Origin of the sequence: Lysinibacillus sp. UGB7 (assembly GCF_049058285.1) — a bacterium.
In the GTDB taxonomy this organism is placed as follows: domain Bacteria; phylum Bacillota; class Bacilli; order Bacillales_A; family Planococcaceae; genus Lysinibacillus; species Lysinibacillus sphaericus_B.
Map to the genome: position 1 here is coordinate 115343 of NZ_JBMGUV010000008.1, position 57671 is coordinate 173013.

Annotated in this window: 53 protein-coding genes, 2 pseudogenes and 3 riboswitches (1 of these 58 cut by a window edge); of the genes and pseudogenes, 41 read left to right on the plus strand and 14 right to left on the minus strand. The window is 39.1% G+C overall.

Features of this window, described 5'->3' with window-relative positions; all coding sequences use genetic code 11:
- Nucleotides 1-460 precede the first annotated feature (460 nt).
- A complete protein-coding gene (locus ACOMCU_RS09600) occupies nt 461-1696 on the plus strand; it encodes a DNA polymerase IV (RefSeq protein ID WP_421050039.1) in 1236 nt (411 codons plus the stop codon).
- Between the two features lie 467 nt (nt 1697-2163).
- Here the strand turns inward: ACOMCU_RS09600 and ACOMCU_RS09605 are convergent, their stop codons facing one another.
- A complete protein-coding gene (locus tag ACOMCU_RS09605; RefSeq protein WP_421050040.1) occupies nt 2164-2634 on the minus strand; it encodes an NUDIX hydrolase in 471 nt (156 codons plus the stop codon).
- 497 nt (nt 2635-3131) lie between these two features.
- Nucleotides 3132-3326: riboswitch (cobalamin riboswitch) on the plus strand.
- Between the two features lie 189 nt (nt 3327-3515).
- On the opposite strand from ACOMCU_RS09605, the gene mmgD reads away from it, so the two are divergent.
- From mmgD to prpB, 3 genes are all read left to right on the plus strand, one after another.
- On the plus strand, nt 3516-4637 hold the full coding sequence (gene mmgD, locus ACOMCU_RS09610; protein WP_010859692.1) for a citrate synthase: 1122 nt from the start codon (nt 3516-3518) through the stop codon (nt 4635-4637).
- Between the two features lie 97 nt (nt 4638-4734).
- Nucleotides 4735-6174 carry a 2-methylcitrate dehydratase gene (gene prpD / locus ACOMCU_RS09615; RefSeq protein WP_421050041.1) on the plus strand — a complete coding sequence of 480 codons (1440 nt, stop codon included), beginning with the start codon at nt 4735-4737 and terminating at the stop codon, nt 6172-6174.
- An 18-nt stretch (nt 6175-6192) separates the two neighbouring features.
- The gene (prpB, locus tag ACOMCU_RS09620) at nt 6193-7101 is read left to right on the plus strand and encodes a methylisocitrate lyase (RefSeq protein WP_421050042.1); all 909 of its coding nucleotides are present in this window, start codon (nt 6193-6195) and stop codon (nt 7099-7101) included.
- Nucleotides 7102-7328: 227 nt separating this feature from the next.
- Here the strand turns inward: prpB and ACOMCU_RS09625 are convergent.
- The 4 genes and pseudogenes from ACOMCU_RS09625 to ACOMCU_RS09640 form a co-directional block, all read right to left on the minus strand.
- Nucleotides 7329-7629: pseudogene (locus ACOMCU_RS09625) on the minus strand (transposase); the annotation flags it as partial.
- Between the two features lie 438 nt (nt 7630-8067).
- Complete coding sequence (locus tag ACOMCU_RS09630; protein WP_421050043.1) at nt 8068-8919, minus strand: SDR family oxidoreductase; 852 nt, start codon at nt 8917-8919, stop codon at nt 8068-8070.
- A complete protein-coding gene (locus tag ACOMCU_RS09635; protein WP_421050085.1) occupies nt 8916-9944 on the minus strand; it encodes a polysaccharide biosynthesis protein in 1029 nt (342 codons plus the stop codon). The genes ACOMCU_RS09630 and ACOMCU_RS09635 overlap by 4 nt, the downstream gene beginning before the upstream one ends.
- Before the next feature lie 22 nt (nt 9945-9966).
- Nucleotides 9967-10566, minus strand: coding sequence for a glycosyltransferase family 2 protein (locus tag ACOMCU_RS09640; protein ID WP_421050044.1), 600 nt, complete (start codon nt 10564-10566; stop codon nt 9967-9969).
- A 342-nt stretch (nt 10567-10908) separates the two neighbouring features.
- On the opposite strand from ACOMCU_RS09640, the gene ACOMCU_RS09645 reads away from it, so the two are divergent.
- On the plus strand, nt 10909-12006 hold the full coding sequence (locus tag ACOMCU_RS09645; protein WP_421050045.1) for a glycosyltransferase family 4 protein: 1098 nt from the start codon (nt 10909-10911) through the stop codon (nt 12004-12006).
- Nucleotides 12007-12123: 117 nt separating this feature from the next.
- Nucleotides 12124-12564 carry a GNAT family N-acetyltransferase gene (locus tag ACOMCU_RS09650; protein WP_421050046.1) on the plus strand — a complete coding sequence of 147 codons (441 nt, stop codon included), beginning with the start codon at nt 12124-12126 and terminating at the stop codon, nt 12562-12564.
- Between the two features lie 852 nt (nt 12565-13416).
- On the opposite strand, the gene ACOMCU_RS09655 is transcribed toward ACOMCU_RS09650, so the two are convergent.
- From ACOMCU_RS09655 to ACOMCU_RS09675, 5 genes are all read right to left on the minus strand, one after another.
- Nucleotides 13417-16932 carry a S8 family peptidase gene (locus ACOMCU_RS09655; protein ID WP_421050047.1) on the minus strand — a complete coding sequence of 1172 codons (3516 nt, stop codon included), beginning with the start codon at nt 16930-16932 and terminating at the stop codon, nt 13417-13419.
- A 298-nt stretch (nt 16933-17230) separates the two neighbouring features.
- Nucleotides 17231-18070, minus strand: a complete 840-nt coding sequence (locus ACOMCU_RS09660; protein WP_010859682.1) for an energy-coupling factor ABC transporter ATP-binding protein — start codon at nt 18068-18070, stop codon at nt 17231-17233.
- Nucleotides 18067-18843 carry a cobalt ECF transporter T component CbiQ gene (gene cbiQ / locus ACOMCU_RS09665; protein ID WP_421050048.1) on the minus strand — a complete coding sequence of 259 codons (777 nt, stop codon included), beginning with the start codon at nt 18841-18843 and terminating at the stop codon, nt 18067-18069. The genes ACOMCU_RS09660 and cbiQ overlap by 4 nt, the downstream gene beginning before the upstream one ends.
- Nucleotides 18844-18846: 3 nt before the next feature.
- Nucleotides 18847-19119: an energy-coupling factor ABC transporter substrate-binding protein gene (locus ACOMCU_RS09670; protein ID WP_010859680.1), complete on the minus strand. Its 273-nt coding sequence runs from the start codon at nt 19117-19119 to the stop codon at nt 18847-18849.
- A 1-nt stretch (nt 19120) separates the two neighbouring features.
- Nucleotides 19121-19867 (minus strand): energy-coupling factor ABC transporter permease, encoded by a 747-nt coding sequence (locus ACOMCU_RS09675; protein WP_036130297.1) that lies wholly within the window; start codon nt 19865-19867, stop codon nt 19121-19123.
- Nucleotides 19868-20008: 141 nt separating this feature from the next.
- A riboswitch (cobalamin riboswitch) is annotated at nt 20009-20194 on the minus strand.
- 244 nt (nt 20195-20438) lie between these two features.
- Nucleotides 20439-20621: riboswitch (cobalamin riboswitch) on the plus strand.
- Between the two features lie 135 nt (nt 20622-20756).
- Here ACOMCU_RS09675 and ACOMCU_RS09680 point away from each other — a divergent pair.
- From ACOMCU_RS09680 to rnz, 18 genes are all read left to right on the plus strand, one after another.
- Complete coding sequence (locus ACOMCU_RS09680; RefSeq protein WP_010859678.1) at nt 20757-21128, plus strand: (2Fe-2S) ferredoxin domain-containing protein; 372 nt, start codon at nt 20757-20759, stop codon at nt 21126-21128.
- A gap of 4 nt (nt 21129-21132) precedes the next feature.
- Entirely contained in the window at nt 21133-22803 is a 1671-nt protein-coding gene (gene cobJ / locus ACOMCU_RS09685; RefSeq protein WP_010859677.1) for a precorrin-3B C(17)-methyltransferase, read from the plus strand.
- Nucleotides 22804-22817: 14 nt separating this feature from the next.
- Complete coding sequence (locus ACOMCU_RS09690) at nt 22818-23726, plus strand: sirohydrochlorin chelatase (RefSeq protein WP_421050049.1); 909 nt, start codon at nt 22818-22820, stop codon at nt 23724-23726.
- Nucleotides 23723-24484, plus strand: a complete 762-nt coding sequence (gene cobK, locus ACOMCU_RS09695; RefSeq protein WP_010859675.1) for a precorrin-6A reductase — start codon at nt 23723-23725, stop codon at nt 24482-24484. Before ACOMCU_RS09690 ends, cobK begins: the two co-directional genes overlap by 4 nt.
- A gap of 12 nt (nt 24485-24496) precedes the next feature.
- Nucleotides 24497-25156, plus strand: a complete 660-nt coding sequence (locus tag ACOMCU_RS09700; RefSeq protein WP_010859674.1) for a precorrin-8X methylmutase — start codon at nt 24497-24499, stop codon at nt 25154-25156.
- The gene (locus ACOMCU_RS09705; RefSeq protein WP_010859673.1) at nt 25156-26289 is read left to right on the plus strand and encodes a cobalt-precorrin-5B (C(1))-methyltransferase; all 1134 of its coding nucleotides are present in this window, start codon (nt 25156-25158) and stop codon (nt 26287-26289) included. Before ACOMCU_RS09700 ends, ACOMCU_RS09705 begins: the two co-directional genes overlap by 1 nt.
- Nucleotides 26246-27466, plus strand: coding sequence for a bifunctional cobalt-precorrin-7 (C(5))-methyltransferase/cobalt-precorrin-6B (C(15))-methyltransferase (locus ACOMCU_RS09710; RefSeq protein ID WP_010859672.1), 1221 nt, complete (start codon nt 26246-26248; stop codon nt 27464-27466). The genes ACOMCU_RS09705 and ACOMCU_RS09710 overlap by 44 nt, the downstream gene beginning before the upstream one ends.
- Nucleotides 27459-28166, plus strand: a complete 708-nt coding sequence (cobI, locus tag ACOMCU_RS09715; RefSeq protein ID WP_010859671.1) for a precorrin-2 C(20)-methyltransferase — start codon at nt 27459-27461, stop codon at nt 28164-28166. Before ACOMCU_RS09710 ends, cobI begins: the two co-directional genes overlap by 8 nt.
- Nucleotides 28166-28951, plus strand: coding sequence for a precorrin-4 C(11)-methyltransferase (gene cobM, locus ACOMCU_RS09720; protein WP_010859670.1), 786 nt, complete (start codon nt 28166-28168; stop codon nt 28949-28951). The genes cobI and cobM overlap by 1 nt, the downstream gene beginning before the upstream one ends.
- Nucleotides 28944-30065, plus strand: a complete 1122-nt coding sequence (locus ACOMCU_RS09725) for a cobalt-precorrin 5A hydrolase (RefSeq protein ID WP_421050050.1) — start codon at nt 28944-28946, stop codon at nt 30063-30065. The genes cobM and ACOMCU_RS09725 overlap by 8 nt, the downstream gene beginning before the upstream one ends.
- An 11-nt stretch (nt 30066-30076) precedes the next feature.
- On the plus strand, nt 30077-31444 hold the full coding sequence (locus ACOMCU_RS09730; protein ID WP_421050051.1) for a cobyrinate a,c-diamide synthase: 1368 nt from the start codon (nt 30077-30079) through the stop codon (nt 31442-31444).
- On the plus strand, nt 31437-32075 hold the full coding sequence (locus ACOMCU_RS09735) for a precorrin-2 dehydrogenase/sirohydrochlorin ferrochelatase family protein (RefSeq protein WP_421050052.1): 639 nt from the start codon (nt 31437-31439) through the stop codon (nt 32073-32075). The genes ACOMCU_RS09730 and ACOMCU_RS09735 overlap by 8 nt, the downstream gene beginning before the upstream one ends.
- On the plus strand, nt 32072-32839 hold the full coding sequence (gene cobA / locus ACOMCU_RS09740) for a uroporphyrinogen-III C-methyltransferase (protein WP_421050053.1): 768 nt from the start codon (nt 32072-32074) through the stop codon (nt 32837-32839). Before ACOMCU_RS09735 ends, cobA begins: the two co-directional genes overlap by 4 nt.
- Nucleotides 32840-33066: 227 nt before the next feature.
- The gene (locus tag ACOMCU_RS09745; RefSeq protein ID WP_010859665.1) at nt 33067-33627 is read left to right on the plus strand and encodes a nitroreductase family protein; all 561 of its coding nucleotides are present in this window, start codon (nt 33067-33069) and stop codon (nt 33625-33627) included.
- A gap of 13 nt (nt 33628-33640) precedes the next feature.
- Nucleotides 33641-34177, plus strand: a complete 537-nt coding sequence (locus ACOMCU_RS09750) for a cob(I)yrinic acid a,c-diamide adenosyltransferase (protein ID WP_421050054.1) — start codon at nt 33641-33643, stop codon at nt 34175-34177.
- A 130-nt stretch (nt 34178-34307) separates the two neighbouring features.
- Nucleotides 34308-35807 carry a cobyric acid synthase gene (locus ACOMCU_RS09755; RefSeq protein ID WP_421050055.1) on the plus strand — a complete coding sequence of 500 codons (1500 nt, stop codon included), beginning with the start codon at nt 34308-34310 and terminating at the stop codon, nt 35805-35807.
- Nucleotides 35804-36640, plus strand: a complete 837-nt coding sequence (locus tag ACOMCU_RS09760; protein ID WP_421050056.1) for a class I SAM-dependent methyltransferase — start codon at nt 35804-35806, stop codon at nt 36638-36640. Before ACOMCU_RS09755 ends, ACOMCU_RS09760 begins: the two co-directional genes overlap by 4 nt.
- 249 nt (nt 36641-36889) lie before the next feature.
- On the plus strand, nt 36890-37822 hold the full coding sequence (gene rnz / locus ACOMCU_RS09765) for a ribonuclease Z (protein WP_421050057.1): 933 nt from the start codon (nt 36890-36892) through the stop codon (nt 37820-37822).
- Nucleotides 37823-38108: 286 nt separating this feature from the next.
- On the opposite strand, the gene ACOMCU_RS09770 is transcribed toward rnz, so the two are convergent.
- On the minus strand, nt 38109-39023 hold the full coding sequence (locus ACOMCU_RS09770; RefSeq protein WP_010859659.1) for an EamA family transporter: 915 nt from the start codon (nt 39021-39023) through the stop codon (nt 38109-38111).
- 274 nt (nt 39024-39297) lie between these two features.
- Here ACOMCU_RS09770 and ACOMCU_RS09775 point away from each other — a divergent pair, with 274 nt between their 5' ends.
- The 8 genes from ACOMCU_RS09775 to ACOMCU_RS09810 all read left to right on the plus strand — a co-directional run bounded on the left by ACOMCU_RS09775 (nt 39298) and on the right by ACOMCU_RS09810 (nt 45792).
- Entirely contained in the window at nt 39298-39528 is a 231-nt protein-coding gene (locus tag ACOMCU_RS09775; RefSeq protein ID WP_010859658.1) for a hypothetical protein, read from the plus strand.
- A gap of 140 nt (nt 39529-39668) precedes the next feature.
- The gene (locus ACOMCU_RS09780; RefSeq protein ID WP_421050058.1) at nt 39669-40253 is read left to right on the plus strand and encodes a TetR/AcrR family transcriptional regulator; all 585 of its coding nucleotides are present in this window, start codon (nt 39669-39671) and stop codon (nt 40251-40253) included.
- A gap of 53 nt (nt 40254-40306) precedes the next feature.
- The gene (locus tag ACOMCU_RS09785; RefSeq protein WP_421050059.1) at nt 40307-41686 is read left to right on the plus strand and encodes an MDR family MFS transporter; all 1380 of its coding nucleotides are present in this window, start codon (nt 40307-40309) and stop codon (nt 41684-41686) included.
- 302 nt (nt 41687-41988) lie between these two features.
- Nucleotides 41989-42609 carry a sporulation-specific diadenylate cyclase CdaS gene (gene cdaS, locus ACOMCU_RS09790; protein ID WP_421050060.1) on the plus strand — a complete coding sequence of 207 codons (621 nt, stop codon included), beginning with the start codon at nt 41989-41991 and terminating at the stop codon, nt 42607-42609.
- A gap of 95 nt (nt 42610-42704) precedes the next feature.
- Nucleotides 42705-43148: a MarR family winged helix-turn-helix transcriptional regulator gene (locus ACOMCU_RS09795; RefSeq protein WP_421050061.1), complete on the plus strand. Its 444-nt coding sequence runs from the start codon at nt 42705-42707 to the stop codon at nt 43146-43148.
- Between the two features lie 53 nt (nt 43149-43201).
- Entirely contained in the window at nt 43202-44143 is a 942-nt protein-coding gene (locus tag ACOMCU_RS09800) for a ring-cleaving dioxygenase (RefSeq protein ID WP_421050062.1), read from the plus strand.
- A gap of 14 nt (nt 44144-44157) precedes the next feature.
- Nucleotides 44158-45213 (plus strand): LLM class flavin-dependent oxidoreductase, encoded by a 1056-nt coding sequence (locus ACOMCU_RS09805; protein WP_421050063.1) that lies wholly within the window; start codon nt 44158-44160, stop codon nt 45211-45213.
- Between the two features lie 12 nt (nt 45214-45225).
- Nucleotides 45226-45792 carry an NADPH-dependent FMN reductase gene (locus tag ACOMCU_RS09810; protein ID WP_421050064.1) on the plus strand — a complete coding sequence of 189 codons (567 nt, stop codon included), beginning with the start codon at nt 45226-45228 and terminating at the stop codon, nt 45790-45792.
- Between the two features lie 76 nt (nt 45793-45868).
- Here the strand turns inward: ACOMCU_RS09810 and ACOMCU_RS09815 are convergent.
- Nucleotides 45869-46884: pseudogene (locus tag ACOMCU_RS09815) on the minus strand (DUF2332 domain-containing protein).
- Between the two features lie 294 nt (nt 46885-47178).
- Between ACOMCU_RS09815 and ACOMCU_RS09820 the strand changes: the two are divergent.
- Nucleotides 47179-47454 (plus strand): DUF1450 domain-containing protein, encoded by a 276-nt coding sequence (locus tag ACOMCU_RS09820; protein WP_421050065.1) that lies wholly within the window; start codon nt 47179-47181, stop codon nt 47452-47454.
- Nucleotides 47455-47676: 222 nt separating this feature from the next.
- Here ACOMCU_RS09820 and namA read toward each other — a convergent pair whose 3' ends face one another.
- Nucleotides 47677-48687 carry an NADPH dehydrogenase NamA gene (namA, locus tag ACOMCU_RS09825; RefSeq protein WP_421050066.1) on the minus strand — a complete coding sequence of 337 codons (1011 nt, stop codon included), beginning with the start codon at nt 48685-48687 and terminating at the stop codon, nt 47677-47679.
- A gap of 46 nt (nt 48688-48733) precedes the next feature.
- Entirely contained in the window at nt 48734-49540 is an 807-nt protein-coding gene (proC, locus tag ACOMCU_RS09830; RefSeq protein ID WP_010859646.1) for a pyrroline-5-carboxylate reductase, read from the minus strand.
- 387 nt (nt 49541-49927) lie between these two features.
- On the opposite strand from proC, the gene ACOMCU_RS09835 reads away from it, so the two are divergent.
- The 8 genes from ACOMCU_RS09835 to ACOMCU_RS09870 form a co-directional block, all read left to right on the plus strand.
- The gene (locus tag ACOMCU_RS09835) at nt 49928-50875 is read left to right on the plus strand and encodes an MBL fold metallo-hydrolase (protein WP_421050067.1); all 948 of its coding nucleotides are present in this window, start codon (nt 49928-49930) and stop codon (nt 50873-50875) included.
- Nucleotides 50876-50883: 8 nt separating this feature from the next.
- The gene (locus ACOMCU_RS09840) at nt 50884-51639 is read left to right on the plus strand and encodes an SDR family NAD(P)-dependent oxidoreductase (RefSeq protein ID WP_421050068.1); all 756 of its coding nucleotides are present in this window, start codon (nt 50884-50886) and stop codon (nt 51637-51639) included.
- A gap of 331 nt (nt 51640-51970) precedes the next feature.
- A complete protein-coding gene (locus tag ACOMCU_RS09845) occupies nt 51971-53164 on the plus strand; it encodes an argininosuccinate synthase (protein ID WP_010859643.1) in 1194 nt (397 codons plus the stop codon).
- Nucleotides 53165-53326: 162 nt separating this feature from the next.
- Complete coding sequence (argH, locus tag ACOMCU_RS09850) at nt 53327-54724, plus strand: argininosuccinate lyase (protein ID WP_421050069.1); 1398 nt, start codon at nt 53327-53329, stop codon at nt 54722-54724.
- A gap of 285 nt (nt 54725-55009) precedes the next feature.
- Nucleotides 55010-55330: a carboxymuconolactone decarboxylase family protein gene (locus ACOMCU_RS09855; protein ID WP_421050070.1), complete on the plus strand. Its 321-nt coding sequence runs from the start codon at nt 55010-55012 to the stop codon at nt 55328-55330.
- Nucleotides 55331-55869: 539 nt separating this feature from the next.
- Nucleotides 55870-56238 carry a GntR family transcriptional regulator gene (locus ACOMCU_RS09860; protein ID WP_010859640.1) on the plus strand — a complete coding sequence of 123 codons (369 nt, stop codon included), beginning with the start codon at nt 55870-55872 and terminating at the stop codon, nt 56236-56238.
- 7 nt (nt 56239-56245) lie between these two features.
- Nucleotides 56246-57325: a DUF1648 domain-containing protein gene (locus ACOMCU_RS09865; RefSeq protein ID WP_421050071.1), complete on the plus strand. Its 1080-nt coding sequence runs from the start codon at nt 56246-56248 to the stop codon at nt 57323-57325.
- 13 nt (nt 57326-57338) lie between these two features.
- Nucleotides 57339-57671, plus strand: partial view of an alpha/beta hydrolase gene (locus ACOMCU_RS09870; protein WP_421050072.1) — the 5' portion only. 948 nt of this gene lie beyond the right edge of the window; the window shows 333 of its 1281 coding nt (coding positions 1-333); the start codon lies at nt 57339-57341; its stop codon lies off the right edge, out of view.

Here is a 57671-nt window from a genome sequence, read left to right on the forward strand (position 1 = left end):
TACTTTGAAAAGCCTCGGATTATTGTGTGTTCAAAAATCCAAGACTTTTATTGTCTAAAAATAGTAGTTTTGCAGTCTTGGGAACTTAAATTCTCACTAAATGTAGTCATAATAAATTTAAAGAAGTTTGGATATTGATTGGGATTAGCACTCCTAGCCAATATCCTTCTTTTAATTACTCAAGGAGTATTTATGGGTGGAGTCATTTTAATAGAAAATCTTGAAATTCATTTGGACATCAATCATTAAATACACACTAATTACTCAAGATTAGTATAATGAAACTAAATAAAAGTATATTTACTGACACGAATACTGTTATGCAATATTTGTGTGAGCATTTCTAACAAAATTTTCAACATGGCAAGTGGTGGGGAATTATACGAAATAATTAATACGAGTGATTTCGTCATTCAAACTTCAAAAAAAAACTGTAGCTGAGTTAATGGGGTGATGACAAATGAACAAAGGAAGAATCATTTTACATATTGACCTTAATTGCTACTATGCTTCTGTCGAACAAATTTACGATCCTACACTAAAGGGAAAACCAGTCGCAATCGCAGGGAATCCAAAGGAACGTAGAGGGATCATTATAACATGTAGCTACGAAGCAAGAGCAAGAGGCGTTTATACAACCATGAATGTCGGAGAGGCGCGCCGAAAGTGCCCAGAGTTAATTGTGCTGCCTCCTAATTTTGAACGATATAGAGCTGCGTCGAAGTCTTTTTTTAATTTGTTAAAAGAGTATAGCGAAATCCTGCAACCAGTTTCAATCGATGAAGGATATTTGCAACTCCCTGTAATCGAGGGTCAAAATGTATTGCAACACGTACAAAAAATGCAAGATAGAATCTGGAACGAACTTCAACTGCCATGTTCAATCGGCATTGCTCCGAATAAATTTTTGGCGAAAATGGCAAGTGATATGAAAAAGCCGATGGGTATTACAATACTGCGTAAGCGTGACGTGCCAACAGTTTTGTGGCCGATGAATGTAATTGAAATGCATGGCATTGGTAAAAGTACGGCAGAGAAATTAAAGAAGTTAGGTATTCAAAAAATAGAGGAACTAGCTGTTGCTGATGAATATACATTAAAGCAAAACTTTGGCATTAATGGTCTGCGCATGAAGCAAAAAGCGAATGGCGAAGATGATAGACCTGTCGATCCACAAGCAATATACGATACAAAAAGTGTAGGTAATTCAACAACGTTGTCTCATGATACGACTGACAGAGATGAATTATATAAAATAATTTCAACACTTTCTGAAAAGGTAGCAGAAAGACTAAAGGCAAAGAAACTTGCCGGTGTCACTGTGAGTGTTATGATTCGTACAGCTGATTGGGAGACGTATACTCGAAGCAAATCTATAAATAATGCGATCTTTTCGAAAGATGATATAGTGGAACAAGCCTGGGATCTATTTGCTAAGAATTGGAATGAAGAGCCTGTTCGATTACTTGGTGTCACCGTCTCTAATGTCAGTGACATTAAAGAAACGACACAGCAGCTAACATTCTTTAACTTTGAAGAGTATATAAAAGACGAACCAATCATAAAGCTTGTTGATCAAATAGAACAGAAATTTGGAAAAGGTGCAATTATTCGTGGTTCAGATATTGCAAAGCCAGTCGGGAAATATCATGCGAATACGAGTTTTAGTAAGGACTTTTGGGATGAACAAAATTAAAATGTTTGTCCCTTTAATTTTGTATAAGAGTGAAAAAGGAAGAATTGTTAAAATTATTTATGAGAATCAATTTCACAATTCATTTTCATGTCAATAAAGAAAAATATTGTGAAAGAAAATAAAGTAATTGTTCCTATTACATAGGTATATTCGCTACAGGCGAACGCTTTCTGCGGGCAAGCACCGAGCCGCTTCGAGGCAACAGGTGTTTTTATGTGCGAAAGCGAAGCGTCAGCAACAGGTGTTTTTATGTGCGAAAGCGAAGCGTCAGCAACAAGATGTTGGTCACGAAGGTGTTGTCACAGGACGTGACGCTTTTAGCCTTCGTTCCATAAAAGTTCAGTCCAGGGTCTCGGTTCGCTTGCTTTTCCCGCTGGAGTAGCCGCCGTATTCTCCCCTATACAAAATGTTTTGTATGGGTTTTAGAATTGATGTTTAAGATAATGCCATTTAAGTGGTAATTAGCTTCAAAAAGAGCTATCTAAATCCCACAATTGATCTCCCATTTTTTCTATAAGTGCTTTTGCTCTTTTTTCAATCTTTTCTGGGAGTTCATTTTTACTGAAATATTTTAGATTAAGACTCTCTCCATCATTCATTTCTAACATTCCACTTACATTTATTGCACGAAATAGATGAATTACACTATATGTTTTATCTCCATTTGGATACTGAAAGTAATAATGTGGGCCAGAAAAAACACCTATCAATTCAAACTGATTTGCTACAAGTCCCGTTTCTTCTTTCAGTTCACGAGAAGCAACTTCTTCTAAAGTTTCACTTAGTTCCATTGAGCCGCCAGGTAACCCCCAATTCAATGTATCTGAACGATATTGAAAAAGAATCTTCCTTTTCTCATTTACCACAAGTATCGTTGCCCCAACGCTTATAATTGGTCTACTACCAATAAATTTCCGTAATTCTGAGATGTATCCCAAATTTTCTCCTCCTAATAATTGTTATTATAAATAGTTCTGCTTTATTAAATAAGAAACCTTTAAATTCCCTAGTAAAAGGTCAACAAGATAGAATAAAAGTTAATAGTCTTGATCTTTTGTTAGATGCGCTTGCTAAGTATTTCGAAAAGCTGTACTCACAGTAAAATGAAAAGATTTCAAAGTAATTTAACTAACATTAGGCCCTGTTATATTCCAAGAAATACCTTGACGTAGGATAGAGAAAAAACATATATAAAAGTTGATTAGTTAACGACTAATATATTTATAGCGAATGTATGTACGTACATTCATTGAGTATTAAGTTAATTGAATCATTTTCAATCGAGGGAATAATAATCTTTTTTGTGAGAAATAATGCTAAAAAATGTAGAATAGTCTTTTGAATAAGAAGAATAGTTTTTAGTTATTTGTTTTTTCTGAATTTTGTCTATATTGCTTGTTTTTGAGCCTCTATGTTAAGGTTGAAAGACAAATTGAATATGCTAAATTTTGGTGGTTCAAATGAATATATTTCATTTGATTAAAAGGGAAGTTGGTGAGAGTCCAACACTGTCCCGCAACTGTATTTGGGAGTTAGATAACAATACCACTGTTTTGATTGTCAAAATGGGAAGGTGTTATTGTAACGTTGATCATAAGTCAGGAGACCTGCCACTAAAGAAAGCATCAATTTACCTACGAGGATAGGGGGTGTTAGCTACTGTATGATGGTTGTGAATTCGTTTAAATTCACTGTTTTTTGCTCTGTCATGTTTTTGTAGATTAACAACTTCTAAAAGGGGTAGAAGTTGTTTTTTTGTTGTTCTTTTGTCGATGAATGTGAACGCTTACAAGAATGATAAAACAAAGGGGTTGGATGTATTGAGTTAAACTATTCACCAGGTCTCGATGGCATTATTGCCGCTGAGACGAAATTATCTTTTTTAGATACTGTACAAAGTCAAATTGTCATAAGGGGCTATGATTTGATTGAATTATCACAGAGATATTCGTATTTAGACATTGTGTACTTATTGTTGCATGGAGAAATACCGACTACTGAGCAACGGGGTGAGTTACAGGACATTTTGAAATCAAGTTATCAAGTTCCACAAGAGATTTTTCAAATTTTCAAGTTATTACCTAATGGGACACATGCTATGGATGGGCTTAGAACAGGTATTTCTATATTAGCAGGCTACGATCAGCAAATCCATGATCGGTCTACTGAAATGAATTTGAAGCGAGCATTTAGGCTTTTAGGCGGTATGCCAAATATCGTAGCGAATAGCTATCGTGTGTTGAATGGTCAAGAGGTCGTAGAGACAGATAGTCAGCTTTCTTATAGTGCCAATTTTTATTACATGATTACTGGAAGAAAACCAACTGCGTTAGAAGAAGAAATCTTTGATCAATCGCTCGTTTTATATAGTGAACATGAGATGCCCAATTCAACGTTTACGGCCCGTGTCATTGCCTCTACACAATCTGATTTGTACGGTGCTTTAACTGGAGCTGTAGCATCATTGAAAGGAAATTTGCATGGCGGAGCGAACGAGGCAGTGATGTATATGCTTCTTGAAGCCAAGACAGTGGAAGGCTTTGAAACATTGCTGAAAAATAAACTGCAGAACAAAGAAAAGATTATGGGCTTTGGCCATCGTGTGTATATGAAAAAAATGGACCCAAGAGCGCAAATTATGAAAGAGGCTTTACACAAATTATGTATAGAGCAAGGAGATGATCTATTATATCGCATGTGTGAAGTCGGTGAAAAAATGATGGTGCAGGAAAAAGGATTGTATCCAAATTTAGATTATTACGCAGCTCCCGTATATTACATGCTTGGATTGCCTATTGAAATGTATACGCCAATTTTCTTTAGCTCACGTACTGTCGGCTTATGTGCTCATGTGATTGAACAGCATGAGAATAATAGGTTGTTTAGACCTCGTGTCACTTATATTGGCGAGCGTCATAACCTTGAAGAACTAACAGTGTAATCAACGTTTAACAACTCGCCTTAAAGCTGATGGACATTCTGACCAATGTCCATTGGCATACTAGTATATCAAATACATGCGTTGAAAGGAAGATAAGATGATTAAAACGAATGAAATATCTACGACAGATCAATTATTAACAGATATCGCGGATTATGTATTAAATACTAACATTACAAGTGAAGAAGCATATGAAACTGCACGCTATGTTTTACTAGATACTTTGGGTTGCGGCATTTTGGCCTTACAGTACCCAGAATGTACGAAACTCCTTGGACCTGTTGTTCAAGGTACAGTAGTTCCAAATGGTTCACGTGTCCCAGGAACTTCTTATGTCCTTGATCCAGTGAAAGGGGCTTTCAATATTGGATGCATGATTCGTTGGTTAGATTACAATGATACATGGCTGGCGGCTGAATGGGGACATCCTTCTGATAATTTAGGTGGTATTTTGGCCGTTGCAGATTATTTGAGTCGCGTACGTATTGCAGAAGGTAAAGAGCCTTTTAAAATGAAAGACGTTTTAGAAATGATGATACAAGCCCATGAAATACAAGGCGTTTTAGCTCTAGAAAATAGCCTGAATCGTGTTGGGTTAGATCACGTATTATATGTCAAAATTGCTACAACAGCTGTTGTGACAAAGGTATTAGGGGGATCTCGTCAAGAAATAATTAATGCATTGTCAAATGCTTGGATTGATAATTCAAGCCTAAGAACATATCGACATGCACCTAATACAGGATCAAGAAAATCTTGGGCTGCTGGAGATGCAACAAGTAGGGCAGTACAATTAGCCATGATGGCCGTGAAGGGGGAAATGGGGTATGCAACTGCATTATCTGCACCTGGCTGGGGATTCCAAGATGTGCTCTTTAACAAACAAGAATTAAAGCTTGCAAGACCGCTTGCCTCTTATGTCATGGAAAATGTTCTTTTTAAAGTTTCTTTCCCAGCTGAATTTCATGCGCAAACTGCTGCGGAATGTGCCGTACATTTACATCATGAAGTGACAAATCGCTTAGATGATATTGAAAAAATTCAGCTTACGACACATGAATCAGCCATTCGTATCATCGATAAAGAGGGACCGCTAAATAATCCAGCTGATCGTGATCACTGTATTCAATACATTACAGCAATTGGGCTAATCTTTGGTGATATTACGGCAGACCATTATGAAGATAACGTGGCTGCTGATCCACGCATAGATGAACTGAGAAATAAAATGGTTATTGTTGAAAATTCGCAATATACAGTCGACTATTTAGACCCAGAGAAACGTTCTATTGCCAATGCTGTTCAGGTTTACTACAAAGATGGTACATCGTCAGAATTAGTAGAGTGTGAATATCCTTTAGGACATCGTTTCCGACGTGAGGAAGCATTCCCTCAAATCATCGATAAATTCCGGCAAAATATAAGTACTCACTATTCACAAAAACAATCTAACAAAATAAATAAGGTATGTGCCGATAAAGAACTAGTCGAAAATAGCTATGTACATGAATTTGTTGATTTATTTGTTCATCAATAGATGGGAGGGTTTTTGTAGATGGCGTGGATTGTGAATGAATCTGTTTCGCAAAAACAATTGGCAGAACAATTTCGAGCTTTAATTACTCGTTCAAATATTTTACAAATACCAGGAGCTCATGATGCAATGGCCGGCTTAATGGCTAAAAAAGTAGGCTTTAAGGCATTGTATCTATCTGGAGCAGCGTATACAGCGAGTCGTGGCTTACCTGATTTAGGCATGATTTATTCGAATGAAGTAGCAGATTGTGCTAGAGACATTATCCGAGCTACGAATTTACCAATGCTAGTGGATATCGATACTGGTTTTGGTGGTGTATTAAATGTTGCTCGCACTGCTCGTGAAATGGTAGAGGCAGGAGTGGCAGCCGTACAGTTAGAAGATCAAAATTTACCCAAAAAATGTGGACATTTGAATGGAAAAACACTCATTTCTCAAGATGACATGATACAAAAAATAAAAATGATTAAACAAATAGCGCCTACCATGGTAATTATTGCGCGTACCGATGCAAGATCTGTAGAAGGTTTAGAACAGGCTCTCATACGCGCAAAAGCCTATGTAGAAGCTGGAGCTGATGCTATTTTCCCAGAAGCCCTACAAAATGAAAAAGAATTTAAACAATTTGGACAAGAAGTAGATGCTCCATTATTAGCAAACATGACCGAATTTGGTCAAACACCTTATTATACAGCCAAGGAGTTTAAAAAAATGGGCTATTCCATGGTTATTTACCCCGTTACATCAATGAGAGTAGCAGCAAAAGCATATGAACGAGTATTTGAATTAATAAAAAATACGGGAACCCAAAAAGAAGCTATTGAGGATATGCAATCCAGAAGTGAATTATATGAAACGATTTCCTATAATGACTTTGAAGATTTAGATAAAAATATTGCTAAAACAGTTTTAACAATGAATCAATAATGTCTATAGTAAGTCTAAGTATTACAAATTGCTTTGGTATTCGGAATGTGATTATTCCGAATACCTTTTTTAATTTTATCAGGAATATTCGTACCAAGAATTGATGAATCAAGACCGAGTGGACAAGGAAAAATTGAACGTGTATTTGTTGCCATGAATTTGAAAAAGCTAGACATCACGAAGTCAAAAAAATGGAAAAAATTGTTCGTAGCGTATTACTCTCGCCATTTTGTCTCATATGCACGTGTTTCCTTGTGCAAGATTTTCTTGTCAAATTTACGCTTGTTCTTGTTCGCACTCGCTTTCACATGTGTCGAATCAATAAAGACATGGTCAGCGCTCAATAATCTCATAATTTTTACTGAAGGTTAAGAAATTTGGCCCTTCGGTATGAAAGCCAGTTACTAAAACCAACGATACGCCATGTTAGATTGGATTTCTTTCATTGTCTGACGCTTAGAATAAATACCAAATACATAATGAATAAAACGTCATTTTAACTAGAACAATAGGATCAATACTTGGTCGCTCAACTTGACGTACACTAGTTGATTGGAGCGCAGGCGGCGACTTTAGCAAAGAATAGCATGAGCTTGAGGGCCCCGCAGAAGCGTAGCGACGAGGAGACTGAAGCGATGTCCGCGAAAAGCGTCCGCCGTAGCGGAAATCAACGGGGTATATGGATATCACAGCGTTAAGTAATGAACGACATGCGCCTAGTATTGCCCAGGAAATACTAGCTCAGATTGAAGACCGCTTTGGCAAGGAGTCATTAAACGTGGTATGTTGGCAAAGCAAAGATTTTTCAGATGATCATTAGGAAAAAGTCGAACCCAAAATAGGATTCGACTTTTCTGGATGTTAAGGAAACTGGAGGTTTTTATGCTCTAGCTGTTAGAAGGGTAAAAGACAACATTCTTTGTGGTACAAGGAGCTGTTGGATGTATTGAGCACTAAATGTGTGTCTCATTTAAAATAGTGAGGATATAAGTCTTTATGCGTCAAAATCCAGTCCTTCATGTCAATAATCATTTCTTCGTAGCTAGGAACCTTATATGAAAAATCATTTCGAGTATTGATTAAAGTTTTATCTAGCTTAACTAAAGGAGAGGGGTGAATCGTCATTTGATTACCTTTAAAGTGTTTATTGAATAATTGTAGTAAATCAAACTTAGTTATACTTACAGCATTCACGAGATGGTAGAGGCCGGTTGTTTCTTCCATTGCTGCTCGTTCCATTGCCTTTGCTAAGGATAAAGTGGTGACACCCGTCCAAATAGCACCAGTATAACCGTTAATAGGGCCTTTCTGTTTCATAAACCAATTAAAGAGTCCAATACCATTTTCATTCATATCAGGACCAATGATGGAGTTTCGAAACGTTAAATGCTCAACGCTGTCAATTTCCCCTAATCCCTTTGTGCGATCATAAAAGGTTTCACCGTCAGGCAAACTGTTTTCATTATAAGGTGCTGCTTTTCCTGAAAACACACAATCCGTACTCATATGAAATAGCTTTGTATTGGTATTCTTCAGTAGAGCAACAATGGCATGTGGTAAATAGCTATTTAGAAAAACAGCTTTTGCACGGTTGTCATTACATGCTTCATTTAAAACGCCTAGGCAATTGATGATCACATCATAGTCATCTAGCAAAAGCTGCTGTAAAAAAGCATAATCCGTAATATCACCAGTTATGTTTTTTCCATAGGGAAAGACTGATCTTGAATAAGTTGTGACATCATGCCCCTGCATAGTTAAAAATAAGGAGATTGTATGGCCAGCCATCCCCGTTGCGCCAAGAACTAAAAATTTCAAGGTTTTCCTCCCGTCCAATTATGTAGTTCTTCTTGAATGAGCGAGAGCTTTAATAACTTTTCCTTGATTTCTTGTATGGAAAGTATTTTCGTATTATTCGAATTATATTCATCTGTTAAAGTAATTTTAGGAGAGCCCTCATCAAGGTATTTGCCATAATTTAAATCCCGGTTGTCTGCTGGGATTCTATAAAAATTACCCATGTCAATCGCTTTAGCTGCTTCCTCCTTTGTTAAGAGCACCTCATATTTTTTTTCTCCATGACGTGTGCCAATAATTTGAATTTTATTGGGAGCTTGAAAAATTTCCAGAAGTGCTTGTGCTAAATCTTCAATGTACGCTGACGGTGATTTTTGCACCATGATGTCCCCGTTATCGGCATGTAAGAATGCGTATAATACTAATTCAACTGCTTCATCTAAGCTCATCATAAAACGCGTCATTTTTGGATCAGTAATAGTTAGTGCTTTACCAGTCTTTATTTGTTCGATGAAGAGGGGAATGACGGAGCCGCGTGAAGCCATAACGTTACCATATCGCGTTCCGCAAATTAAAGTTTTAGCGGAATGAACCATCCTTGACTTGGCAATGAATGTTTTCTCCATCATTGCTTTAGAAATACCCATTGCATTAACAGGGTAGGCGGCTTTATCGGTGGAAAGACAAATTATTTTTTTTACGCCTGCCTGCATAGCTGCAGTCAATACATTATCTGTGCCTAGAATATTCGTTTTGACAGCTTCAAGTGGGAAAAATTCACAGGAGGGAACTTGTTTTAGAGCTGCAGCATGGAATACAAAGTCTACATCATACATTGCATTGTAGATGCTTTGAATGTCGCGAACATCACCGATATAAAATTTGATTTTATTATTTTGATATAAAATACGCATATCCTCTTGCTTTTTCTCATCTCTTGAGAAAATTCGAATTTCCTTTATATCAGTATGCAAAAACCTTTGTAATACGGCATTACCAAATGAACCAGTACCGCCCGTTATTAACAATATTTTATCCTTAAACATCGTATTGTATGTTTGCACCTCCTTATTTCAATCCTCTTAAATGTAAATCGTATTCTGAATTTTCTCTTGGAAAGTTGTACCAGTAGGCCACTGTTTCTGTATATTTACATGTAGGGTTTTTATTCATTAATGCGCAATTAAAGTCCCAATCCCCAGCAATATCTTTTCTTTTCGTAAACTTTGCATCACCTATTAAACTTCTGCGAATGATTTTAAATTGTCCAGGCAATGAATAACGATTTTCTTCGTTTTTAATAAATGTATAGCCAGCTTTCGTTAACATGTTGTAGTAATAGATGTCAAATTGACCATCTACTTGTGCCAAAACGTCTTTAATGGCCGGCAAATAGTGATCATCACTATCAATGATAGCTACATAATCGCCCGTTGCTTCTGCGATACATCGATTATAGGACTCACTAGCACCGATATTGATTTGGTTGACTAATATTTTTAATGAAGGACATGTTTGTTGATAGGCTTGTAAAATAGCTAATGTCTTGTCGGTTGATCCATCATCACAAACGATAATTTCATAGGCATATTCTTTAGGAATACTATCGAGCATTGTTAAAATCCATTCTTCACTATTGTAAGCAGGTGTTAAAAAACTAATATTCATGAGCACCCTCAATTCTTTGTTCATTTCATTAGTCTTATGTGAATCTATTATTAAAGATAAAGGGAACGAAGAGATACGTTAATGATCTACACAAAGACTCTCTTTTTTACCATATGCATATATTGCTTTGTTCTGTAGGCTATTGTTCATTTTGGAATAAGAGTTTTGACACGATAGTTTAAATAGTAAACGAAGCCATTTTTAGCTTATAAAACTACAGCTAATAAGAAAATTAAAATGACAACAAGGAGGTTGTTTCTGCCCACAATAAACGATGATTTTTCACCTTATTGGCGGAGACTACATATGCTATATTTAGAGTTTTTTTATAAGGGGGGTACTATGTCAAAAAAAATAGCTTTTATTTGCAGTGTGGAATCGTATAAGCTCTCTGACGCACATATGTTCAAAGACCTTTGCCTTGTTCCTATTTTATTAGGAGAATATTTAGGATATGATGTAACTATTTTAACTACTGAAATGAATGAAATGCTACTCAAACAAACATTTCCTTCAGTTACTTTTCAACATATTCCTTTTCAAGATGATTATGAAGCGAATATGAATTCTTACTTAATCGAACAAGCACAAGATATTGATATCGCATTTGCAATTGGACCATATCCATCTTATTTGTCAATACTGAAGACGTATAAGAAATTCAATCCGAACGGTAAAATCTATATGAAGTTGGATGTCAATCGATTTTGGTTAAATCGATTAAAGACCTATCCTTATTTTGTAGAGTTGCTCCAACTTTGCGATGTTGTTTCCTCTGAATGTGAAGCCATTCAAAAGTCTCTTGATCAATTTGTGAATTTAGATATTAAACATATACCAAATGGCTTTTATGAACTATTCCATACAGAGCCTGTTTCGTTTAACGAGAAAACAAATAGAATACTAACTGTAGGCCGTTTAGATGCGCCTGAAAAACAAATAATATTGGCTGTAAAAGCGTTTTTAGCCGCTGAGCTCTCAGATTGGGAATTCCGTTTAGTTGGCCCCATGTCAGACGAATTTAAGAAAGAGTTACAGGATATTCTTGAAGGAAATCCGTTTGGCTCTCAAGTAATGCTAGTAGGACCCATTTACGATAAATTTCAATTAGAGGAAGAGTATAGGCAAGCCAAAATCTTTTGCCTTACCTCGTTAGTAGAGTGTTATGCACACGTATTTGCTGAAGCAGCTAAGAATGGCTGTTATATCGTTACGACCGATGTTGACGGTGCTGCTGATATTACCCATCACCAACGTTTTGGGACGATTCATCCGACACATGATTGGCAAAGTGTAGGGCGCACATTGCAGCAAGTAACAAAGCAGGAAGCATTACTGGCTGCTACATGCGAGCACCTCCAAGCATTTGCAAGAGCGGAATTAAACTGGAAGCATATTGTGAAAAAAGTTGCCGAATACTTAGATGAAAAGCCATGCTGAAGTGGATATTTGCTTGAAATGGATGGAAATTCTTTTCTTTATACCATTATTTCCTTTATAATGAAAACTAGATTCATAATTTAAGACATTCATGGGTAGACACAAGGGGAGAATGGAATGGAAATACTTCAAGCAACAATGAATGAACTCGAAGAGCTAACAGTGCTTTTTGATGAATATCGCCAGTTCTATGGGATTGAATCCGATGTAAGCAGTGCGAAGGCTTTTTTACAACTAAGACTGGCTTTAAAAGAATCAGTTATTTTTATAGCTGTGGAAAATGGCACAACAATTGGCTTTGCACAATTATATCCGACATTTTCTTCTATTGCTTTACAGCGTGCGTATATTTTAAATGATATCTATGTAACGGAAGATGCTAGGGGCCTAGGGGTGGGGAAGGCATTGATGGAAAAGGTATTTCAATATTGTGAGCAGCAGTATGCTCGCTATGTGACGCTGCAAACCGCAACAGATAATGTAAATGCACGTAAGCTATATGAAAAACTTGAAATGCTACAGGATCAATATAGTAACTATGTTAAATACTTCAGTTAGAAAAAAGTATCTCGTCCATCACGGATGAAGATGCTTTTTTTTGTGCCGAGCATAGATGCAATCTATAGGGGAGTCCCGAACCGCGAGGATTGTGTAGAAGTTAGCCAAGTACAAGGTACTCGTGATGACGTGTAATCAGCAGGAAGCAGGGCAGCAAATCGCTTCGGTAGAAAGGACTTTGTATTGTTGCGCACTTTCATCCACGCATACTGTGCCCTCTATGAAGTCCGTGTTCCTAAAGACCCGCCCTAGCAAGTAAATGAAGCAGAATTCAAAAAAACTTCCGTTTTAATTTTTTCAATAGCGTTGGTGACAGTCATTGCAATCAGTTTTATGTCTCTTTGATGACGTAAATATCGGCTTCTTCAACATGATGCGCCCAAAAAGGACGTTCAATGATTTTCTGATGTCAGCATTTCTAATGGATGTCGTTCATTATTACTATTGTTTATCCTCCTATCCATCACCTCAATCATTTATAGATGACCACTAGTTGAAAGGAGCGCAGGCGGCGACTTCTGCGGGAATAGCATGAGCGAAAAGACCCCGCAGGAGCGTAGCGACGAGGAGACTGAAGCCGTGCCCGTGAAAAGCGTCCGCCCTAGCGGAAATCAACAGGTTCCTATAGAAACTTCTATGTTTAAAAGAAAAAAATGTAGACAAACTCAAAAAATTGAGTTTGTCTACAATCTGAGAAAATCCCCTAGATTTTCTATCATCTAGGGGACATTCCTTTACTTATTAATTGTTTTCTTGAAAAGATAGATCTAAAAAAGTGGCTTTACTACACTACCTTCAACCGAAATTTCTGTCCTTCTACTAAGTCCATTTTTCAGTCAAGGGTTTTAGATGTTATTTTATTTCAAGTGTATATGGCTGTGTGCTAGCTTTGCCGTCTACTTCACTTACTTCAATATAGTATGTTCCTTTGTCGAGTTCGACTGTACCTACTTCAGCATCTTCAGCTCCGTAAAGATCTAAGGTTTCTACTGTTTTTCCTTTTGCATCAATAATACGGATGACGCCATCTAGTGCTTTTTCAGTTTGTAGAGAGAAGAACACATCGCGTTTGCTGTCATTGGTAAATTCAAAATAGTCCTTATCTCCAAATGGAACACCTGCATTAAGATATTGAGTTGCTACCCATTTATCGTCTTTTTTTGTCAGCTGAGATGGTTTTGTTGGTACACCATTAACTAACTCAGAATCTGCATCTTCATCTACTCTATTATGATCAAACATCGTTAAAGTATATGGTTGCAGTGATACTTGTCCAAGATTCGAGCCATTCACAACAATAAAATAACCGCGATCTTTTTTCGCTTTAAATGAAGTATTTACATCTGTTGTGCCAGAAATACCGAGTAGTATTTCAATTAAGTTTTCACCTTGCCCAAATGGAATTTCTGTTTCCATTTCTTTTGGATCGATTTCCATATTACCATTTGTATCTTCAATAATGGAGCCTGAAAATTTTAATTCTTTTTGAAGCTCTTTAGGTAATTGATTTAGCTGTTCATTCGTAAATGGTACGGAAGAAACAAGAAGACTCATGACCTCATCTTTGCCTTGTTGTTTATAGTAGTAGAAATCAGTATCATCTTTATAAATCAGATGGTCTTTAAAAGTACTACCAGGTTGAATCATTTGAGCTTTTATTGGTGTATTATTTTCTGTATTATTATCTGTTGGAATATCTGCCATTTTACTTGTTTTAAGTGTGTATGGTTCAGAAGAACGGCCACCATAATTGGCTACACTTACAACATAGGTTTTATCTTTTTTCAAGGCAATTGTCTTGGCCTCGTTTTCATCAGTTGTTGTGCCTAGAAGTAGACTGATTAATCCCAAATCATTTGTTAATGAAGAAACTGGTAATAATTCATTTGTTTCCTCATCATATTCAAAAATCGTTCCAGCTGGTGCTTGGTTCATGCCTTTATTAATATGGAAACCATAAACGGCATCTTCTTTTGCTTTAAATAAAAAGTAATCTTCATCATTTTCTGTTTGGAAGTATGCTTTTTGATCTTTTCCAATATCAAAACGAATCGCTTTCTCCATAATTACATCCACATCTTCCAGACTTCCCATACCAGTTGGACTCATGAACATACTCATTAAATCATTTATTTGATTATTTTTTTTAGCTTTATTTGGAGTTACAGGTAAAACATCATCATTTTGTACGTTGTCTTCTAGTATTTCGTCATTTAATGGAAGTCCGTCTTCATCTTCAGGAAGGGTAACGACTTCGCCTTTTAATGTGTAAGGAATCATTGATTCACTTATGCTCTCTTGAACTTCAATGCCTCCGCTAAAGAACATGTCAAGTGAAAAATCGCTACCGCTTTCATTAGATACGCTAAGTACATACTCTTCATCGGGAATAGCATCAACAATAAGGCTTACTCCGTCTCCTTTATCCATGCCGTAGGATGTTTGAATTGGATAAGCCTCATCCGATTCTTCTTCATTAAGTTCTTCTGTCGGTATATTAGCGAAGTCTTCTTTTAAATAAAGTTCCATCGATGCTGTAACACCTGGAATACCCGATACATCAAATTTCAGCGTTGTTGGTTCTTTTACTGTAAATGTAAAATAATCTTGGTCACTTTGTTGATCTTTAGATAGTAGGGTATAGTTTTTCCCTGCTGTACTGAATGGGAATTGTTTAATTTTCTCTACATTGTTCTTATCTAATGAATCAATTGGTAATTCCTTTGTTGTTTGAGCTGTTAAGATGTAATTAGACTCGCCCTTTAAACTATAGCTACCATTATGATCTTTTACACCAACAAGGAGGGTTCCTGCTTGATCTGCTTTAAATAGGTATCCTTCTTGTTTTCCTACGCGGACATCATTCACATTGATAGGTTCTACTTCACCTTTATGACCTTTAGGGTAGAAGTACAAATCAACTGCATAATCGAATTTATTTGCACCTTTTAATGTTAGTTGCGCATATTCATTTGAATCTAAATCAACCTTGTACCATTTTTTTTCATCCGGCTGCTTGAATTCACCTTTTTCTGTATTCAATACATTCTTTTTAAGGTCTTTTGCGTTTTTCATTCGCTCATCTTTTGTTTCTGAATACTGTTTAGGTAGATTTTTTAAATCAAACTGTAAGGCTTTTATAGGGTCGACAAGACCATGCCCATACGTAAGATCATAGCCCTTCTCGCCTAAATCCTTTGCGGTCATTTCAAGAATAGCTTCAATTTCATGAGGTTTTAGGTTTGGATATTTTGATTTTAGTAGGGATGCCACACCTGCAACGACAGGAGATGCCATAGATGTTCCGCTAAATTTTACAAAGGAAGATCCTTTTTTCTCATCATGAACAGTACTGTAGACATCTTCACCTGGAGCTACCACGTCAACCGATGGACCGTAGTTTGAATAGCTTGATAGTTTGTTTCTTTCATTCGTAGAACCTACGCTAATAACGCCTTCGAAAGAAGCAGGGAAGGAGTAATTATCTGTCGATTCATTTCCCGCAGCTGCTACGACGGTAATGCCATTATCAATCGCTTTCTGAACGGCTTCTTTCATTAATGGAGATTCTCCATAGCCGCCAAGGCTCATGTTAATAACATCAGCGCCTTGCTCAATGGCATGAAGGATTCCTTGTGCAATGACGAAATCATTGGCACCATCTTTGCCGTTGAATACATCAATTGGAAGAATCTTGGCTTTTGGATTAACCCCATGTCCTCCTACAGCATTATCTTTTGCCGCTCCAATAATACCTGCTACATGTGTTCCATGGTCACCAGGATAAGTGGAATTGGCAGGTGCTGCTGCATTATATGGTGGAAGCACTTGAGATTTTAGCTCAGGATGTTTAAAATCCACACCAGAATCGATAACTGCTACTTTTACCTCATGATCACCTGCTAATTCTAAGGCCTTATCAATTTGAAGCAGGTTTAGATGATACATATCCTTTTTCTTTGGATCTTCTCCTGTGTCAAAGGCATGATACACGTAGCTTGGAGATACACTTTTAACCCCTACTTGCTTGGCATAATATGAAACTGCTTTTTCTAGCGTTACTCCTTTGTTAAGTTGGATAACATCGTAACCTAATGAAGGGATAGAGCGGATTACTTTAGAGCCAATTTTTTTATGAGCGTTCTTAGCAAGTCCTGAATGCTTGACGATAATTGTATCCTTACTAATCCATTCTTTTTCATTGTTGAATTGCTTTAGAATTTGTTCCTGATTGCTAGCGACAGTATTTTTCACAGACTCTGGGTTCTTCGCTATGTTTTGTGGCGCTTCTGCAAAGGCAGAAGCAGCAGGAACCATTAGTGCAGCAGATGCACCTACAGCCATTGATTTCTTAATCCAGTTCTTCACTTGTTTTCTCTCCTTTTAATGTAAGTCACAACTATACTATTACGAACGAACGATAAAAAAGTTTCATAATATAAGGATATAAGTAAATATTTTTCCAAGAATTTATATTTAATAGAGACCGACTTCACATCTTTGATGCATCAGGTGTAACGGTTCTTAATAAGAGAGAACCGTACGTACAGTGGTGGAGTCACCCTCTACTAGATTTGTGAGATAGGAATCAAGGAACGTCGATTCAAGTACAGGTGAAAGGCCCGCAATTAAAGTCCGAAAAATGCTATGTTCCTAAAACATTGTCTTAAAGTTGTTCAATAAGTCTTTGTAAATCTTCCTGCGAACGCGGTATCGTAATATTTTTCTCAAATAGTTTTTTGTGTTGTAAGGCCAACGCCATTTCAAAGACCCATGGCCGTTCAAGGTGGGCCTGTTCAAGTAAATCCTCTTGATAAAACAGGGCTACTGGATCGCCGTTATAAATAATCTTCCCGGCCACCATAACGATAATTTGATCTGCCCATTCATAAGCGAGTGAAATGTCATGGGTTGCTAGTAAAATGGTTCTGTCACCATCTTCTAATTTGGCTAGGTATTGTAAAACTTGTGCAGCATAATAATTATCGAGCCCTGCAGTTGGCTCATCTAATAATAATACGGATGGTTCCATTGCTAAAACACCTGCCATGGCCACACGTTTTTTCTGCCCTACACTCAAAAAATGAATCGGTTTATCAAGCAATGCTGCAATTTCAGTTTGTACAACGGCCCATGCTATTTTTTCTTCAATTTTTTCAGCGGCCCAACCAAGATTAAGTGGCCCAAATGCAATATCCTGCTTCACTGTCCCAGAAAAAAGCTGATTATCGGCATCCTGAAACACAATACCAACCTGTTGCCGTAATGCCTTTAATTCTTTTCTGCTATAGTGAATTTCTTTGCCGCAAAATGCTATACTACCAGCGGTTGGTTTCAAAATGCCATTTAGATGCTGAAATAACGTTGATTTTCCTGCACCATTATGTCCAAGTAATGCAATCTTTTTGCCTTTTGGAATTTGAAGGGTAATATCGGTTAAAGCATAGGTTCCATCTGCGTAAACGTAGGATAATTGTTTTAGTTCAAAATATAAATCTGTCGTCATGTGAAAAAACCTCCATAAATGATGAGGAATATAAAAATAACAGCAATACCTAGCCAGTTTTTCATGCTAGGGGTAAAATTCTCTTGCCAATAGACTGTTTCACCACCGCGTGCCTGCATTGCATTGTTGAGCTCACGACTTCGTTGGAACATCTCTGCGAATAACGCTGCAATTAGCATTGAAATTGAGCGTAACCATTGCATCGGGGAACGGTAACCTAATCGAGCCTGCTGGGCAAGATGAATTTTTTGCATACTGTCTAAAAAAATAAAAATAAAACGATACGTTAATTCTACTAATTCAACAAATAGAACGGGAAGCCGCCATTGTCGTAGAACATAGCAAATAGATTGTACCGATGTCGTAAGAATTAAAAAATACAGACAGCTAATACTGCCAAGGACGATGAAAAAAAGCTGCTGCGCTGTTTCGATGCTCGCACTGCCAATAAAAATTATCCAACCACCTTTGAGTGAGTATGACCAAAAGTGTGTAGGAAGTGTGCTAGGTGAAGGCACAATAGAAAATAAAATGGATACTAAACTAGTAAGTAAAAAGAATCCTGGTAGTAGTAATAACTTGGCAAAATACATAATGGGAATTTTTGCACCTACAATGATAAAAGCACTCATCACAATAAATGTAATGAGTGAAATTTGTTCATCTCTCATGATAAGCGACAGTAGTAGAAGACCAAGGGAAAGCGTCATTTTTTCTAGCGGATGAACAGATGCTAGCTTATTCATATAAGCATACTTATCAATGAGGAGCATCGCTTAACCTTCTTTATGTTTGCCACGCATGTAGCCGATGAAATAGCCTATAAAACTAGCACCAAGTGCGGCTTGAAGAACGAATAACAAGCTCTCAATTTCACCACTTGGTGGCTCCCAAAAACTTTCGAACCACGGCTCGTATTCGGCATTAATTTCACCAATTGCTGCTTCCGCTTCGCCGTCTGCTCCACCAAATTCTGCACCTTTTTGTACAAATAGCGGAATGATTGCCAATAGTACAACAATTGCTAATAGTAGTAAGTTTTTTTTCATGTTAATGTGCCTCCTTAGCTGAGAAAACACGTAAAGCTTTTAATTCACTGATATTATATTTTTTCAAGAAATTCATAATGATGACAGTTAAAATACCTTCACTAATTGCGAGAGGAATTTGCGTTAATGCGAAAATACCTGCGAATTTAGTAAATGAAGCCATAAATCCGCCTACTTCTGATGGGAAGGCCAGTGCAAGTTGAACAGAAGTCACAACATATGTACCTAAATCACCAAGCATTGCTGCAAAAAATACCGCCAGTGAAAAAGATAGACCGATTTTTTGAGCACCTTTAAAAACGAAGTAGGCGATGAATGGCCCCGCTACAGCCATCGAAAAAGCATTTGCGCCTAATGTTGTAATACCGCCATGAGCTAAGAGTAAAGATTGGAATAATAAGACGATCGTTCCAATGACGCTCATCGCTAATGGACCAAATAATACAGTTCCGAGGCCAACACCAGTTGGGTGCGAACAACTTCCTGTAACCGATGGAATTTTCAGTGCTGATAAAACGAATGCAAAAGCACCTGAAAGACCGAGAATCATTTTTGTTTCAGGGTTTTCATCGATTGTTTTACGGATCGAACGTAATCCTAAAATAATAAATGGGATCGAGACGACCCACCAGAAAATCGCCCATTCAATTGGCAAAAATCCTTCCATGATGTGCATGGCAAATGCTCGATTTGGCACGAGTAAAAATGCCAGTAAGAAATAACTAAGCTTCCAACAAGAAAATTTCAAAATGGCTCCTCCTTAAAATAAAATGTCGAATGTAGCGTGCGCAATAAAAAAAAGCACTTCTCCGATATAGGAAAAGTGCATAGCTGAAAAAGCAAATAGAATGTTAATCTGCCAAGCCGCACACCTATCCTCGTAGGTTGAAACGATCACGTGTTTTTCGGCAGGTCTCCTGGCTTTAGTTCGACATTTTATAGGCCTTCCCATCCTTTGGACAGTGACATTTATCTATAAAACTCCCTAGTACAGTGGCGGGACCGCGCCGGACTTGAACCGGCTTCCCTTTTAAGCGAAATGTAGACACTTCGCACCGAAAAAGATGAAGTTGTGAGATTTCACGACAAAGTGTAACATAATTTTCCATAAATAAGCTATCTCTTTTTATTAAAATTTTTTTAATTGAGCTTCAATATAGAAAATTATGATAAATTAAAGGGCAAAACCACATTTTTGCCTGAAATATTTGTTGAAATTTTACTAAAAATTTCACAAATTAAAAAAGAATTGTTGAAATTTATAAATAATAAGCTATGATAGAAACAGTTTTCTATTACGTTTTATACAATTAAAATTTCATATAAATACATCTATAAGTGCTCGATAGTATTCGAGATAATAGGGAAATCGGTGTGAATCCGATACAGCCCCCGCTACTGTAATAGCTGATGAAATCGTAAAAGCCACTAGTATAACTGGGAAGGTGCGAAAGTAAGAAGAAGCTTAAGTCAGGAAACCTGCTTAGTTGATGGCATGCAAACTTTTCGGAGGGAGAAGTTGAAGCGAGAGCGAGTACCTATATATTCGTTTTTATTTGGCTTCTACAAGACCTTTACTCTTCGTTTAGAGTGAAGGTCTTTTCTTTTTCCTAAAAGCAAATGAGGGGAGCAACACAATGACAACTTGGAACTTAGAAGGAATGAAAACGCATCTTTTTATTTGCAATGGCAGTAGCTGTATGAAAAAAGATGGCGAGGAAATTACCCAAGCAATACGTGATGAAATACAGGTACAAGCACTCGATAAGGAAATACATACGACAAGAACACGCTGTAACGGCAGGTGTAAGGATGCTTGTGTTGTCATCGCTTATCCACAAGGAAATTGGTATCGTGTGCCAACGACAGAGCATGCGAGGGCGCTCGTGCAAGACTTACACCACGAGACTTTACATAGTGAACATGTGTTCACACTTCGTGAAGGTACGTTACAGCGTACAGCACAAACAACAGCTATAAAAGGTATTGAAAAGGTGAAAGAGGGGTAACGAAATGGCGCAAAAAGGTAAGATTTTTGTTGTGGGCTTTGGCCCCGGTGATTTTAAACATATTACAACGCGAGCTGTGGAGGCGTTACAACAGAGTGATTTTATCATCGGCTATAAAACGTATGTTGAGCTCATTCAAGATTTAGTGACGGCCAAGTCGATTGTTAGTACAGGAATGACCGAAGAAGTTTCCAGAGCGCAGGAAGCTGTGCGGCAGGCAGAGGCAGGTAATATCGTGTCTGTCATTTCCAGTGGTGACTCAGGTGTGTACGGGATGGCTGGGCTTGTCTATGAGGTATTGATTGAGCTTGGTTGGACAGAAGCAACAGGTGTTGAAGTAGAGATTGTTCCTGGTATTTCTGCTATTAATTCATGTGCGAGTTTACTAGGTGCGCCGATTATGCATGACTCCTGCACAATTAGTTTAAGTGACCATTTAACGCCATGGAATCTAATTGCCAAACGTGTGGAAGCTGCAGCGATGGCCGATTTTGTGATTGCACTTTACAACCCGAAAAGTGGTCGACGTACACGTCAAATCGTAGAAGCACAACGCATTTTACTAGAATACCGATCTCCAGATACCCCAGTGGGACTCGTGAAAAGTGCCTATCGTGATCGCCAGGAAATTACCATGACAACATTAGCTGAGATGCTTGAACATGATATTGGGATGCTCACAACGGTCATTATCGGAAATTCATCTACATTTTTCTATGACAATAAAATGATTACACCACGTGGCTACCAACGTAAATATACACTTGGAGAAGAAAAACAGCCACTACGTCCACATCAGCGTCTGAAAGAAGAAAATGAACCATGGGCGATGAATCAACAAACAGGAACAGCGCGTGCTGATTTTGAGGCTGACCCGAATGCAGGACGTAGCAAGCCCAGTATAGCGATAACGCCTATGGCAACGCTAAAAAAATCATCACTTGAAATGGCTGCAACAGCTCTTGCAATGGTAAAGGGCACAAGTGCAGGGCATGCAACACCTAAGCTTGTACAACAAAAAATTGAAACCATTTTTGAATTAGCCGTAAGTCCAGGGGTGGCCAATAAGTTTTTCACGCCGCAGCAAATGACGGCGTTAGCACAAGTTGTCGGAGAAGAAGGAACGATGGAATATACACCTGATCATCAAATCCATTTGAAAATTCCAACGGCAGAACCCGATAAGATAACAACAAAATTACGTGAAGTGGGTTTTTTGTTAGCCCCTATTGGTGATGTACTGTCATTAAAAGCATGTGATTTTTGTTATGGAGAGAAAGCAGATTCTATTCCATATGCTGAGGAAATTCAAGAAAAGCTAGGTGGTTTGTCTTTACCCAAAACGCTAAACATCGGCTTTAACGGCTGTGGTATGGCATGCTACCGTGCAGTGTTTGATGATATTGGTATCGTCTATCGTAAAAGTAAATTTGATGTCTTTATCGGCGCTAAACCAGTTGGGCGTACAGCGCATGCTGCACAACCTGTTGTAGAAGGCTTAGAACCTGAACAACTTATGCCACTTATTACAGACATTATTGAAGAGTACAAAGCTAACGCGCACCCAAATGAGCGCTTGTTTAAATATTTCAAACGTGTGAAAAAAATATTGCATTTTACGTATCAAGATATGTCTTCAAAAATAAAAGTAGAGCCAGCTCCGTGCGGCGATTAGTGAGGAGAAAAGAGATGAAAGCTATTTTATTTGTTGGCCATGGTAGCCGTTTAGCAGCAGGAAATAATGAGGTACGCACATTTATTGAGCAAATGACTCCTCGGATTGATGACAGCTTTTTAGTAGAAACTTGCTTCCTTGAGTTTGCTTCGCCAAACATTGAAGAAGGCATTACGAATTGCGTGAAGAAGGGTGCTACAGAAGTACATGTAATTCCAATCATTTTACTGCATGCTGGACATTCCAAAATGCATATCCCGGCAGAAATTGAGCATGCGCGTGAACACTATCCAAATATCACGTTCACATATGCTCAAACAATTGGTATTCATGATGAAATTTTTGCCATTCTGGAAGATCGTCTAGCAGAAATCGGCTTCAATGCACAACAAGAAGAACCTAAAGATACCGCGATTCTTTTAATTGCTCGTGGTGGTAGTGATCCTTATGCCAACGGTGATTTTTATAAAATTACTCGTTTACTTTGGGAAAAGCTCCCTGTACCTTACGTGGAAAGTGCCTTTATGGGCGTAACAGATCCACGTGTTGAAGAAGGAATTGAGCGTTGTGTGAAGTTGGGGGCGAAAAAAATTATTATGTTGCCGTACTTTTTATTTACAGGCATCCTAATGGAACGTATGCATGGCATGTGCCAGCAATTTAACGAAAAATATCCTGACTGTGATATTGAAATTGCTAATTATTTTGGCTATCATGAGCGCCTACAAAATGTGCTATTAGAGCGCATAGAGCAAGCTGTGAATGGTACATCTACTGGCATGCAAGATTTAGAAAATTACCGTGCTTATGCTGCGGTACATGGTCATGCACATCACCATCACCATCATGATCATGATCACGGACATGACCACGATCACGACCATGACCACCACCATCACCATGAAGAGGAGTCAGTAAAATGATTTTCATGTTAGCGGGGACGAGTGATGCAAGGAATCTAGCACTAGAATTGCAGTCTGCTGGACATAAAGTGACTGCGACCGTGGTCACTGATTCAGCGGCTTCAAGTCTTACAGAAGTTGGTCTTCCACATTTAGTTGGCCGTTTGACGGCTGACGAAATGGCGACGATTTTAATAGAAAAGGGCTATCAACTTGTTGTAGATGCCTCACACCCATTTGCCGAAGAGGCTTCTAAAAATGCGATGGCAGCAGCTGAAAAAGCAGGTGTACTCTATATTCGCTATGAACGTGCCCATGAGCACTACGCACATCCTCTCATCACAGTTGTTAAAGATTATGAGCAAGCGGCGCAACTAGCAGCAAAAAAACGCGGTGTCATTATGTTGACTACAGGCAGTAAAACGCTAGCGACGTTTACCAAAGTATTGCATGGTCTAGAAAATACGCGGGTTATTGCGCGGATGCTTCCTCGCCTTGATAATATGGAAAAATGTGAGGCACTTGGTGTGGCTCAAAGAGATATTGTTGCCATCCAAGGACCATTTTCAAAAGAATTAAACGAAGCACTTTTCCGTCAATATGACGTCACTTTGATGATTACAAAAGAAAGCGGAAAAGTTGGTTCAGTTGATGAAAAGCTTGAGGCTGCACTTGCTTGTGGCATTGAAACGATTTTAATTGCTCGACCAAATATACAATACGGCCAACAGTATTCCAAGTTTGAGGATGTACTGCAAGCTGTTCAAAACATACTCTAGGAGGCAATACAAATGGATTTTAAAACAGATTTCAAACCATTAACAGTAGACCCAGATAAAATTTATGATTATAGTTTCGCAATTATTGCAGAGGAAATGGGTGAACATAACTTTACAGAAGATGAGTGGAAAGTTGTTCGTCGAATTATTCATGCATCTGCTGATTTTGAGTTAGGTCGTAGTGTCATCATTACGCCAGGAGCATTAGAAGCAGGGGTAAAGTCGATCCTTGCAGGTCGTCACGTGATTGCAGACGTACAAATGATTGAAAGTGGTTCAGGGAAAAAACGTTTCCAAAAGCATGGCGGGGATTTACATTGCTATATCGCAGATGAAGATGTTTCAATCGAAGCGAAAAAACAAAATACAACACGTGCTATTATTTCAATGCAAAAGGCTACAAAATTACACGAAGGCGGTATTTATGCCATTGGCAATGCACCGACAGCATTACTTGAGTTAATTCGCTTGATTAAAGAAGGTTTAGCTAAACCGGATTTAATTATCGGTATGCCAGTTGGCTTCGTATCAGCGGCTGAGTCCAAAGAGGAGCTATTAAAGCTAGAAGGTATTCCGTATATTACAAATGTTGGCCGTAAAGGCGGTAGTACAGTGACGGTAGCCGCATTGAATGCCATTTCGATTTTAGCGGACGAACAGGCGAAAAAGTAATGGAGCGGAAGCCAAAAAAGGATCCCAAGGACATGCGCCACGGTTATACAACGGGAGCCTGTGCAACTGCTGTTTCAAAAGCTGCATTACTAGCATTGATTACAAATGAAGAACAGGAAACGAGCACCATCCATTTACCAATAGGGCGTGATGCAACGTTTACAATCGAAAAATGTACATTTGCTAGTAACACTGTAAGCTGTGAAACGATAAAAGATGCCGGTGATGATCCTGATGCTACACATAAGGCGCTCATTATTGGCACAGTAAGCTGGGCTGATACACCAGGTATTCATTTAGATGGAGGAATTGGAGTCGGGCGAGTGACAAAGCCCGGCTTACCAGTTGCTGTCGGGGAAGCTGCTATTAACCCTGTACCGCGCAAGATGATACATAGTACTGTACAGAGTGTACTTGATGAGTTTCATATAGAACGTGGCGTGAATGTCGTTATTTCCGTACCAGAGGGTGAGGAAATTGCAAAAAAAACGTTAAATGGAAGACTCGGCATTATCGGAGGCATTTCCATTTTAGGCACAAGGGGAACCGTCGTGCCTTTTTCGAGTTCAGCGTATATGGCAAGTATTGTCCAAGCCATCAGTGTGGCAAAGGCTGCTGGGTGTGAACATGTAGTGGTGACCACAGGTGGACGCAGTGAAAAGTATGCAATGGCACAGTATCCTGAATTGCCAGAGGAAGCATTTATAGAAATGGGTGATTTTGTCGGATTTACGTTAAAACATTGTAAACGGCTTGGCATCAGGCAAGTATCACTCGTTGGGATGATGGGGAAGTTTTCAAAGGTTGCACAGGGTGTCATGATGGTGCATTCAAAAAGTGCTGCTATTGACTTTAATTTTTTAGCGCAATTGGCAGCAGATATTGGTGCAGATGAGGACACAATTACCGAAGTAAGAGAAGCCAATACCGCTTCACAAGTTGGTGAAATTATGGCGGATAAAGGCTATGATGACTTCTTTCATCATTTATGTGAGGCATGTTGCTATTCATCGATACACCATACAAGGGGCGGTTTGACGCTCTCCACATCGATTTACTCGATGAAGGGACAATTATTAGGAAGGGCTGATGACATTGCATCGATCGATGAAATTAATTGGGATCGGGGATAATGGACAAGAAAGCTTATTGCCACAGTACATGCAGTGGATTGAAAACTGTGAAGTACTCGTTGGAGGTGAGCGTGTCCTTGATTTTTTCCCGAGCTTTACAGGAGAAAAAGTTGTCATTAAGGGTGGTCTTTCAACGCTTGTTGAAAGGTTAGCGGCAGAAACACGAAGAACAGTTATTTTAGCGTCGGGTGATCCATTATTCTATGGCATCGGTGGTTATTTAGTGAAAAAACTAGAAATCGAGGTTTATCCATATATGAGCTCGGTGCAACTTGCGTTTTCAAAAATGGGCGAGAGTTGGCAGGATGCCTATGTAGCAAGTATTCACGGCCGACCAATGAAGGGCTTAGCACAGCGCATTGACGGCAAAAAGAAAGTAGCGCTACTTACTGACGCTGAAAATAACCCAAATGCATTGGCACGTTATCTGAAGCATTTTGGTATGACGGAATACCGAGTGTTTGTTGCAGAAAATTTACAAGGTAATGAAGAAAAATACGGCTGGTATTCTCTTGATGAATTAGAAACAGCTGAATTTTCTACGTTGAATGTTGTCATTTTACAGCAAACATCAGCACCCAAACGCTATTCACTAGGTATTGATGATGAAGAATTTTCGCAACGTAAGCCAGATAAAGGGCTTATTACGAAAAAGGAAATTCGTGTGTTAAGTCTACAGGCTATGCAGTTACAAAAAGATAGCATCATTTGGGACGTTGGCACTTGTACAGGGTCAATGGCTATTGAGGCTGGCAAACTGTCACCAGAGGGGCAAATATTTGCGGTGGAAAAAAATGCACCCGATTTAGAGAACTGCATGCAAAACCAGCAGAAATTCCGTGTAGATATGACGGCTATTCATAGTAAAGCACCGAATGGACTAGAAAATTTCCCGGATCCAGATGCGATTTTTATTGGTGGTACAGGTGGCGAAATGGTGGAACTTTTACAGATGTGCTGTTCACGTTTGAAGCCTAATGGTCGCATCGTCTTAAATGCAGCAACGATAGAAAATTTATATAAGGCGGTTGAAGCGTTTAAAGCTTGTGGCTTTGCTGTCGATATTTTGCAGGCGCAATTGGCACGTAGTAAGCCGATTTTAGATATGACCCGTTTTGTCCCATTAAATCCGATTTATATTATTTCGGCACATCGAAAGGAAGAAAATCATGAGTAATCTTGGTATTTTATATGGCTTAGGTGTAGGCCCTGGCGATCCAGAGTTAATTACAGTAAAGGCATTCCGTGTCATTCAGGAGTCGCCGGTTATTGCCTATCCGAAAAAAATGAAGGGCAGTAAAAGTTATGCGCATCGTATTGTAGATGTGTACATTAACCCAGAAGAGAAAGATATGCTTGGTCTCGTGTTCCCAATGACAAAAGATGAGGCTGTGTTAGAACGAGAATGGACAAAATCCGTGGAACTTGTCTATGGTAAGCTGCAAGAGGGCAAGGACGTCGCGTTTGTGACAGAAGGGGACCCCTTATTATATAGTACATTCATCCATATGATGAAGCTTATGCAAGATAGGCATCCAGAGGTGGAAATTCGTACAGTGCCTGGTATTTCTTCATTTAATGGCTCAGCGTCGCGACTAGGTATTGCCCTAGCAGATGGTGATGATCGTGTGGCGATTATTCCAGCACATGACAATTACGGTGCTATGCGTGAAGCAATTGAAAATCATGATGCGGTTGTTTTCATTAAAGTTGCAAAGGTTATGGATTTAATGCTGGAGGTACTGCGCGATTTAGATTTACTTGATAAGGCATCGGTTGTGACCAAAGTAACGTCTGACGAAGAAATCATTTGGGATGTTCAAGATTTAGAAGGCGTCGCTTTAGAATATTTAACATTAATGGTGGTGCGTAAATAATGAAGAAAATTTTTATTGTCGGTGCTGGCCCTGGTGATCCGGATTTAATTACGGTGAAGGGTTTACAGATGTTACAAACAGCGGACGTTGTCATGTATACAGATTCCCTAGTAAATGAAGATCTAATTGCAAAAGCAAAACCTGATGCAGAAGTTATTCGTACAGCAGGTATGCATTTAGAGGAAATGGTTGCGGTAATGGTAGAGCGTGTCAATGCGGGCAAAGTAGTAGCACGCATGCATACAGGTGACCCTGCCATGTATGGTGCCATTATGGAACAAGTAGCACTTTTAAAAAAAGAAGGCATAGGTTACGAAGTCATTCCTGGTGTTAGCTCAGTATTTGCAGCTGCTGCGGCAATCGGTGCGGAACTTACAATCCCAGATTTAACGCAAACGCTTATTTTAACACGTGCTGAAGGGCGCACACCTGTACCAGAGTTTGAAAAGTTACGTGCTTTAGCTAGCCATCATTGTACGATTGCGCTATTCTTAAGTGCAACTTTAACTAAGAAAATTATCAAAGAATTGCAAAATGCAGGATGGGCGGACGATACACCGGTGGCAGTGATTCAACGTGCTTCTTGGCCAGATCAAAAAATTGTGCGCACGACATTAGTTGAACTAGATGAAGCGATGCGTGTTAATGGCATTCGTAAACATGCAATGATTTTAGCGGGCTGGGCATTAGACCCGAATATTCATGATAAAGATGAATACCGTTCGAAATTATATGATGCGACCTTTACGCACGGCTTCCGAAAAGGTGTGAAGACAAGTGATTAAATTGCAAGAGGGCGTTTTACCAGAAGTTGCTCAACGTAATCCTTATGCGGTTGTGGCGATTACCAAGCACGGTGTACAAATTGGACGTAGACTACAACAAACCTTTGCGCAGAGTGATTTATATTATATGAGTAAATTTGAGCAAGGCGACGAAGCAGAGAAGCATATTCAGCTGTTTTCTGGTACCGTGCGATTGCTATTGCCTACATTATTCAAGCAGTATAAAGGCTTAATTTTAATCATTTCACTTGGTGCGGTTGTACGCATGATTGCGCCAATTTTACAGGATAAGAAGACAGACCCTGGTGTTGTAGTCATTGATGATCGTGGGGAAAATGTCATTAGTGTACTATCAGGTCATTTAGGTGGTGCCAATGAGCTTACTCATGAAGTTGCAGCGGCCCTTGGTGCAAATCCAATTATTACAACGGCTTCGGATGTCCAAAAAACAATTCCTGTTGATTTATTTGGCGCACGCTTTGGTTGGGTGTGGGACAGTGCAGACAAGCTTACGCCAGTAAGTGCCTCTGTTGTTAACGAGGAGCATGTCGCAATCGTACAAGAAACTGGTGAACGTGATTGGTGGATGCGTGATACCCCTATGCCAGAGCAAATCAAAATATATCCATCGACGCAAACCGCGATAGAGGCGAAACCTCATGCAACGTTATGGATTACTGATCGCATCATTGAACCGGAGGAAGAAGTGCTTCTTGAGAATGGCGTGATTTATCGTCCAAAATCGATTGTGCTAGGTATGGGCTGCAATCGTGATACGTCACTTGAAGAAATCGAACAAGTTATTGATGAAACACTCGCAGAATTAAAATTATCGAAAAAAAGTGTCAAAGCTCTTTGTACGATTGATTTAAAAAAAGACGAACAATGCTTCATTGATGTGACAAAGAAATATGACTGGGAGTTCATCACATATACACCAGCACAATTAAACGAAATCAATTTCCCATCACCGTCTGAAACGGTATTTAAATATACAGGTGCATACGGCGTCAGTGAGCCGGCTGCTATGCGCTTTGCACAAGTAGAATCGCTCGTGCTACCAAAGAAAAAATCAGGGAACGCAACAATTTCTGTAGCGAGATTAACATTTTAAGGAGGGAGCCTATGCAAACGAATCGCTTTGTACTTGCTGGAACTGGTAGTGGTGTTGGTAAAACGACGTTTACAATTGGTCTAATGAAGGCATTACAGGAAAAGGGGAAAATCGTACAGGGCTTTAAATGTGGTCCCGATTATATAGACCCTAGCTATCATACAGCGGTGACTGGACGTGTGTCGCGTAATATCGATAGTTGGATGTTTTCGCATGATGCCGTGCGTGATATTGTGGCACGTGCCAGTATGGATGCAGATGTTTCGATTATTGAGGGTGTTATGGGTTTCTATGATGGTAAAAGCCCATTATCTGATGCAGGATCAGCCGCAGATGTAAGTGTCATTACCGAAAGTCCGGTTATTTTAATCGTCAATTGCGCAAGTATGGCTCGAAGTGTGGCAGCAGTTGTAAAGGGCTTCCAAATGCTATCTGATAAACCGAATATTGTGGGCGTCATCGCGAACCAAGTCGGAAGTGTCGGTCACTACGAAATTGCCAAAGCGGCGATTGAGCAGGAATGTGGTATTCCTGTCATTGGTTATTTAAAACGCGAAGCAGGCATTGATATTCCAAGTCGACATTTAGGGTTAATTCCTGCTATAGAGCGTGGTGAGCTTGCTTCGTTTTTTGATAAGCTAGGCGCTTTAATGGCCGAAACGATCGATTTAGAGATATTGCTTGAATTAACAAAGGCACCTGTTCTAGAAGAAACAGGTGATTTATTTGAACAGCACGAAGATCAACATATTCATATTGCCGTGGCAAAGGATGCTGCATTCAACTTTTATTACGAAGAAAATCTGACCCTCCTGCGCGCAAAAGGGGCTACGCTAAAATTTTTCTCACCTTTAGCCAATGAGCCTGTACCAGTTGAGGCTGACGGTCTATATATTGGTGGGGGCTTTCCAGAGGAATTTGCCGATACACTCGCAGGCAATACCATAGCAAAACAGTCAATTTGTGAGGCCATTAACAAGGGTTTACCAACTTTAGCTGAATGCGGCGGTTTCATGTATTTGACACAAGCCATTACGAATAGTAATGGCGAACGCTATGACATGCTTGGTATTATTCCAGGTGAGGTAGCAATGCAAACAAAGCTTGCGGCGCTTGGCTATCGTGAAATTACCGGCAAGAAAGCAAACTTTTTAATCGGTGAAGAGGAAGAAGCAAAGGGACATGAATTCCATTATTCACAATATAGCGGTACACATGAAACGCCTGCCTATGAAACAAAAGGGCGCTTTGGCACAAAACAAGAGGGTTATCAGGCAAGCAATTTAGTCGCTGGCTATACGCATTTTCATTTTGTATCCAATCCAAAGCTTGTCGAAAACTGGTTGGCAGCTTGTAAGAAGGTGAAAAATTTTGACTAATTACTTTCCAATTCATATAAATATCGAATATAAAACGGTAGTAATTGTTGGAGGAGGACATGTTGCAACGCAGAAGGTGGCGTCTTTGTTACCGGCTAAAGCCAATGTAGTAGTTGTAAGCCCAACATTGCACGAAACATTACTGCCTCTAGCAGAATCTGGTCAAATCACATGGCGTGACAAGGTATTTGAACCGCGTGATTTAGATGATGCATCGCTCATCATTGCGGCAACAAATGATACTACCGTGAATGAAGCCGTACAGGAAGCGGCTCAACATTGGCAACTATTAAATCGAGCAGATGCACAAGGCGAAAGTAATTTTATTACACCAGCTACTATACGCCGTGGCCCTCTTGTATTAACAGTTTCAACATCAGGTGCAAGTCCCTCTTTAGCTCGTAAAATAAAGGAAGATTTAGCCGAGCAATTTGATGCAGTCTATGAAGACTACGTATGCTTTTTACAGCAGGCACGATTAATGGTTGTTGCTAAGTTTGAAAAGGGCGATAAACGACGGGCAGTGCTGCAAGCATTACTTGAGCCAAACTTACTAGAGTGGACTCGTAGTGGAGAGATTGATAGACGTGAAGCTTATTTACAACAATTATTGACGGGAGAATCGCCATGAAGGACGGAATAGTGTATTTAGTAGGAGCTGGTCCTGGAGATCCAAAGCTCATCACGGTGTATGGGCTTGAATGCATTCAAAAGGCTGATGTCATTGCATATGATCGTCTTGTAAACCCAAAATTGTTAGAATCTGCAAAGCCGGATGCTGAACTAGTATACTGCGGTAAATTGCCTGGTAAGCACCATCTTATTCAAGATGAAATCAATGAGCTCCTTGTCCGAAGGGCACAAGAAGGCAAAATCGTAACCCGCTTAAAAGGTGGCGATCCATTCGTCTTTGGTCGCGGAGCAGAGGAAGCCGAAATATTAAAAAATCATGGCATTGCTTATGAAGTAGTGCCAGGTATTACGGCAGGAATTGCAGCACCAGCTTATGCAGGAATACCTGTAACGCACCGAGATTTTGCCACAAGCTTTGCGCTTGTAACAGGACATGGTCGTGAAGAAAAAGGCCAAGACTTTTTAAATTGGCCAGCACTGGCAACAGGAATAGATACAGTAGCATTTTATATGAGCGTTGGTAATATTGCCTACATCTCGAGAAAATTAATCGACAATGGACGTAAAGCAACTACGCCAGTAGCTGTTATTGAGTGGGGAACGACCGACAAACAGCGCACAATCACAGGGCAACTAGATGAAATTGCTGACATTATTGAACGTGAGGGCTATCATAATCCTTCCATGATTGTTGTAGGGGATGTTGTCAATGTCCGCGACAACATTCAGTGGTTCGAAGAGCAAGGTCTCTCTTTAACATGATTCAGTCAAAGTCACCTACCTCAACATAGGGTGCTATGAACGGAAGTTAAGTAAGTAAGTAAGTAAGTAAGTAAGTAAGTAAGTAAGTAAGTAAGTAAGTAAGTAAGTAAGTTGTTGTTTAAGCCACTGACTTAAAGAAAACCCTCCGGCAAAGATCATTGATTTATGGCGATAACAAAGCGACAGAGATAGGCACCGGAGTGTAGCGGAAATAAGGGGGAACAATCATGACAGTCATCGAAGCGTTAAGAAATCGACGAGCAATTCGAAATTATACACCACAGCCTGTTGAACAAGAGAAAATCGAACAAATTTTGCAAGCAGCTACTTTTGCACCTAATGACCGTATGCGTGAGCCTTGGCATTTTTTTGTGATACAAGATGAAGCCATGAAGCGCTATGAAGAAATGGCTAATACTTATTTACAGGAACGTTTTCCAACAAAGCCAAACCTAGTAGAAAGCTCATTAAAAGTAGTACAAACAACGCCTGTTGCAATTGTTGTGACAGCAGATATTGTAGAAGGTGATGCAGATGCAACACAAGACAATGTCTTTGCAGTTTGCAGTGCCATTATGTCCATGTGGTTAGCAGCTGAAGAACAAGGACTAGGATTTGTATGGCGTACACGAGGCGTTGGACTTGTCCATGATGCACGTATGCATACATTTATCGGTGCGAGTGACAGTCAAAAGGTAGTAGGGACAATATTCATTGGCTATCCGGAAGAGCAGGAGCTAAAAGACAAAAAGCGTACGCCATTTGAAGAAAAAACAACGTGGCTTTAAGGGGGCATGAAGCATGGCTAGAAAAGGCTTGTTTTTAGTATACACAGGTGAGGGCAAGGGCAAAACGACAGCTTCACTTGGTGTGACGTTACGTGCAGTTGGTCGTGGTTTAAACGTGAGATTTATGCAATTCATTAAATCACCAGAGCGCACGTATGGCGAGCAAATCGCCCTTCGAAAGCTTGGCGTGGAAATGGAACAAATGGGCATAGGCTTTACTTGGACAAAAACGCCAGAGGAGCATCGCGCGGCTCTTGCAAAAGCTTGGAAAAAAACAAAGGCTGCTTTGCAAGACGACAGCATTGATTTACTTGTACTAGATGAGTTAAACAATGCGTTGGCTATTACCAAGTTTCCGATTGATGATGTGCTGCCATTAGCTGAAGTCATCGAAGCGATTAAACAGCGACCTACAACGATGCACCTTGTAATAACGGGGCGTAGTGCAAATCCAGCGCTTATTGCAATGGCGGATTTAGTATCAACAATTGATGCGACAAAGCATTATTATGACGAGGGTATCCCAGCAGTTAAGGGACTTGAATTCTAATTAGATGTCCAGAGCGGTTTGTCACATCTAGAGGTGTTACGAGAAATAGGAGGTTTATGTTTTATTCAGACGGTGTTGAGATACTGCCTGAATAAATAAACTTTCTGTAAAAGTGATGGGAGGAAAGAGTGTGCCAGCAAAATCAATTATGATTCAAGGAACAGCTTCTGATGTCGGAAAAAGCATGATTTGCACAGCCTTATGCCGTATTTTTTCTGATGCGGGGCTAAAGGTAGTACCCTTTAAGTCTCAAAATATGGCGCTTAATTCATTTGTGACGGTGGATGGTGGTGAAATCGGCCGTGCGCAAGGTGTACAAGCAGAAGCTGCGCGTGTTATTGCTACAACTGACATGAATCCTATTTTATTAAAACCAAAGCAGGATATGGTGTCTGAGGTCATTGTACATGGCAAGCATTTTTTGAACATGGACGCGAAAAGTTACCGCAATAAATTTGTGCAGGAGGCGATGCCCATCGTTGAAAAATCTGTACGAACATTACAAAATACATATGATGTGATTGTGCTTGAAGGTGCAGGTAGCCCAGCAGAAATCAATTTAAAGGATCGCGATATCGCGAATATGCGTATGGCTCACTTAGCTGATGCTGCAGTTGTTTTAGTTGCAGATATTGATCGTGGTGGTGTGTTTGCGTCAATTATCGGGACATTAGCATTGCTCGATGATGCCGAACGTGCGCGCGTGAAAGGGCTAATTATTAATAAATTCAGAGGGTTGCGTGAGTTACTCGATGATGGTATTGAATGGGTGGAACGTGAGACAGGCATACCTGTGTTAGGTGTCGTGCCATATGTAGATGTCAATATTGAGGCAGAGGACTCACTTGCATTATCGTCATTACGCTTCAAAAAGCCAAAGCCAGGAGAATTTTTGGTGGATATTGCCATGATCCGTTTGCCGCGAATTTCGAATTTTACAGATGTAGATCCCTTTTTTGATGAACCAGAAGTGGGTGTGCGATTAATTGGCAATGTTGCAGAGCTTGGTACTCCTGATTTACTAATACTCCCAGGTACAAAAAGCACGATGGATGATTTAGCATGGTTAAAGGCACAAGGTTTTGATCGAGCTATTGCCAACTTACGTGCACGTGGTACCAAAATTATTGGTATTTGCGGTGGCTTCCAAATGCTTGGTGAAACGCTACTTGACCCTGACACTGTAGAAGGGAATGGTGATCCCGCACAAGGCTTAGGACTACTGCCTATGGAAACCGTTTTTGTAGGGGATAAAAAGACTGTACAAATGACTGGTACACGCGGTAATGATACATTCACAGGCTATGAAATACACCTTGGGCGCACAAAAATTTTGCGTGATGAGGTATCACCATTTTTGCAGTTAGTAGATGGTCGTGTGGACGGAGCAGTGAGTGCGGATGAGCAAGTTATCGGCACATATTTCCACGGTTTGTTCCATAATCGTACCTTTACTCGACAGCTAGTCAACGACATACGTGTGGAAAAAGGCCTTGCTGCGCTACCTAGTGATGTGAAAAGCGATGCAGAGCGTAGAGAAGATGCTTATAACATGCTTGCTACCCATGTACGGGCCAATTTAGATATGGAAAAAATATATGACATGTTGAATATAGAGGTAAGCGTATGACACGAAAAGGGCCGTTAGCCATTAATTATGAGGCATTATGGCAAGAGGGTATGAAGGATTGGCAAGGGCAAATGCCTGAGCGAATGGTGAATGATCATTTAGAAGAACAGTTTTGGTCGCAATCGATAGCACGCAAAAACACTGGACAAACAGACCCCTATGCGGCACAGATCTTTGCAGAAATTAAGGGAAGTATTCAGCCAGAACACTCAGTCCTTGAAATCGGACCTGGTTGGGGTAATTATACGTTTCCACTTGCTGATTATGTTCGAGAGCTTACCTGTGTTGACAGTTCAGCAAGTATTCTCACGTACTTACAAAGTTGCTTACAACATGAGGAACATGTTTCTTATGTCCATGCAAAATGGGAAGAGCTTGGTGAAAATGACATTCAAACACATGATATTGTAATCGGTGTGAATTGTTTTTACCGCATGTATGAAATCAAAGCGGCATTAAAACATATGAATCGTCTTGCTAAAAAGCGTGCAATTATCGGGATGACGACAGGTCCGATTCAACCGCATTACGAACTATTACATACCAAATATGGCTATGATATCAAGTTCCCACGAAGAGATTATATTGAGTTTTTGAATTTGTTATATGAAATGGATATTTATGCAGAATGCAAAATAATACCGCTGAAACGCGTATATGAATATGATACGTATGAGCAACTTGTTACAACACAGAGTAAAAAAATATTGAATACTGATGTTAAAAGAGCACATATCGAGGATTCTCTCGCACCGTTTATAGAAGAAAAGGATGGTTGTTATTACTACCGTCATGACTTCCATGCTGCACTTGTATCTTGGGAGCCAAAATAAAGTGAAACTTCAATCCATGGGGGTTATCTTCATCCCCCACGGATTGTTAGTTCAACCAATCGGGCTTTTACGGTTAGTTGATCGCCCACCTAGTTGACTCGTTCTCATCTATCAACTTGAGGTGGGCGTCTTACTGACTGTTAATGCGAGATAAAGGAAAAACCTTTGGGAAGCTTGTCACCAAAGGTTTTTCTTATTTTCAGCAATAAGGTACAATAGAACGACAGAAAAAGAATTGAGGTGGCATATGTGCAACTACATTTTTTAGGGACAGGCGCAGGCATGCCTTCGAAAGAGCGCAATACGAGTGCTCTAATGGTCAAGCTTCTAGATGAAATTGGTGAGATGTGGCTTTTTGATTGTGGAGAAGCGACACAGCATCAAATATTGCATTCATCCTTAAAGCCACGTAAAGTTACGAAAATTTTCATCACCCATTTACATGGCGATCATATTTTTGGCCTACCAGGATTTCTAAGTTCTCGCTCCTTTCAAGGAGGAGATGAGCCATTAACGATTTTTGGACCAGCAGGGTTACAGCAATGGGTGGAGCAGACATTTGCATTGTCAAAAACACATTTAACGTATCCACTACAATTTGTAGAAGTACAGGAAGGTGTCATTTACGAGGACGCACACTTTACTGTACGAGCCGGTGAATTACGTCATGTAGTTCCATGTTTTGGTTACCGCATAGAACAAAAGGAATTACCGGGAGAATTGCTTATGGAGAAAGTCCAAGCTTTAGGCGTTCCAAAGGGTCCACTGCTCGGACAGTTAAAGAGGGGGCACGATATTGAGCTTGAAAATGGCACAATGATTAAAGCAACTGATGTTGTAGCACCTCCGAAAAAAGGCTTCACACTTACTATTTTAGGTGATACAAAGTACTGTGAAGAAGCGGTATTGTTGGCGGAGCATGCAGATATTGTGATTCACGAAGCGACCTTTGATGGAGATACAGTGGGATTGGCTGCAAACTATGGACATTCTACAAATGTGGAGGCAGCTATGGTTGCTAGTCGAGCAAAAGTGAAATTTTTACTACTCAACCATTTGAGTGCACGATTTTTGCCGCATGATTTACCAATTTTCCTAGCACAAGCCCAAGAAATTTTTCCGCAAACTGTCCTAACCTCCGATCAGATGGTGTTCACTTGGAGTAATGATGAGTTACTTTAATATATTTTATTTTGCTAAAATTGTAGTATCTCTTTTATAAGTCGAGTGAGTGAAAAACACTTTTTTATAGGTATAGGTTCGGGATTTTACCGTATCTATACCTATTTTATTTGGAATGGAACTTACCTTACAGTTGATTGTCAGTTTATAATTTGTAGTCAACCATTAGTTGTATGCTAAAGAGTTAGACTCAACATTTAAGCGATTTAATTGAAATCCGATTTCTGCATTTAAATTTTTTTTGACGTGTTGCTTTATTATGGTTAGCGCTCACCAAAAATTCTACTTAAAACTCAATTGTTTCTTCAGGAAAACGGCTTTGTTTTTTCTCTTTTCGTACTTTTAGAATTTGAGGTATGAAAATTCCGAATAAAATACAAACAATTCCAATCCACTGTAAAGGGGATACCACTTCATGAACAAGTGTAATAGAAGCGATAACTGCTGTTGGGAGTTCGACAGCTCCTAAAATTGTTCCAAGACCTGTCCCTACCTTTGGTACACCGATGGAAAAACAAATGACTGGTACAACTACACCAAAGAAGCCAAGGATTAAAGCATATTTCCATAATCCGGCCTGCAATGTACCATCAATCAAATATGTCGGTGGAAATATTAAGCAAACGAAGAGTGTAGCACTCGTTGTCATAAGAAAGCTTTTTGAGTAGATTGGAACATCAGTAGAAACACGTCCACTTGCAAATATATATAAGGAAAAAGTTATAGCTGCTAATAACCCAAAGGTGATTCCTTTTATAGATAATTCTTGTCCTATTCCATCAAATATACCTCCAGCAAATATCGTTCCTATAAATAAGATGAGGATGGATAATAACTTTTCTCGACTTGGAAAAGTTTTGTTAGCAATTGCTTCAATAAGCACGCCCATCCAAGTGAATTGAAATAATAGAACAATAGCAATAGATGCAGGTAATTCTTTTACAGAAAGCCCATAAAAAATACTGGTTAAACTCATTGTCATCCCAACAGCCAATAAAGAGAATACATTTTTTAGGGTTACTTTATAGCGAGAGAAGAACATAACGAGTAATAATAATCCAAACCAGCCAAATACATATTGTCCACCTAAAAGTGCAGGAAAAGAAAATCCATTTAAAAAACCAATTTTAAGGATGGAAGAAAGAATCCCATAGCTACAGGCACCTAATAAAACGATTAATGAAAACTTTAATTTATTCAAAAAAAACCCTCCAAAAAAATAAAAAACCCCGCCGTCTATTAGTAGACGACGGGCGAATGAAACAGAGTTAATACTCTACAAAATTTCGCCACTCACAAGTTAGTGTGAGTTTGCGTATCAAATTATGAAAATTGTAAACAAAAGTTACAAAGGTGTCAACTACTATATTTATGTAGACAAGTGGAAGTAGGAGATAGTTGGTCGGCACTCTATGAGAAATATAGTGCGTTTAATAGATGATTTACGTATAATTAAGTAAAAGGGGTGTGGTTGTATGGATCAACAAAAAATGCCACCAGCTGTATTACGTTTACTTGTTATTTTTCCAAACGTGCTGAGCTATTTATTATTAGGCGGACTTATTATTTATGTTACGACAAACTATGAAATACTGAAGTCAACAGAAAGCTTGAAAGTATGGCTAATCTTCATTGTAGTCCTTGCACCAGCAGCTGCTTTTACTACATATAGTATTGTCAAGAAAATTCGTGCCGGCCATATGTAACATCCAAATGTATTCAACACACGTCATGGTAGATCCGAATGGCGTGTGTTTTTTTATTAGCCTAATAACGAATGATTGACAGCATGAAAGAAGTCATCTATATTTTTGTTAGTCATAACTAACATTTAGGAGGTCATACTTTGAGAAAAAATACCGCAGACAAAATTTTAGCGTCAGCACTTGCATTGATGACCGAACGTGGTTACAACAATGTTTCTGTGAAAGAAATTGCCTTAACAGCAGGTGTCAGTGAGATGACTGTTTTTCGTCATTTTGATACAAAGATGGGGATATTACATTCACTTATTCAAACGTATTCTTACATTCCGTACTTCGAACATTTCTTTTTACATGAATTGACTGGCCATTTAAAAAATGATTTGCAGCAAATTGCTCACAGCTATTTAACGTTTATGGAGAAAAATAAACCTATTTTTCTTATTGCCATTCAAGATCGAAGCATATTACCAGAGTTAATAGATATAATTTCTGATAATAATACACGTCAACTACAAAATTTACTGGCCAGCTATTTTCAAAAATCAATCGAATTGGGGCACATGAAGAAGGAAATCGATACAAAAGGGCAAGCGATTGTTTTTTTAACGGGATTGTTTGGCTTTTTCGTGTCGAATGCGATTTGGGAGAACCATTTTCTAAAAGATCAGCAAGAAAATTTTGTTCAAGATACAGTAGAAGTTTTTATGAAGGGAGTGCAAGCATAGTTTTATTTTTTAAAAAAATGTTAGTTATCACTAACTAACTAAGGGAGGAAAAGATGAAAAACATAACGGCAAGTAAGAAAATTTTAGTCGGCGCTATTTTACTAGCGGCTGCGTTTGTTTCAATTTTAAACCAGACCTTATTATTAATTGCGATGCCACCAATCATGCATGATTTTCACATTGATGCGAATCTAGCGCAGTGGTTAACAACCGTCTATTTATTGACAAATGGGATCCTAATACCAATTACTGCTTTTTTAATCGGGCGTTTCTCAAACCGTCTATTATTAATGTCTGCACTTAGCTTATTTAGCATAGGTACGATATTAGGCGCATTTGCACCATCCTTTACCGTATTACTTGTAGCGCGAGTGATACAGGCTGCAGGGGCTGGGATTATTATGCCTTTAATGCAGACAGTTTTATTGTTCATGTACCCAAAAGAGCAACGAGGTTCGGTGATGGGGCTTGCGGGGCTCGTTACTGGATTTGCTCCAGCAGTGGGTCCAACTTTAGCGGGCTGGGTTATTGAGCATTTTACGTGGCGGCATTTATTTTATATGGTATTTCCTGCGTCAATAGCTGTGTTGTTACTTGTTGTTTTATTTATGAGGAATGTAACACCTCAAAAAAATGGTCAGCTAGATAGTCTTTCTATCGCGTTATCTTCTCTAGGATGGGGAGGGTTACTATATGGCTTTAGTTTAGCTGGGACAGTTGGTTTTACTGATGCACAAGTGTTTGTTCCATTAGGGGTTGGAGGTATAGCTCTTTATGTATTTATTAAAAGACAGCTTGCGTTAGCAAATCCTATGCTTGAGTTTCGTGTTTTTCAATCGAAGACCTTTACAATTAGCACAATTTTATCCAGTTTAGTATATGCGTTAATGATTGGCACGCAAATATTATTAACATTTTACATTCAAAATGTACGCGGTCTTTCTGCACTTGAAACGGGGCTAGTTCTATTTACGGGAGCTCTAGTAATGGGCTTTATGTCTCCTGTGACGGGTAAAATTTTCGATAAAATTGGTGGAAAGGAATTGGCGATTGTCGGGTTTTCTCTTATTGTGCTTGCTACAAGCATGTTAGTAACAGTAACTATGAATACAGCCCTATGGTTGTTGGCACTGCTATTTACATTTATTTCTTTAGGCATTGCGATGATTATGATGCCACTTACTACTGCTGGTATAAATGCTCTACCTACTAATTTAATGGCTCATGGAACTGCCATGAATAGCACATTAAGTATGGTAGGGGGAGCCATTGTAACGGCTTTGCTTGTTACTGTAATGAGTACCGTCATAACATTTAGAGAGCAGGATGTACTAGAGGTAGCGATGTTACAAGGAATCCAGATTGCCTTTATTACAGCCACTTTACTAAGTATTTGTGGGCTAGTATTGTCATTCTTTATAGTCCAAGAATAATCGTTCAAGCATTTAATTATGAAATGGATCGTGTCAAATAAAATGTTGTAGAAAAATCCTTTGGCAGTTATTTTGCGCCAGGCTATGGTTTAATAGCTGAAATTAGTGCACAATTTATATCTTATTGACCCAAAAATAGGCGACTTCTTGTTCACATATGAACAGGTAGTCGCCTTATTATTTTGAAAATAAAGGAAGGGATTGGCGAAATGCCTCCAAAGCGAATAAAAAAAATCCAGATAGAGAGACTAAATATAACAAGAGGTGATCCATCATTATATTAGAAAAGAGGCGTGTTTTTTGTGAATCAATCAAATTGTGATTTTTCACCAATGAAACAAACGGTAAAAGAAGAACTTAGTCAAGTCATCATGTCCATACAGCACAGTATAGAATTAATGGATACAGAATCAAATTGTCTGCTTGGAGATTTTGAAAAAATCAAAGAGAAATTTATTACGATTGAAATGCAGGCTGCGACATTCTATTTAAATTGTTATTTGTCTCCGTTTACTGAAAAATACCCAGAGCTATCAAATTGCGTACAAAATATGTCTAAGAGAAGACATGGTGGGCTCATTGTGATTCAAAGAGAAGATGCACTTGAATCTTTCTTAAAACCTGGTATCCATATCGGCGCAGACTTAACGCATTCATTATTGGAATCTATTTTTTTCCCAGGAAATCCACTACATGATGGAGCTGTATTAGTGAGCCACAATAAAATTGTGTCAGCAGCAAATGTTCTTCCACTTTCAGATATTTATACTGGCGAAAAGAAACTAGGCACAAGACATCGAGCTGCAATCGGTTTAAGTGAACGAAGTGATGCACTTATTATGGTCGTGTCTGAGGAAACAGGAAGAATTTCATTTGCTTTTAATGGAAATTTGCATCCAATTACAACGCATGGAATTCTTTAAATTAAAAATATCTCTAATTCGAGATATTTCCCTTGCTTGTTTATCACTTGCGTGGTAAAGTGAGAGTACAATACAAAGCAGGGAGGACAAAAGTGATGCGAAAACATACACTGGGCTCACTTACATGGTTGCGTATGATGCGCTTTACAAATCAAAGTAATCAGCTATCCAATGACTTTTTAAAGCGCTTTGATTTAACAACCGCACAATTTGATGTATTAATTCAAATCAAAACATATGCACCGTTAACGCAATCAGCGTTAGCAGAGAAAGTTACGGTTACGCAAGGTGGCATATCTCGGATGCTTGCTCGACTTGAAAAGGACGGTCTGATTGAGCGTAAGCAAAATTGGAAGACAAAAACAATTTCGTTAACGTTAAAGGGTGAGCAGATGATTGATGCAGCGACACCAAGTCAGCTTCACTTTCAATCCTCATTTTTTGAAGATGTATTAACAGAAGAAGAGCTGAAATCATTATATACACTCATGTCAAAGATAGAAAAGCATAGCCGAGAAAAGAAATTACCACTCGTGTGATTTTTTTTACACCATCACTTGCTTAGTCAAGTGAAAATAAGGAGGAAGCACTTATGCAAAAATTAAGTGGACATCATCATATTTCAATGTTAACAAAAAATGGAAAACAAAATAACGGTTTTTATACAAAAGTCCTTGGCTTACGTCGTGTGAAAAAAACTGTCAATCAGGATTCACCGTCTATGTACCACTTATTTTATGGAGATTTAACAGGCGCTGCTGGAACTGAATTATCCTTTTTCGAAATGCCTGTTGCTGGCCGTACAGTACGTGGGACAAATGCGATTACACGCATTGGCTTATTAGTACCAAACTATGAAAGTTTAGTTTTTTGGAAAAATCGTTTTGAGCTCCTAGAGGTGCAACATAGTGAGATTACGATATATGCGGGTAAAGATGCCTTGTTTTTTGAGGATCATGAAGGCTTGCGAATGGTGCTATTAAATCACCACAATCAAGAGACACCTACCGATTGGCAAGCATGGGAAAGTTCAGATATCCCTGTGGAGCATCGCATTTTAGGTATGGGTACAGTAGAAATGACAGTACGTTATTTAAGTCGTACAGTGACTTTACTACAAGAACTATTTCATTATACAGTTGTCACTGAAAATGAAAAAGAAGCTCGCCTTCAATCTATTGCAGGGGAAACACTTGGCGAGATTGTCGTTAAAGAACTGGAGGGACCAAGTGAAAAACCTGGTCGAGGAAGTATTCACCACCTAGCTTTACGTGTAGCAACAGTGGAAGAACTTCAAGAATGGGATGCCTTAATTAAAGCGCGCGGTTTAGAAAGCACAGGCGTTGTAGACCGCTATTATTTCCAAAGTCTTTATTTTAGAGATCGTAATAACATTCTATTTGAAATGGCAACAGACGGTCCAGGGTTTACCGTGGATTCTCCTGTAGAAGATCTTGGCAAAGAGCTTGATTTGCCTCCATTTTTAGAGGAAAAACGAGCTGAAATTGAAGCAATTTTAGAACCATTAGATTAAAGGAGAGAACAATAATGGAAAAATATCGTATAGACCAATCAAAAGGGATTGAATTTGGACTTTATTCGTTAGGGGACCATATTCCAAATCCATTAACAGGTGAACGAATTTCTGCACAGCAACGTCTTCAAGAGCTAATCGAAGCAAGTCAATTAGCAGAGCAGGCAGGCATTGATGTATTTGGAGTTGGTGAAAGTCACCAATCGTATTTTACAACACAGGCACATACGGTCGTTTTAGGAGCGATTGCACAAGCAACGAAAAAAATTAAAATAGCAAGCTCTGCAACGGTGCTGAGTGTATCTGACCCTGTACGGGTATATGAGGATTTTGCGACGATTGATTTAATTTCAGATGGACGTGCGGAAATTGTTGCTGGGCGAGGTTCTCGCGTCGGTGCCTATCACTTACTTGGCGTCGAACTTCAGGATTATGAAGAAATTTTTGAGGAAAAGTTGGAACTACTAAAAAAGATTAATGACGAAGAGCTTATCACTTGGGAAGGGCAATACCGTGCACCTCTTCACAATGCTCAAATTTTGCCACAACCGAAAGATGGCTCTCTTCCAATTTGGCGTGCGGTGGGGGGACCACCTGCCAGTGCCATTAAAGCAGGATATATGGGTATCCCGATGATGTTAACAACATTAGGAGGGCCAGCCGTGAACTTTAAACCATCTGTTGATGCCTATCGTGAGGCGGCAGAACGAAGTGGTTTTGATGCACAAGAATTACCAATTGCTACAACAAGCTTATTTTATGTAGCTGACACAACAAAAGAAGCATTACAAGGTATGTACCCACATATTAATGGTGGCTTCCAGGCAATTCGTGGCGGTGGCTATCCAAAGCAGCAATTTGCTCAAGCTACCGATACACGAGATGCACTGATGGTCGGTAGTAAGGAAGAAATTATCGAAAAGATACTCTTTCAATATGAGCTTTATGGTATGCAACGTTTTATGGCACAAATAGATTTTGGTGGTGTACCATACGATAAAATTATGAAAAACATCGAAATCATTGGCAATGATATATTACCAGCGATTAAAAAATATACAGCAAATTAAGGAGATCACTACATGAAAATCGTAGCACTAGCCGGTTCAATTGTCGGCTCTAAAACAAAAACAGCGATGTCAAAAGTCGTTGAAATGCTTCACCAAAAATACCCCGAGCATGAAGTAACGTTACTTGATCTCGCTGACTACAATATGGAATTTAGCGATGGTCGAAACTATTTTGAATACGAGGGCGACACAAAATATGTAGCAGAAACAATTATGGCTACTGATGCACTAATTATTGGCACACCAACATTTCAAGCATCAATTCCTGCAACTTTAAAAAATATTTTTGACTTACTACCTGTAGATGCCTTCCGAGATAAAACTGTGAGTACAGTCGTTACTGCGGGCACATCTAAGCATTATTTAATGGTGGAACAGCAATTAAAACCGATTCTTGCTTATATGAAAGCACATATTGTACCGACCTATGTTTTTATAGAAGAAAAGGATTTCTTACGTAAAGAAATTTTCAATGATGACGTTCTTTTCCGCTTAGAGCGTTTGGCTGAGGATACAGTTATGGTAGCCGATGCTTTCGCAGAAATTCGTGCAAAAAAAGATGCGGAGTATGGCTTTTAGAGGTGAAAGTATTTCTAATAGATTTTAATTCAATAGACGCTGCATGAGGATTTTCCTCTTGCAGCGTTGTTTTATATTAATTGTTTGCCCACGTAAACCACCGTGCATGACCGTCCGGTTGATCCATTGTGCGAACTGTTGTTATTTCTGTTTGATGAATAAAGTCTTGATGCAGTTGGTAATCAAACAAATTATTATAACAATGATAAAGTGGTCTTTGCTTGCTTATTTCTTGTAAGCATTCTATCAATTCAAGTCGTAACGCACTAGGTATTTGATTTGCAACATGTGTATGGTAGACAACCAAAATGGCTTGTTGATCAATAGTACTACTAATCTCTTTTAAGATGTTAATGGCATCGCCTCTTAAAAGTTGTATATCAAATCCTTTTAAAATAGGGATTGCTTTATTTAACATGGAACGTCGTTCATGATGTTCAGGCCAAATTAACGCCTGTAGCCAACGAAGTTCTGCCTCATTATGGACATCAATTGGATTTAAATCAATGCCGATACGCTGACCAACAATAATTGAATTACTAATGGAATGTGGTAATTCTTCACCTTGATTATCCGAGGTCAATACTAGGTCACTTGCTGAATTTATTACAGATAATTTTCGATTATAGGTATAGTTATATTGATCCATGCCCAGCTGCAAGCCCGCACTTGCGCCAATTTCTAGAAAAGCGCGCGGCTTTTGATGTTTTGCATAAATTTCTGTCATCGTCGGATAAAGGTACGCGCAGCGACGAATTTCATTTGTTTGCACAAGCTTTGCCTGCATGATAACCTTCAATTCATCTAAGTGAGAAAGTACGAACTTTGGTGTACAGCTGCCAACAATAAATTAGGGACAGGTTGCCCTTGAGGTACATAACGTGCAATTGTCAATATTTCTTCGTCATCTGCAATTGTATAGGCCAAATGCTCGTAAAGTGGACTTGAGTTTTCACATTCATTTTTTGCGAAAGTACGGAACTGTTGGCTTAGTTTAGCTAGCATCATAGTTTCTCCCCTTTGTTTTAAAATGAACTCTCTAGTCTTAAGTGTATTATTGTTAAACAATTTAGTAAATTTAGGAGCTTGCATTAAAATTTCGAATTAAAATGAATAATGAATACTGAGAGAATGGCGAACATTTTTGGTAGGAGCGTAAGGCGGCGGCTTCAGCGGGAAAAGCAAGCGAACTGTGAGCCTGGACTGAGCGTAACGAAGCAAGTGGATCGGTGCTTGCCTGCGGAAAGCGTCTGCCTGTAGTGGAATACCAATGTGATATGAACAATTACTATAATTTCTTTAATAATATTCGTCTTTATTGATATAATTTATTTGCACAATTTATTTAATCGTGTGGAAGCAAACGTCAAAGGGAGTGTAAATGATATGGTGTTTTCTTTTTTTAAGAAAAATAAAGAGCCACAACAATTGAAAAATAGAGTGGAGTTTTGCATAACGAACTTATCACTTGGTGCAGCAGATGCCTATGATGTATTAATGGAGCGACCAGATATTGAAATTGAAGAATCAGGCTGTACATCGCACTGTGAAGTTTGCGAGCAAGGTATATTCGCTATTGTCAATGGAGAAGTGATTACGGCGGATGATGCTGAGACATTAGTGCAAGCAATAGATGAGGAAATTAAGCTAAATCCTCTTTGAGAGCACATTATAGCGGGTAGTGATGACGATGGATGATAGAAAGGTACTAGAGTGTATTTACGAAAATCGAAGAAAATGACTGGCGGATGTTCATCAATACGTTTGTTAGGAGACTGGTTGTGAATGTCAACCTAGGTTGTTCTTATTAAAAGAGACTGTGACATGTAATTCATAAATCACAGTCTCTTTACTTTGTTAATGATCTGTAAAGTCGGTACTTAATTACCAACCTCTATTATATTGCACGGGTGGTGTCACTTCTTCGCCTAATTCCTTTGCAGCATGTAGTGGCCAATAGGGTTCACGTAATAGCACACGACCTAAGAAAATCAAGTCGGCACGATTATTTTGTAAAATTTCCTCTGCTTGAATAACGGTTGTAATAAGACCAACTGCACTTGTTGGAATATCAGCACCTTGCTTAATCATTTCAGCATGTGGCACTTGATAACCTGGGAACACATGGATGTTGGCTTGAACGACGCCACCTGTTGAGACATCGACTAAATCGACAGCCTGTGATTTCATCCAGCGACTGAATACGATAAAATCTTCCATTGTTGTGCCATCCTCGGCATAGTCTTCAGCGGAAACACGAACGAGCAGTGGGCCATCCCAAACACTACGAATTGCATCAATAACTTGGCGCAATAAACGATAGCGATTTTCCTGTGAGCCACCGTATACATCGGTGCGCTTGTTTGCTGCTGGAGATAAAAATTCACTAATTAAATAGCCATGTGCCCCATGAATCTCAAGTGCATCAAAACCAGCTTTACTCGCACGAATAGCTGCTTGTTTAAAAGCTTCAATAACTTTTTCGATATCTTCTATTGTCATTTCAGTTGGTGTTTTATAGGCATCACTAAACGCAATGGCAGATGGTGCAAATATCTCTCCTTCAATTGATGCTTTACGGCCTGCATGTGCAAGTTGTATCGCTGTTGTTGCTCCATATGCTTTCATCCCATCCACTAACTGTGTTAAACCTTCAACATGAGCATCATCCCAAATACCAAGATCTTTGTTTGAAATACGCCCTTCAGGTACTACACTTGTAGCCTCCACAACGATTAATCCTACTTGGCCAGCTGCGCGTGTTGCGTAATGCACAACATGAAATGGTGTCACTAATCCATCGTCCTGAGCAGAGTACATACACATCGGTGCCATGACGATACGATTTTTTAAAGAAATATTTTTTAATTGATATGGGTCGAATAATTTAGTCAATGCAAAGTCCCCCTAATCCCTAGTAGTTAACTCTATTTTGCATGGATTACTTGCTTTTTGCAAGTGAACGAGATCGGGCTTCCGCTTCTTTGATGCATGCGGTAATGGCTTCATTAAATTGGTATTGTTCAAGCGCTTTAATGCCGGCTTCCGTTGTACCACCTGGGCTTGTGACTTTTTTACGTAGTACATCAGGTTCATCAACAGATTGTTTTAGCATTTCAGCAGTACCAGCAAGGGTTTGCGTCATCAGTAGTCGTACAGTATCTTTTGTAAGACCCACCTCTGTACCGACACGTTCAAAGGCTTCCATAAGGTAATAAATATAAGCTGGGCCACTTCCAGAAAGTGCAGTAACGGCATGTAGCTGGTCTTCTTCGACTTCAATGACTGATCCAACGGCCTCTAATAATTGCAGAAACATGGTACGATGTTCAGCTGAAACTTTATCGTTAAATGCAATGCCGCTTGCTGACATCCCAATCGTTGCAGAAGTATTAGGCATTACACGTGCTACCGGGCGCAAGCCTAAATCTTCTGTTATAGTGTTAATGGCAATACCAGCTAAAATAGATAGAATAGCCGTGTGTTGGGAAATTTTTGGTTTCAGTTCTTGCATGGCAACAGTGGCATCCTTTGGTTTCATCGCTAAAATGATTAAATCCGCCTGCATATAAATGTCATTATCAATCAAATAGTTCACGCCGTATGAGTTGTGTAAGAATTGTAGGCGCTCTTTATCTGAGCGATTGGTGACATATATCTCTTGCGCTATGAATACCTTCTGCTTAATCCAGCCTTGTATTAATGCTTCTGCCATTGAGCCTGCGCCAATAAATAGTATTTTTTTCATATGAAAAACCTCCAGTTCAAAATAAAAAGCGCTCTCGTCCTTACATAGAAGGACGAAAACGCTGTCGTTTCCGCGGTACCACCTTTGTTTGCCAATTGGCACAACTCATAGCCCTTTTATCGCAAGGGGGACGGTTATGTTGTCATAACTGCTCAGAAGTAGGTTCGGTAATGGGAGTGGGTGATGTTACTTGCAGCAAATGTAACACTCTCTAGAACACCTTCACCAACTACGTACTTGGCTTCCTCAACGCACATAAATAATTAGATTATTCAAAATTATATTGATAATACGTCCTCCTGTCAACAGGAGGGTGACGAAAGGAAGAAAAACTTGTAAAATAGAATGAATCGGTATTCATAAGTAGCATTTAAGGGGGAAACAGCTTTGTCTATACACAAAATTGAAATACCAACACCCTATGAAGTAGGAGATGTTAATGCATTTGTTGTCAAAGGGGATGCACTAACAATTTTTGATGTTGGTCCAAAAACAATGGAAGCATATGATGCTCTGAAATGGGGCATTCGGGCAGCTGGTTTTCAGTTGCAAGATATTGAACAGGTTGTGTTAACCCATCATCACCCAGATCATGCAGGTTGGGTGGATGCGTTTCCGCATGCAGAGATTTTAGGGCATGCCTATAACGATAAATGGCTACGTCATGACGAAGAATTTTTACGTTATCATGAACAGTTTTATAGTGAGTGTTTGTTTGAACATGGTGTCCCTCGTGAATATATTCAACCTAGTGTCCATGTACGTCGTGAATTAGAGCTCGTAGGGGAACGACCGTTGACACAAATTTTAAATGACGGTGATGAAGTACCTGGACATCCTGGATTACAGGCGTTTGAAACATTAGGACATGCGCAAAGTCATTTTATTTTTTGGGATGAAAAATCACATAATGTTATTGGTGGTGATTTACTGCTTGAAAAGATTACACCGAATCCATTAATTGAACCACCATTAGATCGTTCAATAGGGCGCACGAAATCGTTATTGCAATATAATGCATCACTTGCAATTCTGCGCCAATTACCCGTAAAAACAATGTATACAGGGCATGGTGCAGATTTACAAGATATTCCACGTTTAATCGATAAGCGACTTGAACGCCAACATCAGCAATCACTGAAGGTTTTAGAGTTGTTCGGCGAAGATCAGTTAACAGTCGTGCAAATGACACAACGTTTATATCCAGCCATTTTTCAGCATAAACTTGGTCTAACGCTTTCTAAAACACTGGGTCATATAGACTACTTAGAGGCAAACCACCTTGTGACATCTATGAAAAATGATGAAGGTGTCAATCTGTTTAAACGAAAGTAGGTTTATACATGAAAATGAATAAAAAGACAATCTTTGTTACTGGTGCCACTAGTGGCGTAGGATTGAAAATTACAGAATTATTAGTTGCACAGGGTCATTTGGTCTATGCTACAGGACGCAATGCAGTAGCTTTAAAAACACTAGAACGATTAGGCGCTAATGTTATCCAAGCTGATTTAACAACACTTACAGCAATTGACGAAGTTTGTGCACAGTTACCAACGCTTGATGTAGCTATTCTTTCCGCGGGGGTTGGTAAGTTTGGCATTGCACCAGCGTTATCGGATGAGGCTATTACTCAAATGGTGGAACTCAATGTCAGTGTGCCAATTTACTTAGCAAAACGTATAGCAGCTCCTATGATAGAATGTGGGCGGGGCCAGCTTATTTTCATTGGTTCACAGGCAGGGAAGGTAGCAACACCAAAGGCTAGTGTTTACGCAGCAACAAAGCACGCTATTGTTGGTTTTACAAACGGCCTGCGTATGGAACTAGCACCATATAATGTCAAAGTTACTGCGATTCATCCTGGCCCTATTGATACACCTTTTTTAGATAAGGTAAATGATGAAAGTGGTTATCGAGCGTCTTTGGGTAGATTTTTACTCACGCCTGAAGAAGTTGCACAAGCTACGATAAAAACAATTGAACGCCCTGTACGAGAGGTTAATTTACCACGTATTATGGGATTATCGAGTAAGTTGTATGCTTTAGCGCCGGCCACAATTGAATTTTTAGGTAAGCCATTTTTTAATAAGAAATAACTATAACAGCTTAGATGATGCCTTACTTACTAGAGGAGTCGTTTCAATTGATTTTTGAGACGGCTTCTCTTTTTCGTTAGTAGATCATTTTTTTATATTGTATACATTAGCGTGATTAGGAATTAATCGTATTTTCGAGTAAAAAGATTTACTGTTCCAACAGTAGCTAAAAACATGTAATGACTGACTTTTATGATTAAACACAAAAGTCTATTTTTTTATAAAAATACACTTGTTTTTATTTTTATAACATGATACTATTCGTGTATAAACTTTTAACAGAATGTATAAACATACATATTCTAAAGAGCAATTGGAGGCGCATTTTTTCATGGTAAATAAAAAAGTAGTATTAGCATACTCAGGCGGTCTTGATACTTCGGTAGCAATTCCTTGGTTAAAAGAACAAGGTTGGGACGTTATCGCAGTTTGTCTTGACGTTGGTGAAGGAAAAGATCTTGAATTCATTAAAAACAAAGCGCTTCAAGTGGGTGCAGTTGAGTCTTACATGGTGGATGCAAAGGACGAATTCGCAGAAAATTATGCACTAGTATCTTTACAAGCGCATACTTGGTATGAACAAAAATATCCATTAGTATCGGCTTTATCTCGTCCACTTATTTCAAAAAAATTAGTGGAAATCGCCAACCAAGTGGGCGCGGACGCAGTTGCTCACGGTTGCACAGGTAAAGGGAATGACCAAGTGCGTTTCGAAGTTTCAATTAAAGCATTGAACCCCGATTTAGAAGTTTTAGCACCTGTTCGTGAATGGGGCTGGAGCCGTGATGAGGAAATCGAATACGCAGCGAAACACAATGTACCAATTCCTGCAACACTTGATTCTCCGTTTTCAATCGATCAAAATCTATGGGGCCGTGCAAATGAAGCAGGCGTAATGGAAGATCCTTGGGTAGCACCACCAGAAGAAGCTTACGGTTTAACAGTTTCTGTAGAACAAGCACCAAACGTAGCACAATATGTAGAAATCGAATTCGTAGCTGGTAAACCTGTTGCTTTAAACGGCAAAGAAATGAAACTAGCTGATTTAATTCAAGAATTAAATGCAGTTGCTGGCGCACACGGTGTTGGCCGTATCGATCACGTAGAAAACCGTTTAGTTGGTATTAAATCTCGTGAAGTGTACGAAATTCCAGGTGCAAAAGTACTGTTAACTGCCCATAAAGAGCTTGAGGATTTAACACTTGTAAAAGAATTAGCGCATTTTAAACCTGTAATTGAGAAAAAATTATCTGAATTAATCTATGATGGTTTATGGTTCTCACCATTACGTGATGCACTTGAAGCATTCTTAAAAGAGTCACAACAATATGTAAATGGTACTGTTCGAGTGAAACTTTACAAAGGCCACGCAATCGTTGAAGGACGTAAATCGCCAAATTCTTTATACAATGAAAAACTGGCAACTTACTCAAAAGAAGATGCATTCAACCATGCTTCAGCAGTTGGTTTCATCGAATTATGGGGCTTACCAACAGTTGTCAATTCTTCAGTAAATAAAAAATAGTCAAGAAAATTGTTTGGCACCGAACCGCTGCTTGCGAACCCGAGGGATTGCAAGTAGCGAGGAGCTAGACTAGAGCTAGACACAACGAAAAACCTAGGTGTGGTGTAGCAGCGCGCTGTACTGCACCTTTTCGATAAGTAATAAAGGAAAAGGTGAGCTGTTATGACAAAACTTTGGGGCGGACGTTTCCAAAAATCAGCAGAAGCATGGGTTGATGAGTTCGGCGCATCTATCGGCTTTGACCAACAACTTGTAATGGAAGACCTTGAAGGTAGTGTAGCGCACGTTACAATGCTTGGGGCAACGGGTATTTTACCAGCAGCAGATGTTGAGAGCATTCTTGACGGCCTTGCACAATTACAGGAAAAAGCAAGCGCAGGTGAGCTTGAATTTAGCGTTGCGCAAGAGGATATCCATTTAAACTTAGAAAAAATGTTGATTGATTTAATTGGCCCTGTTGGTGGGAAACTGCATACAGGTCGTAGCCGTAATGATCAAGTGGCAACGGATATGCATATTTTCTTGAAAAAACGTGTGCAGGAAGCAGTCGGCTTAATCGAGACATTCCAAAAAACGTTACTTGAAAAAGCACAAGAGCATGTTGAAACAATTGCTCCTGGCTACACACACTTACAACGTGCACAACCCATTTCGTTTGGCCATCATTTAATGGCGTACTTTTGGATGCTTGAACGCGATAAGCAACGCTTTACAGAGTCTGTAAAACGCATTGATATACTACCTTTAGGTGCTGGAGCGATGGCAGGGACAACTTTCCCAATCGACCGTCTAAAATCTGCGGAGCTACTTGGTTTTTCACAAGTGTATGCAAACTCAATGGATGCGGTAAGCGACCGTGATTTTATCGTAGAATTTTTAAGTAATTCTTCATTACTAATGGCCCATTTATCGCGTTTTGCTGAGGAAATTATCCTTTGGTCAACAGATGAATTCAAATTTATAGAGCTAGACGATGCGTTTTCAACCGGCTCTTCGATTATGCCACAAAAGAAAAATCCTGATATGGCAGAGTTAATTCGCGGAAAAACTGGTCGCGTTTACGGTAACTTAATGGGCTTATTAACAGTGTTAAAAGGTACACCGTTAACGTACAACAAAGATATGCAGGAAGACAAAGAAGGCATGTTCGATACCGTGCATACCATTCTTGGCTCATTGAAAATCTTTGAAGGTATGATACGCACGATGTCTGTCAACACTGAGCGTCTGCACAAGGCAGTACACTCAGACTTCTCAAATGCAACGGAACTTGCGGATTACCTTGCAACAAAAGGGATGCCATTCCGTGAAGCACATGAAGTAACGGGCAAACTAGTCTTTACATGTATTCAAAAGGGTATCTATTTATTAGATTTACCAATTGAAGACATGAAAAAAGAAAGTAAGCTCATTGAAGCGGATATTTACGATGTGCTAGCGCCTGAAGCGGCTGTTCGCCGTCGTCATTCATTGGGTGGAACTGGCTTTGATCAAGTAAAGATCCAAATTGAAAAAGCCAAGGAGTGCCTGGCATCCACACAATTTACACACAATTCATAACTTTGCGTGCATGTCCTCGTGACTTTTGCATAGAACTTCATTAAAGCTGTCCCGTGAGGCACTATGAACAAACCATTTCCTTTTTCGCTGGAGCCAGAGGGTGACACGAAAAAGAGCACCTTACATATGTGAAGGACAATCCCCAATTCTGGAGACGCGGAATTGGGGTTTTTGTATAAAAAATTTACTTAGCTTAAAACTGGGAGGTATTTGAAATGACTGAACGTTTTACAAAGGGGGTTAGTAACGATTAAACAATATATCACTGAAGAAGAAGCCACTCACATGGTAGAATCAGACGCACTTTCTGATATAGCGCCAGATTTACGCAAGATGATTATTGAGTTTGCCTATGGTGATATCTATTCACGACCAGGGCTAGATGCAAAAAAACGTGCACTTGTCGTGATAACTGCAGTTGTTACACAAGGTGCTACACCACAAACAAAAACACATATTACAAGAGGCTTACATGCAGGTTTAACACCAACAGAGATTGTGGAAGCGCTGTTGCAATTAGTGCCATACATTGGCTTTCCGCGTGTGCAAAATGCACTTACGATAGCACAGCAAGTTTTTCAAGAAAAGCAACTAACGGTAAAATAGTAGTGATAATAGCACGAGGCGTAGAACTATGTGCTGTTTTGGTTTAAGGTGATCGATACAATGCTAAACGGAGATAAATCGCTAAACCAGTAAATCCACATTTTAATGCGATAAAAGTTTAACAAAATACTGAAATAAAAAAATTGTGAATAACGTGTATGACTTCAATAAATAGCGCTCATACTGTTAAAGGTTACACTTATTCATCTATTGTGATGAGGAGGATGCAGAATGAGTAGTCCAACACCAGTAGACAAAGAATCTCAGGAAAGTCCGCCACAGCTGTATAAGGTGGAGCTTCAAAAAACTCAATGAATTGGTAACACAGAGCTTACTCTGTCTTGCTATATCTTGAGGTCTGAAGCAGAAGCCGAACAGTAACAATCAACTAGAGGTAATAAGTGTCCTCGGACCCAGAATGATTCTGGGTCTTTTTTTTATGTTTTTCCAAATTTATTTGACTTTACGTGTAAAACTGTATTACTCTATGTATGACAGATTCTGTTTGGTATAATGCAATACAGATGGGAGGGGAAATGATGCACATTCATTTAGATACAAGCAGTGAATTACAGCTATATAAACAATTGGCGAATCAGCTGATTGAGTTAATTGCCATGGGGGAGCTGAAAAATGGTGATACATTGCCTTCTGTTCGAACAATGGCTGCAGATTTAGGCATTAACGTTAGTACAGTTAGTAAAAGTTACCATGAGCTTGAAGTCAAAGGGCTCATTGCATTAAAGCCAAAAGCAAAGGCTATCATTATAGGTGGACAACAGCGGGAGATAGAGGAAGGCGAAATAGAAAAAGCGTTAAAGCCCATTGTAGCAGAGGCCTATGCACGTGGTCTTGAAAAAGATCAAATCACGACGCTTTTCAATCGCATTTTAAAACAATGGAAGTAGGGATTCGTTGCGTTTTGAATTAGCTATTTTTATTTTTTTGACAATCTTACAAGCCATGACACCTTATTTCACAAGAAAAACGGCAGTGTTTGGTGTTTCCATTCCAGAACCTTTTGTACAACATCACCAACTACTAAAATTTAAAAAGCAATATAGTATGTGGTTGGGAAGTCTTGGTGGCGTTTTTACGTTACTACAAATCATATTACTTTTTACATCTATCTCAGAAGAAACATGGATTTTTATATCATTCATCCTGCTTTATATGATGCTGATATTATCATCACTATTGTATATGGTCTATCATGCCAGAACGAAGAAGTTGAAGCAAAAAGAGGATTGGGAGGGTCATGTAAAGACTGTGCATGTTATGGATGTTTCGTTGCGAGCACAAGATGAGACCTTACTACCAATTTTCTATACAGTACCAATAATCATTACGTTAGCACTAATAACGTATACATATATGCATTACGCTACAATTCCTGATGTGTTCGCTACACATTGGAATGCCCAGGGGGAGATAGACGGTTGGACAGAGAAGACTTGGATTTCTGTCATTGAGTTACCACTTCTTTTGCTTGGTATGCAACTTACGTATTTACTATTGGGTATAGGTATGAAAGGTGCCAAGATACAATTAAGTGCACAGGAAAAGGAAGCATCAGCTAATCGAGAACGTCATCAGAGAAAATATGGAAGTTGGTATTTAGCAGCTATTAATTTAGGTGTTACCATTTTGTTGGTTGTTTTACAGTATACAACAATCATTTTGCAAAACGAAACAGCCTCTTATTTTTTCCCTCTTTTTATCGGTTTCGTGATGTTAACATTTGGCGGGCTACTGCTCTTTATTTGGCGAATCAGTAAAAGTAATGAGCGTTTTGATACGATTAATACAAATGAAACGGTCCCAGGGGATGAACTGTACTGGAAGTGGGGTATTTTTTACATAAAAAAGGATGATCCAGCGCTACTTATACAAAAAAAATTTGGTATTGGCTGGACAGTTAATCTTGGGAATAAATGGAGTTTTGTCATTATACTTCTTACATTGTTACCTATATTATTAATCATTTTTATATAAGGGAGGAAATGTTATGAAAAAACTTTTAGTAGTATGCTTTATCGCATTATTATTAGTTGCCTGTACGCAAAAAGAAAAGGAAACTCATGTCGATAAGACAGAGGAGGTCAATGACATGAATGAACAGTTAATAGGGAAATGGGCAGGTGATATCGAGATTCCAAACGGTCCGCTAGCAATTATTGTGGACTTACAAAAAAACGGTGGTTCGTTTTCCGTGCCAGCGCAAGGTTTAAGTAATTATCCATTTAAAAGCGTGAAGTATGACGGTAATCAGGTAAGTGTCTCCATCAACTTAAATGGCTCAGCTATTAAAATTGATGGTGCATTAAAGGGACAGCAAATC

Excerpts from the sequence above, each read along its gene's own strand:
- ACOMCU_RS09690 (WP_421050049.1), top strand. The coding sequence starts at position 22,818 with ATGAAAGCTATTTTATTTGTTGGCCATGGTAGCCGTTTAGCAGCAGGA.
- ACOMCU_RS09760 (WP_421050056.1), top strand. The coding sequence starts at position 35,804 with ATGACACGAAAAGGGCCGTTAGCCATTAATTATGAGGCATTATGGCAA.
- prpD (WP_421050041.1), top strand. The coding sequence starts at position 4,735 with ATGATTAAAACGAATGAAATATCTACGACAGATCAATTATTAACAGAT.
- ACOMCU_RS09600 (WP_421050039.1), top strand. The coding sequence starts at position 461 with ATGAACAAAGGAAGAATCATTTTACATATTGACCTTAATTGCTACTAT.
- ACOMCU_RS09845 (WP_010859643.1), top strand. The coding sequence starts at position 51,971 with ATGGTAAATAAAAAAGTAGTATTAGCATACTCAGGCGGTCTTGATACT.
- ACOMCU_RS09730 (WP_421050051.1), top strand. The coding sequence starts at position 30,077 with ATGCAAACGAATCGCTTTGTACTTGCTGGAACTGGTAGTGGTGTTGGT.
- ACOMCU_RS09660 (WP_010859682.1), bottom strand. The coding sequence starts at position 18,070 with ATGACGACAGATTTATATTTTGAACTAAAACAATTATCCTACGTTTAC.
- cobA (WP_421050053.1), top strand. The coding sequence starts at position 32,072 with ATGAAGGACGGAATAGTGTATTTAGTAGGAGCTGGTCCTGGAGATCCA.
- ACOMCU_RS09810 (WP_421050064.1), top strand. The coding sequence starts at position 45,226 with ATGAAAATCGTAGCACTAGCCGGTTCAATTGTCGGCTCTAAAACAAAA.
- prpB (WP_421050042.1), top strand. The coding sequence starts at position 6,193 with ATGGCGTGGATTGTGAATGAATCTGTTTCGCAAAAACAATTGGCAGAA.
- ACOMCU_RS09640 (WP_421050044.1), bottom strand. The coding sequence starts at position 10,566 with ATGAATATTAGTTTTTTAACACCTGCTTACAATAGTGAAGAATGGATT.
- proC (WP_010859646.1), bottom strand. The coding sequence starts at position 49,540 with ATGAAAAAAATACTATTTATTGGCGCAGGCTCAATGGCAGAAGCATTA.
- ACOMCU_RS09805 (WP_421050063.1), top strand. The coding sequence starts at position 44,158 with ATGGAAAAATATCGTATAGACCAATCAAAAGGGATTGAATTTGGACTT.
- ACOMCU_RS09650 (WP_421050046.1), top strand. The coding sequence starts at position 12,124 with ATGGAAATACTTCAAGCAACAATGAATGAACTCGAAGAGCTAACAGTG.
- ACOMCU_RS09745 (WP_010859665.1), top strand. The coding sequence starts at position 33,067 with ATGACAGTCATCGAAGCGTTAAGAAATCGACGAGCAATTCGAAATTAT.
- ACOMCU_RS09635 (WP_421050085.1), bottom strand. The coding sequence starts at position 9,944 with ATGTTTAAGGATAAAATATTGTTAATAACGGGCGGTACTGGTTCATTT.
- ACOMCU_RS09700 (WP_010859674.1), top strand. The coding sequence starts at position 24,497 with ATGGATTTTAAAACAGATTTCAAACCATTAACAGTAGACCCAGATAAA.
- ACOMCU_RS09785 (WP_421050059.1), top strand. The coding sequence starts at position 40,307 with ATGAAAAACATAACGGCAAGTAAGAAAATTTTAGTCGGCGCTATTTTA.
- ACOMCU_RS09750 (WP_421050054.1), top strand. The coding sequence starts at position 33,641 with ATGGCTAGAAAAGGCTTGTTTTTAGTATACACAGGTGAGGGCAAGGGC.
- ACOMCU_RS09855 (WP_421050070.1), top strand. The coding sequence starts at position 55,010 with ATGGTAGAATCAGACGCACTTTCTGATATAGCGCCAGATTTACGCAAG.
- cobJ (WP_010859677.1), top strand. The coding sequence starts at position 21,133 with ATGGCGCAAAAAGGTAAGATTTTTGTTGTGGGCTTTGGCCCCGGTGAT.
- ACOMCU_RS09800 (WP_421050062.1), top strand. The coding sequence starts at position 43,202 with ATGCAAAAATTAAGTGGACATCATCATATTTCAATGTTAACAAAAAAT.
- ACOMCU_RS09775 (WP_010859658.1), top strand. The coding sequence starts at position 39,298 with ATGGATCAACAAAAAATGCCACCAGCTGTATTACGTTTACTTGTTATT.
- ACOMCU_RS09670 (WP_010859680.1), bottom strand. The coding sequence starts at position 19,119 with ATGAAAAAAAACTTACTACTATTAGCAATTGTTGTACTATTGGCAATC.
- argH (WP_421050069.1), top strand. The coding sequence starts at position 53,327 with ATGACAAAACTTTGGGGCGGACGTTTCCAAAAATCAGCAGAAGCATGG.
- ACOMCU_RS09860 (WP_010859640.1), top strand. The coding sequence starts at position 55,870 with ATGCACATTCATTTAGATACAAGCAGTGAATTACAGCTATATAAACAA.
- cobM (WP_010859670.1), top strand. The coding sequence starts at position 28,166 with ATGAAGAAAATTTTTATTGTCGGTGCTGGCCCTGGTGATCCGGATTTA.
- ACOMCU_RS09840 (WP_421050068.1), top strand. The coding sequence starts at position 50,884 with ATGAAAATGAATAAAAAGACAATCTTTGTTACTGGTGCCACTAGTGGC.
- cbiQ (WP_421050048.1), bottom strand. The coding sequence starts at position 18,843 with ATGCTCCTCATTGATAAGTATGCTTATATGAATAAGCTAGCATCTGTT.
- cobK (WP_010859675.1), top strand. The coding sequence starts at position 23,723 with ATGATTTTCATGTTAGCGGGGACGAGTGATGCAAGGAATCTAGCACTA.
- ACOMCU_RS09680 (WP_010859678.1), top strand. The coding sequence starts at position 20,757 with ATGACAACTTGGAACTTAGAAGGAATGAAAACGCATCTTTTTATTTGC.
- ACOMCU_RS09795 (WP_421050061.1), top strand. The coding sequence starts at position 42,705 with ATGCGAAAACATACACTGGGCTCACTTACATGGTTGCGTATGATGCGC.
- ACOMCU_RS09820 (WP_421050065.1), top strand. The coding sequence starts at position 47,179 with ATGGTGTTTTCTTTTTTTAAGAAAAATAAAGAGCCACAACAATTGAAA.
- ACOMCU_RS09645 (WP_421050045.1), top strand. The coding sequence starts at position 10,909 with ATGTCAAAAAAAATAGCTTTTATTTGCAGTGTGGAATCGTATAAGCTC.
- ACOMCU_RS09710 (WP_010859672.1), top strand. The coding sequence starts at position 26,246 with ATGACATTGCATCGATCGATGAAATTAATTGGGATCGGGGATAATGGA.
- cobI (WP_010859671.1), top strand. The coding sequence starts at position 27,459 with ATGAGTAATCTTGGTATTTTATATGGCTTAGGTGTAGGCCCTGGCGAT.
- ACOMCU_RS09705 (WP_010859673.1), top strand. The coding sequence starts at position 25,156 with ATGGAGCGGAAGCCAAAAAAGGATCCCAAGGACATGCGCCACGGTTAT.